The organism is Pseudomonas fluorescens, from assembly GCF_000967965.1.
Taxonomy (GTDB): Bacteria; Pseudomonadota; Gammaproteobacteria; order Pseudomonadales; family Pseudomonadaceae; genus Aquipseudomonas; species Aquipseudomonas grandcourensis.
Window position 1 is genome coordinate 288358 of record NZ_LACC01000002.1, and the last position, 57671, is coordinate 346028.

Here is a 57671-nt window from a genome sequence, read left to right on the forward strand (position 1 = left end):
GCCGAAAGTACTCAGCACAAGCTCGACAGGGTCCGCCCACCCCGGGTGCAAATCACCTACGATGTCGAAATCGGCAACGCCATCGAGAAAAAAGAACTGCCGTTGGTCGTCGGCATTCTCGCCGACCTTTCCGGCAAGCCGCTCAACCCCCTTCCCAAGCTCAATGAACGACGCTTCACCGAGATCGACCGCGACAACTTCAACGAAGTGCTCGCCTCGATTGCCCCCCGCGCCACCTTGCAAGTCACCAACACCCTCACTGGCGATGACAGCAAGCTCAACATCGAACTCAACTTCAAGCACATCGACGACTTCGACCCGGTGAAGGTCGTCGAACAAGTGACCCCGCTGCGGCGCCTGTTCGAAGCGCGTCAGCGTCTGCGCGACCTGCTGACCAAGCTCGACGGTAACGATGACCTGGACAAATTGCTGCGCGACGTCATCGCCAATACCGAAGGCCTGCAAGAGATCAAGTCTGCCCGTCCGGACACCGCCGCCCCCGCAGGCGACAGCGAAGCACCGGCCGAACCGCAAGCCTGATCACTCATTCACTTAGGGAGACGTCGCCATGCCCGCTTCAGCCAGCGCCAACACCAGTGAAAGCACCACGCAAAGCCTGTCCCTGCTTGACCGCATCATCGCCGAAGGCCGCATGGCCCACGACGATAGCCAGCAGGACTATGCCCGCGACATGCTCGCGGAGTTCGCCACCCAGGTTCTCGACGAAGGCATGGCCATCGACAAGGACACTGTGGCGATGATCAACGATCGCATCAGCCAGATCGACCAGTTGATCAGCGCACAACTCAACGAGGTGCTGCACCACCCCGAGCTACAGAAAATCGAAGCCTCCTGGCGCGGCCTGCACCTGTTGGTGCAAAACACCGAAACCAGTTCCCGGTTGAAATTGCGCCTGCTCAACGTCACCCAGAAAGAGTTGCAGAACGATCTGGAAAAAGCCGTCGAGTTCGACCAGAGCGCGCTGTTCAAAAAGATCTATGAAGAGGAATACGGCACCTTCGGTGGCCACCCGTTCAGCCTGCTCGTCGGCGACTACACCTTCGGCCGTCACCCGCAGGACATTGGCCTGCTGGAAAAACTGTCGAACGTCGCCGCCGCAGCCCACGCTCCATTCATTGCCGCCGCCAGCCCCCGGTTGTTCGACATGAACAGCTTCACCGAACTGGCCGTGCCCCGCGACCTGTCGAAAGTGTTCGAGAGCCAGGAGCTGATCAAGTGGCGCTCCTTCCGTGAAAGCGAAGACTCGCGCTACGTATCGCTGGTGCTCCCGCATTTCCTGCTGCGTTTGCCATACGGCCCGGACACCTCGCCGGTGGAAGGCATCAATTACGTCGAGGACGTCAACGGCAGCGACCACGGCAAATACCTGTGGGGCAACGCCGCCTGGGCCTTGTCGCAGCGCATCACCGAAGCCTTCGCCAAATACGGCTGGTGCGCGGCGATTCGCGGGGCTGAAGGCGGCGGCGCGGTCGAAGGCTTGCCGGCCCACACCTTCCGCACCACCTCCGGCGACCTGTCGCTCAAATGCCCGACCGAAGTGGCCATCACCGACCGCCGGGAAAAAGAGCTCAACGACCTGGGGTTCATCGCCCTGTGCCACAAGAAAAACAGCGACGTGGCAGTGTTCTTCGGCGGCCAGACCACCAACAAGTCCAAGCTCTACAACACCAACGAGGCCAACGCCAACGCGCGGATTTCGGCGATGTTGCCGTACGTGCTCGCGGCCTCGCGTTTCGCGCATTACCTGAAGGTGATCATGCGCGACAAGGTCGGCAGTTTCATGACCCGCGACAACGTGCAAACCTACCTCAACAACTGGATCGCCGACTACGTGCTGATCAACGACAACGCGCCGCAGGAGATCAAGGCGCAGTACCCGTTGCGTGAAGCGCGGGTCGATGTGACGGAAGTCGCGGGCAAGCCGGGGGCCTACAAGGCCACGGTATTCCTGCGGCCACACTTCCAGCTTGAAGAGCTGACCGCCTCGATCCGCCTGGTGGCCACCCTGCCGCCACCGGTCGCCGCCTGACCTGCCCCGCTCCCGTCGGCCGGCCCGACGGGAGTTCCCTGCTTATCTAGCGCGATAACCTTCAGGAGTTTCATGCGATGGATGCAATTATTCTCGACCTCGGCGGCGACATCAAAGGCGACAGTCTGCTCGAGGGCTACAAGGACAAGATCGAAGTCATGTCCTACAGCCACAACGTGGCCATGCAGGTGACCAACGACGTCAGCAACTCGGAACGGACCTCCGGCAAGCCGCACATTGGCGAGTTCACGCTGACCAAATTCGTCGACAGCTCCACACCCTCCCTCAACGAATACTGCTGTGCCGGCAAACCGATCCCGGAAGCCAAAGTCATCATCGGCCGCAACGCCGCTGAAGGCAGCGGTCAACTGATGCCGTTCATCATCTACACCCTGACCAACGTGGTGCTGTCCAACGTCAGCGTCAGCGGTGGTACAGGCGGCAAGCCCGTGGAAACCCTGTCGCTGAATTTCACCAAAATCAAATGGGAGCTGACCGCGCAGAAAGACGACGGCACCAAGGAAGGCACGGCCGCCTCGACCTGGGACATGGCCGCCAACAAGCTCGTCAAGTAAGCGGGCGCATCGGCCATGGCAGGCTCACTCCTCCCGCCGCTGTTCGAGCGACTGGCCGCAAGCGAGGTCGACACGCAACACGTGTTCGACCTCCAGGACCTGCTCGACTCTGTTCGCTCGGAATTGCTGCGCCTGTTCAACACCCGACGCGGCCCTCATGCCTTGACTTCGCCACCGAGCATTCTCGACTACGGCCTCGCTGACTGGACCGCCCTGCAACAGCAGCGTAGCGATGACCGACGGCAGTTGGTGCGAGAAGTGCGCGAGGCCATCAACCATTTCGAACCGCGCCTGAAACTGGGCGAGGTTCAGGTCAATCCAGTCCCCGACCATCCGCAGCAACTGAGCATCCGTCTGCTCGGCGAGTTGCGCAGCGGCCAGCAGCACTGGCCCGTGGCATTTGTCATCGAGAAGGCAAGCGATGGCCTTGAGGTGCGTCATGAGCGACTCGATTGACCCGCAACTGCTCGATTACTACCAGCGGGAACTGACCTGGCTGCGCCATGCCGGCGGCATTTTCGCCGAGCGTTACCCCAAGGTTGCCAGGCGGCTGGAGTTGTCCCCCGACGAATGCCCCGACCCCCACGTCGAACGGCTGCTTGAGGGATTCGCACTGCTAGCCGCCCGCCTGCAACGCCGGCTCGATGACGACTACGCCGAATTCAGCGATGCCCTGCTCGAACAACTCTATCCATTGGCGATGCGCCCGCTGCCGTCCTGCGCGATCGTGCAGTTCCAGCCGGACCCGAGCAAAGGCAATCTCGCTGGCGGCTACCCATTGCCACGGGACACGCCGCTGTTCGTCACCACCGGCAAAGGCGAAAGCATCCACTTTCGCACCAGTGCACCCGTGCGTCTGTGGCCGGTGGAAATCACCGAAGCATTGCTGCTGGGCAGCGATGAAGCCCAGGCCCTGACCGGTGTTGTCCAGGCGCGCTCGGCGTTGCGCCTGGGCTTGCGCTGCCTCGGTGACAGCCAGTGGTCAACGCTGGGCATCGAACAGTTGCGCGTCCACCTGTGTGCGTCCCCGGTGGTCAACGCCTGCCTCTACGATCTGCTCGGTGCCCATGCCGTGAAGGTCCTGGCCGGGCCCGTCGGCAGCGTGCCGAAAGCCCTTGCCGGGCTGCCGCAAATCGTCGGTTTTGCCGGCGATGAAGGTTTGCTGCCGGACGAGGACGGCGTGCACCCCGGCATGCGCCTGCTCGCCGAGTACTTTGCCTTCGCGGACAAATTCAACTTCTTCGACCTGCCCCTGGCCGGCGCCACCAGCGACAACCAGACGCTGTACCTGTACATCGTCTTCGACCGCGCCCCGACCAATCGCCTGCACCTTCAGGCCAGCGATCTTGCACTGGGCTGCACGCCGGTGATCAACCTGTTTCCGCGAACCTCGGAGCCGCTGCGCCCGGACGGGACCCGCAGCGAATACCGCCTGGTCGCCGACAGCCACCGGGAAAACAGCGTTGAGATCCATAGCATCCGGGCGATGCGTGCCACCTCCAGCCGCGGGGTTCAGCGAGTACCGGCCTATTACGGCAGCCAACATGGCGGCGCCGATAAACAGTGCTACTGGCATGCCCGCCGTGTCAGCGGCATGACCCCCAACCGCCTCGGCACCGACCTGTTGGTGAGCCTGGTGGACACCCGATTCGACCCGTTGTCCGAGGCCGTCGACTACAGCCTCACCGCGGAACTGCTCTGCACCAACCGGCACCTGGCGCAAAGCCTGCCGGCCGGCACACCGTTAGGCTTTGAACGTCCGGGCCCGGTGGCCTGGGCGCGCCTGCGCAACCCGCCCAGCCCGCAAAGTGTGCCGCGACTGGACGGTGAGTCGCGCTGGCGGCTGGTCTCGCAACTGACCCTCAATCATTTGTCGCTGGTCGAAGGGCCACAGGCGCTGGATGCACTCAAGGAAATCCTCCAGTTGCACAACCTGCGTGACGAGGCCAGCGCCTGGCGGCAAATCGAAGGATTGCTCAGCCTCGGTTGTGAGCGCGTCATCGCCCATGTCGGCGAAGACGCCTGGCGTGGCTGGCGCAATGGGCTGGAGGTGCGCCTGCAACTCGACCCGCAGCATTTCGTCGGCAGCAGCGCGGTGTTGTTTTCAGCGGTGCTTGCGCAGTTCTTTTCACTCTATGCCACCGCTAACCGTTTCGTGCGCACGGCGCTGGTTCAATCGGACAGGGAGGTGAAGACATGGCAACCCCAAGCCGGCATGCCACTGTCCCTCTGAGCCTGAGCCAACGACTGCGCCGGGATCCCCAGGGGTTCGAACTGTTGCAGGCGCTGTTGCTGCTCGAGCGCGAACATCCGCAAGCCGAATCCCTGGGCAGCGGCACCGCTCCGCAAGCGGAAGCACTGCGCTTGCGCGGCCCGTTGACGCCACTGTTTGCCGCCAGCGAAATCGAAAGCCTGACCCAGGAACCCGGCCAGCAACCGGTCCTCAGCACCCCGGTGTTCGGCCTCGGCGGTCCCGACGGCCCGCTGCCCTACGCCTATCAGGAATGGTTGCAGCAACGCGCGAGGGCCAAGGATTACGCGCCCGCTGAATTTCTCGACCTGTTTCAGCATCGGCTGCTGAGCCTGCTGTACAAAGTGATGCGCAAACACCGGATTGCCGTGGGGTTCACCGTCCCTGGTGCCTCGGCGGTTCAGGCCCAGTTGCGGGCCCTGACCGGCCTGCTGCCCAAAGCCTTGCAGGAGCGTCAGGCCGTACCCGATTGTGCCGTGCTGGCGTGCAGCGCGCTGTTCGCCGATGGGCGCCGCTCCCTCGCCGGTTTCGCCGCCATCGTGCGTGAGCAATTCGAACTGCCGGTTGAGCTCAGCGCCTATGAAGGTGCCTGGCGCGAGATCCCGCCCGCCAGTCGCAGCCGCATGATCCCCGGCGGCCGCAATCTGCAGCTGGGTCGCACGGCAGTGGCCGGCACCCGGGTCTGGGATGAACACGCCGGCATCCGCCTGACTCTTGGCCCGCTGACCTCTGCCCAGGCGGCGCGGTTCCTGCCCGATGGCGAGTCTCACCCGGTACTGGCCAGCCTCAGTGCACTGTATTTTGGCCCGGACCTGGATTGCACCCTGGTGCTGCTGGTGCGCGGTGCCGGCCCAATCAAACTCAGTCGCCAGGCGCCACCACTGCTCAGCTGGAACGGCGGCTTGCAACGCCAGACCAGTCTGGCGGTGCAACGCATCGAAACCCGTCTTCGTCAGCTGGAGATCACCTGAACATGGAACTGGCCAGCCTGATCGGACGCCTCAACCCGGACAACCGCCGCGCCCTGGAGCGGGCTGCGCAACGCTGTCTGCAGCGAGGCCACCACTACGTTGAAATCGAACACCTGCTGCTGGAGTTGCTGGACATCGAGGGCGGAGACTTCGCCTATCTGCTGCCGCGCTTCGGCCTGGAGCGCGACGCCTTGACGGCGGAAATCAACAAGGCGCTGGAGCTCTTCAAGTCCGGCAGCACGCGCACCCCGGCATTGTCGTCGCACACCACCGGGTTGCTCGAAGACGCGGTGGTGCAGGCCAGTGTGCTGGGACTGGAGAGCATTCGCTCAGGGTTGCTGCTACTTGCCTTGATCGACCGCGATGAGCGCCGCAGCCTGTTGCTCAACAGTGCTTCATCACTGTTGAAGATTCCTCGAGAGGCTTTGCGCAGCAACCTGCTGGAATGGACCGAAAATTCTCGCGAGCACGTCGGCGGTAAACGTGCGGTGACTGCCGGCAACCCGGCGCCGAAACAGGACTCGGTGCTGGACCAGTTCACCCAGGACCTGACCGCCGACGCCCACGCAGGGCGCATAGACCCCATCGTCGGCCGCGACGGCGAGATTCGCCAATGCATCGACATCCTGCTGCGCCGTCGGCAGAACAATCCGATCCTGGTCGGCGCGCCGGGCGTGGGCAAGACCGCCGTGGTCGAAGGCCTGGCCCTGCGCATCGCTGCCGGCGATGTGCCGCCGTCCTTGCAGGAAGTCAGTTTGCGTGTGCTCGATCTCGGCTTGTTGCAGGCCGGCGCCGGGGTCAAGGGCGAGTTCGAACAACGCCTCAAAGGGGTGATCGACGCGGTGCGTAGCGCGGAAAAACCGATCATTTTGTTCATCGACGAAGCCCACACCCTGATCGGTGCCGGTGGCGCGGAAGGCGGCAGCGACGCGGCCAACCTGCTCAAACCGGCCCTGGCCCGTGGCGAGTTGCGCACCCTGGCGGCCACCACGTGGCTGGAATACAAAAAATACTTCGAGAAAGACCCTGCTTTGGCGAGGCGTTTTCAGTTGGTGCAAGTCGAGGAGCCGGACGAAACCACCGCAGTGGAAATGCTCCGCGGGGTTGCCGCCAAACTCGAACAGCACCACGGCGTGCAAGTACTCGACGCGGCCATCCACGAAGCGGTGAAACTGTCCCACCGCTACATCTCCGGGCGCCAGTTACCGGACAAAGCCATCAGCGTGCTCGACACCGCCTGCGCCCGGGTCGCCCTCGGCCAGCACGACGTGCCGCCACCGCTGGAAAGCCTGCGTCACCGGCAGAACAGCCTCAAGGATGAAGTCGAACGCCTGCGCCGCGAACAAGCCACCGGGCTCGATCACCGCGAGCGCATCACCCTGCTTGAAACCGAATCCGTGGCGAATGTGCAAGCGATCCGCGAGCTGGAAGTGCGCTGGAATGAAGAACGGGTTGCGGTGCGCGAACTGCTGGAAACCCGCAGCGAATTGCTGACCTTGAGCGAACGCGCCGACAGCGACAAGCCGGACGAAGCCATCGACAGCCGCATCGATCATCTGGCCGCCGAACTGGTGCGCCTGGAAGCCGGGCTCGACGCCATTCGCCAGGACGATCCGCTGGTGCCGGAACAGGTCGATGCAAAAACCGTCGCAGCCGTGATCGCCGGCTGGACCGGCATCCCGGTCGGCAAAATGCTCGCCGACGAAGCGCACGCCGTGCGCACCCTTGGCCAGCGCATGGGGTTGCGCGTCATGGGCCAAAGCATCGCGCTGGGCACCATCGCCCAGCGCCTGCAGGCTTACCGCGCCGGCCTCACCGACCCGCAAAAACCTGTTGGTGTGTTCCTGCTGGTCGGCCCTACGGGCGTCGGTAAAACCGAAACCGCTTACGCCTTGGCCGACGCGCTGTACGGCGGCGAGCGCAACCTGATCAGCATCAACCTCTCGGAGTACCAGGAAGCCCACACCGTCAGCCAACTCAAAGGCGCCCCGCCCGGTTACGTCGGTTATGGCAGCGGCGGCGTGCTGACTGAAGCGGTACGGCGCAAACCCTATTCGGTGGTATTGCTCGATGAAATCGAAAAGGCCCATCCGGATGTACTCGAAGCCTTCTACAACGTGTTCGATAAAGGCGTGATGGAAGACGGCACCGGGTTGGTGGTGGACTTCAAGAACACTGTGATGCTCGCCACCAGTAACGTGGGCGCCGAACTGTTGCTCGACACACCGGTGGCACAACTTGGAACCGATACCTTTAACGAAGCCTTGCACAAGGTGCTGCTGCAAGCCTTTCGACCGGCGTTTCTCGCGCGGATGACGGTGGTGGCATATCGGCCGCTGGATGAAGCGACGCTGGAAGGGATTGTGTTGGCGAAGCTGGAGAAATTGCGTGGTCGGTACAAAGCCGCGACCGGGAAGCAGTTTGAGTTCGATGCAGGGATTGTCCAGGCGGTGTTGGCCAAGTGCAGTGCTGCCGGGGCTCGGGATGTTGAAAATGTGTTGATGACGCAGGTGACGGGGAAGTTGGCGGAGTGGGTGCTGGAATAAATGTCCTCATCCGGTTGTCCGGTGATGATAAAGCGGGTCATTTGAATGCTTTTTCTTTTACAGGAGTGACGAAAATCATGGCTTATGCGCAATCCACACTCACGGCGGCAAATATTTCCACACATGATCCCTGGACGCCCATGGTGAACTCGATCATCAACACCGGAAAAATCTACGGTGAGGACGTGGAGGTGATCGGCGCAGTTGGCGGTACCGGGCTGGTGACTAGTACCCGCTCCGGAATGCTAGTACTTAACGGTCTCAAGATCGGTCAGAACAACGCTCATATATCAATTGTCCCCAATGACTCAGGGATGTGGACTTATTTCCATATCACGTTGGTCGGAGGAAAAAACAATGGCTCGATCTATTACCAACTTGAAGTTGACGAAGACGACGAGCTTGATGTTAAAACATCGTCAAAAAGCCTGATGAAAGAAGAAGGCAAAAAAGCAAAAATATCCGCCGCCACCCATACAATCACCTCACAACCGGGGAACTTGCTGAAGGAGGTAAAGATATTGATGCAAAAATTGATCAAGACAAAATTTTCAGTAGGTGAAGCGACTTAGTCAAGCCATCCAGATGGGCGAAAGGGGTTATTACATGCTTACTTGTGTGACATGGAATACGCAAGGCAGTAACGCTGTTGAAATGCATGTGGAAAAACTGCTCACCGACGGCGCCGACATTATTTTTTTACAAGAGTCGGCCGAGTCGGGGGATGTTCAAGGATATACCTATGACTTTCAGGGACGCACAGGAACTTCCAGCCGGCCCGGGATTTTGTATAGCGGTACACGATCGCGCTGGCATGGCGGCTACCAGGGTGCTACCAGTGTACTTACTCGCCAGGGATTGGGTGCAACGGCATCGAATATCATCGTTCACCCGGACGGAGTGAGTCGAGGAGTCCTGTATACAACCATTGCCCGTGGGGGAGCGACGCTTTATTTATGTACCATTCATGCATGGTCGCCGACAGGAAATGACTGGGACTTGATAGCAGGAAACCTTATGGGTCGAATTATCGCGCTGGTAGGTGCCAATCCCGTCATTGTGGGAGGAGACTTCAATCAAGCAGCGGGAAGATCTGCTATTGGGGCATGGGCCATACCGGGTAGTTCGCACTTCGGCGGGGGCGCTCTGGATGGATTCTGGCTATATAACTTTCCCGCAGGAGCCGTTAATTCTTGTGGATTATATGCCTCAAGCAAAGGCGACCATTATCCCGCCTGGGCTCAAATAAACATATGACCAGATTCTAATGCCGCGCGCCATCGATACAACTACCAGCCTTTCCCTGACCGCCTCATCGTTAGCGGCACTTTATCCTGAGTCCATTTCCGGTGAGGAACCCCTCAACGGCCTCGGCAAGCAGACTTTGAATGGCCTCAATGACGGCACCTCATTAACCCTGACCACCGCCGTTGCCACCCACGTCACGACCACCCTGCACAACGACGCCCAAACCCGACCTCTCGATGCATTGGTCGCCGAAATCCGCCAACTCCCGGCCGACGCCACCGCCGAACGCTATCAACTCGTGCTACGCCCGTGGCTGTGGTGGCTGACCCTGGCCAGCAATAACCGGGTATTCCAGAACCTCTCCACTTCAGACATCGTCACCACGATTTTCAAGGCCCACGGCTTTACCGATTTCACCCTGAAACTTACCGGCAGCTACACCCCGCGCGAGTACTGCGTGCAATACGGCGAAACCGACTTCGCGTTCGTTTCGCGCCTGTTGGAGGAGGAAGGGATTTTCTGGTTTTTTACCCACGAAGACGGCAAGCACACGTTGGTGCTGGGGGACAGTAACGATGCCTTCCCACAAATCCCGAACGGGCCGAAGGTAAACTATCTCGGCCAGCAGATGGGCGAGCGCGAACTGCATGGCATTCGCTCCGGGCAGGTCTGCGTGCAGGCGGTGGCCGGGGTGTATCAGGCGACGGATTACGAATTCACCACGCCGACCACTTCGCTCTACAGCCAGGCCGAAGCAGTCGCCGGACCGCGGTCGATGTACGAGCATCCGGGCAGCTACAACGCCAAGGCCCGCGGCGATGCACTGACCAAGCAGCGCGTCGATGGTTTGCGCAGTCAGGAGAAGCGTTTTGTCGGCGAAAGCGACTGCCGCTGGCTGGTGCCGGGGCATTGGTTCACGCTGGCCGGTCACGATGACACAACCCTGAATATCGATTGGGTGGTGACGGCGGTGACTCACGAAGCCAGCCACGATCATTACCGCAACCGCTTCGAAGCGATCCCCAAAGCCACGCCATTTCGCCCTGCGCGAACAACGCCAAAACCACGCATGCACACCCAGACCGCCATCGTCGTGGGCAAGTCCGGCGAAGAGATCTGGACCGACGAATACGGCCGCATCAAATTGCAGTTTCCCTGGGACCGCGACGGCAAAAACGATGAAACCAGCTCCTGCTGGGTGCGAGTGGTGCTGCCCTGGAGCGGCAAGGGTTTCGGCATGCAGTTCGTCCCGCGCATCGGCCAGGAAGTGATCGTGACCTTTATCGACGGCGACCCCGATCGGCCACTGGTGACCGGTTGCGTCTACAACGGTGACAACGCCCTGCCCTACGCGCTGCCGGCCAATCAGACCCAGTCCGGGATCAAGACCCAGTCGTCCAAGGGCGGCGGCGGTTTCAACGAGTTGCGCTTTGAAGACAAGAAGGACGCCGAAGAGGTGTTCCTGCAGGCGCAGAAGGATCTGAAGATCAACGTACTCAACGACACCACTGCCACCGTTGGCCACGACGAAACCCTGACGGTGCAGAACGCCCGCACGCGCACGGTGAAGGAAGGCGACGAGACCGTGACCCTGGAGAAAGGCAAACGCAGCGTGACCATCCAGACCGGCAGCGACAGCCTTGACGTGAAGGACAGCCGCACGGTGAAAGTCGGCGCCGACCAGACCCACAGCACGGGCGGCAACTACGACCATACGGTCACCGGCAACTACAGCCTGACCGTGGACGGCAACCTGACCATCAAGGTGACCGGCACCCTGACCCTGCAAAGCGGCGGCAGTTTTGCGATCAAGAGCGGCGCGGACCTTGCCGCCGAGGCGAGCACGTCGATCAACCAGAAAGCCGGCACCTCCTTGAGCAACCAGGCCGGCACCGCGCTGGAAAACAAGGCGGGCACGACGCTGACCAACGATGCCGGGATCAGCCTGATGAACAAGGCCGCCGCCGAGCAAACCGTCGACGGCGGCGGCATGCTGACCATCAAGGGCGGGCTGGTGAAGGTCAACTGAGGAGGGTTACGCAATGACATCGAGCAAACTTGATCTGGAGCGTGGCGACAGCCACCTCGACGGGCGCTTGCTTGAAGGCCGGCTGGAAGGCCCGCTGCGCATCAAGGACGCCGGTCGACCTCAGGCGAACCTGAGCTACAGTCAGGGCGAGCTACAGGGCACGAGCCTGCTGTATTACCCCAATGGCAACGTCTCGGCGCAACTGCCCTATGTGCACGACAAGTTGCACGGCGTGGCCAGTTTCTTTGCGCCCGAGGGCGGGTTGCAACGCAAGGCGACTTATCGCCAGGGCCTGCTTCACGGTGAAGCGAACAACTACTTCCCTGACGGGCTACTGGCCGAGACGCAGTTTTACCGAGATGGCGTGCGCGAGGGGCGGTATCAGCGCTTTCACCCCAACGGTAAAACCGCCGTCGAGGCGCGGTATCTCAACGGTCAGTTGCTGGAACCGGAACAGGGTTTCGCCGCCGATGGGCGACCGCTGGACGCCGAGGGCAAGCCGATCTCGAGGGTACGCTGGTGGTTCAGGCGCTGGAGTGATCCTGCCGAGGCGTGAAGCCTTGTGGGAGTCAGGGAATGAGCATCTGCATCTGCCCGGGCATGACAATCTTGATCACCCCGGCCCAGTTGCACATCAAGGTGCTGTTGGCGTCGATGGCCGGCATGCCGCCCAGCAGCAGGGTCGGCGCCCCACCCGGTATCCACGGCGTGGCGGTCGCCGGGATGCAGGGCATCGGTGTCAGCACACCCAGCGCCGCAGCGGTGGCGGCCGCGACCGTCGGGTTGGCCAGGCTCGTGCACACACCGAAAGGCATGATGTTGACCAGCGGGATGTGATCCATGATGTTCGCCGCCGGCAGGCCAGCGGTCAGTGTGCGATTGACCGGCAGCACGTTGAGCACGGCCGGCGCCGCGCCAAAGCTGCATTGCAGGGTGGCACTGGCACAGACTTGCGGACAGCCCATTTCAAATCTCCTTCCTGACAGCACCGTGCCCCTGAACCATAGTCCGCCGGGCGTGTTCTCGCACATCAGGAACGCTGATTATCCTGCAACACGCTAACCTATAAGACCGTGCCACGCTTGTGGCACTCCTGCCTCAGCATTAGATTAGCCAATAGTTTAAGGCCTCCAGAATAAGCAGAAGGGATAAGCATGGCGCTTAACGACCAGTCCACCCGTATCCGCACCGGCGAAGAGCTCGATGCCAGCTTGATCGATCCGTACCTCAAGGCCCATATTCCGGGGCTCAGCGGCTTGCCACGGATCAGCCAGTTTCCGGGCGGTGCCTCAAACCTCACCTACTTGCTGGAATACCCCGAACAGGAATTCGTCCTGCGTCGCCCGCCCTTCGGCCACAAGGCCAAGTCGGCCCATGACATGGGCCGTGAATTCCGCATCCTCAATCAACTGCGCGACGGTTTTCCGTACTGCCCGAAAGCCTACGTGCACTGCACCGACGAATCGGTGATCGGTGCCGAGTTCTATGTCATGGAACGGGTCAACGGCATCATCCTGCGCTCGGACCTGCCGCCGGAGCTGGGCCTGGATTCGGCGAAAACCGAAGCCCTGTGCAAGAGCTTCATCGACAAGTTCGTGGAGCTGCACCGCGTCGACTACAACGCCTACGGCCTGGGTGACCTTGGCAAGCCCGAAGGCTACGTTGCGCGGCAAATCAAAGGCTGGAGCGATCGCTACGAAAAGGCCCTGACCCCCGATGCGCCGCAATGGGAAACGGTGAAAGCCTGGCTCAACGACAAGATGCCGGCCGACCACCCGACTTCCAGCATCGTGCACAACGACTACCGCTTCGACAACGTGATCCTCGACCCGAACAACCCGATGCAGATCATCGGCGTGCTCGACTGGGAACTGACCACCCTGGGCGATCCGCTGATGGACCTGGGCAACACCCTCGCCTACTGGATCGAAGCCGATGATCCGGCACCGGTGCAGATGATGCGCCGCCAGCCGAGCCACGCGCCGGGCATGCTGACCCGCCGCGAGTTCGTCGATTACTACGCCGAACGCTCGGGCATCCGCATCGACAATTTCGACTTCTACTACACCTACGGCCTGTTCCGCCTGGCCGGCATCGTGCAGCAGATCTACTACCGCTTCTACCATGGCCAGACCCAGGACAAACGCTTCGCGCAGTTCATTCACATGAACAAGCTGCTGGAGCAGATGAGCTTGCAGGTCATTTCGAAATCCAGCCTCTGATCGGCTTCATAACAAGGCTTCATAACAAGGCTTCATAACAAGGGAATCCCATGTCCAAGACTCAGTTGTTCGACCTCGACGGCAAGATCGCTTTCGTCTCCGGCGCCAGCCGTGGCATCGGTGAAGCCATCGCCAAACTGCTGGCCCAGCAAGGCGCCCACGTGATCGTGTCGAGCCGCAAGCTTGAAGGCTGCCAGCACGTCGCCGACGCGATCATCGCCGCCGGCGGCAAGGCCACCGCTGTTGCCTGCCATATCGGCGAAATGGAACAGATCAGCCAGGTCTTCGCCGGCATCAAGGAACAGTTCGGCCGTCTCGACATCCTGGTCAACAACGCCGCGACCAACCCACAGTTCTGCAACGTGCTGGACACCGACCTCAGCGCCTTCCAGAAAACCGTCGACGTGAACATCCGCGGCTACTTCTTCATGTCGGTCGAAGCCGGCAAGCTGATGCGCGAAAACGGCGGCGGCAGCATCATCAACGTGGCATCGATCAACGGTGTTTCGCCGGGCATCTTCCAGGGCATCTACTCGGTGACCAAGGCAGCGGTAATCAACATGACCAAGGTGTTCGCCAAGGAATGCGCGCAGTTCGGGATTCGCTGCAATGCCTTGCTGCCGGGCCTGACCGACACCAAGTTCGCCTCGGCACTGGTGAAAAACGAAGCCATCCTCAACACCGCGCTGCAACAGATCCCGCTCAAGCGCGTAGCTGACCCAAGCGAAATGGCCGGCGCAGTGTTGTACCTGGCCAGCGATGCTTCCAGCTACACCACCGGCGTTTCGCTGAATGTGGATGGCGGTTTCCTGTCCTGATCGTCTGAACAGCACGAATCCCTGTGGGAGTGAGCCTGCTCCCACAGAGATGTACCCCGAGCAAGTCGGGGTTGTTGTGCAGCGCAACGCCAGGATTTACTGCGTGACGCAACGCCAGGATTTACTGCGTGACGCAACGCGTCGTGGTGGTGACTCGGGTCACCTGCCCGTCTTCAGCCCGTACATCGCCCAGGACATCGGTTTTATCCATGGCCTGACAGGTGCGTTCAGGAGGCGGTGGAGTGACCACTGGCGGGGGTGGCGGACTGGCACAGCCGCCGAGGATCGCCACGCACAATGCCAGCGACAAGGGTGAGATAACGCGTTTCCCAAGAGTTTTCATAGGTTGACCCGCGATAAGTGATAGACACATTTTTTGTGACAACAAAACCGGCGCGCAAAGTCCATGCACCTGTCAAAAAAATAAATATCTGCGAATCACTCATAGCTCAGCCCGTGGCCAACACCCGGAAAAGCTGACAGTTCTTACATCACCGAATCAGGCCATTGCAGGGAGTTGCTGTCCAGTTCGTAACGCAGCTCTTCGATCAATGCGGTGACCGATAGTGCGTTTGTACCTTAACCCTGCCCCTTCGACCGGGATTCACCAAAGAACAGTCCCCGCTCCCGCGCCCAGACAATCGCCTCGCTGCGACTATGCACATCGAGCTTGGAATACACCATCGCCGCATGGTTGCGTACCGTGTTCGGCGCGACTTTCAGGCGCGCGGCGATTTCCTTGTCGGCCAGACCTTCGCAGATCAGGCCCAGCACATCACGCTCACGGGCGGTCAGTTGCCCGGCGCTGGCCCAGTTGGTGACATCCTCCATGATCAGCACCAGCGATTCCGGCTCGCCATGGCTGTCGGCCAAAACCAGACTGCGCACGCGATGGACCCAGGTACGCACTTCGTCCGCCGTCGACGTCACTTCCACTAGCACATCGCTGAACGTCTCGCCGCGCGCCACCCGGTTGATCGGGTAGCTGTCGACTGGCACCACATGATTGTTGCGATAGCGCAATGCGAAGCGTTTGGCATACGCCATGGTGTTGCTACCCAGGTCGCTGATCTGCGAGACGCCGTGCATGGCCAGCGCCGCCTCGTTGGCCCACAGGATGCTCTGGTCAGGATCGAGCAGGATCACGCCGTAGGACAAGCCGGCGATGATTTGCTGCAACTGGAGGCGATTGGTTTCGGTGGTCAGAACGTCCTGGCTCATTTCGACCCCACAAGTATGGTGACCCTGTGAAGAATACGACCGCCGGGATTCTGGTTAGTGCAACGAACCCTGTGGGATCTCCATCATTTTCGGTCTGTGAAAAGCTTGAAGGGCCGGTGGTCGTTTGACTGACTATTGCAGGTTCAACGATGCCTCCAGCTTCGCCAGTTTCTCGGGATTACGCATGATGAAGATCCGGCTCACCCGCCCCGACTCATCGAAGCCAAAGGTCATCGATGCCGTAAGGCTTCGGTCCACGCCAGCGCGGCGCGCTCCGCAGGGCTGAAATCACTGACGTGGCGCCAAACGATCAGGCGATCCAGGCGCTCGTTGGTTTCATTGGCTTCCCGGGCTTCGCGGGTGTGCATCTTCACGCAGAAACCGCACTGGTTGATCTGCGAGGCGCGCAGGTGGATCAAGTGCTTGAGGGCGGGATCGAGATCATGCTGATCGAGTGCGACATGGACCTGGGTCAGGCTTTCGAAAACCTGTGGGATCGATTGCAGCAGGTTGACCGCTTGGGTGTTGGACGACATCGTGTTGCTCCACTGATTGAGGGATTCAACAGGATGACGATTGAGGATTGCGCGTTGTGACGTGCGCTGAAAATTTCAGCGCACGTCACTCGGCTCAGGCCGCCAGCTCGCCCTTCGCCACCGCCGCCGAAGCCGCCAGCATTGCCCGCAACAGCACCGCACACCCGGCCGCCAGGTCTTCCGGCGCGGCGTTTTCGATTTCGTTGTGGCTGATGCCGCCTTCGCAGGGCACGAAGATCATCCCGGCCGGGCCGAGTTCGGCAAGGAAGATCGCGTCGTGCCCTGCCCCGCTGACGATGTCCATGTGCGACAGGCCCAGGCTTTGGGCGGCGCCGCGCACGGCTTCGACACAGCCTTTGTCGAAGTACAGCGGCGGGAAGTCGGCCGTTGGCGTTAGTTCGAAGGTCAGGCCGTGTTCGTCGCAGGTGGTTTCGATGACTTCGCGCACTTCGGCGATCATCGAGTCCAGGCGCTCCGGTTCCAGATGGCGGAAGTCCAGGGTCATGCGCACTTCGCCGGGGATGACGTTGCGCGAGCCGGGATAGGCTTGCAGGCAACCGACGGTGCCGCAGGCATGGGGTTGATGGCTGAGGGCGGCGCGGTTGAGCGCACCGACGATCACCGCGGCGCCGACCAGGGCGTCCTTGCGCAGGTGCATCGGGGTCGGGCCGGCGTGGGCTTCGACGCCGCGCAGTTTCAGGTCGAACCATTTCTGCCCCAAGGCGCCCATCACCACGCCGATGGTCTTGCGTTCGTCTTCGAGGATCGGGCCTTGTTCGATGTGGGCTTCAAAGTAGGCACCGACTTTGTGGCCGCTTACTTTGCGCGGGCCGGCGTAGCCAATGGCATTGAGTGCTTCACCGACCGTCACGCCCTCGGCATCAACCTTGGCCAGGGTTTCCTCGAGGGTGAATTTTTCCGCGAACACGCCGGACCCCATCATGCACGGGGCGAAACGCGAACCTTCTTCGTTGGTCCAGACCACCACTTCCAGCGGCGCTTCGGTTTCGATGTTCAGGTCATTGAGGGTGCGCAGCACTTCGACGCCCGCCAGTACACCGAAGCAGCCGTCGAACTTGCCGCCGGTAGGCTGGGTGTCGATGTGGCTGCCGGTCATCACCGGTGGCAGGTCGGGATTGCGCCCGGGGCGACGGGCGAAGATGTTGCCGACGGCGTCGATGCTGACGGTGCAGCCGGCATCGATACACCATTTGACGAAGATGTCCCGGGCCTGGCGGTCGAGATCGGTCAGGGCCAGGCGACACACGCCGCCCTTGACCGTGGCACCGAGCCTGGCCAGTTCCATGAGCGACTGCCACAGGCGGTCGCGGTTGATGTGCTGATGGCTGGACTGCAGAACATCTACGGCCGCGTTCATGATGATCTCCTCAGGCTGTTCTTGTGTGTTTCTTCAGGTGTTTCGTTGGTGTTTGTGCCACCGCTTTCGCGAGCAGGCTCGCTCCTACAGGGGAATGCATTCCAAATGTAGGAGCGAGCCTGCTCGCGATGGGGCCATCCTTCACACCGGAGATTTCGCTACGGACGGATCGACTCGCATCACACTCAACCCATAATAAATAACCCCACCCAGCGCCGAGCCTGTAAACCAGCCATAGCTGTAGAACCAGCTGAACACGTCGCTGCCCAGGGACAACAACGTCAGCACCACCGGCACACCAAACGCGATGAACCCGCTCCAGTTCCACGCCGGATACACGTCGTCCCTGTAGAGCCCGGCAAGGTCCAGTTGCTGTTTCTTGATCAGGAAATAGTCCACCACCATGATCCCGGCGATCGGCCCCAGCAGGCTCGAATAACCGAGCAACCAGTTGGAATAGACGGTTTCGAGACTGACGTCCGAGACAATCAGGCCCAGTTTTTTCAGCAGCTCATGGGCCATCAATGCCAACCCGACAAATCCGGTGAGCAATACCGCCTTGGTGCGGTTGATCGCCTTGGGCGCGATGTTCTGGAAGTCATTGGTCGGCGACACGATGTTGGCTGCGGTATTGGTCGACAGCGTGGCGATGATGATCAGCGCCATCGCCAATGCGACCCAAACCGGGCTCTGGATATGACCGATCAAGGTCACCGGATCGGACACCGTCACCCCCACCAGTTTCACCGACGCGGCGGTCATCACCACGCCGAGGGAAGCAAACAGGAACATGGTCAGCGGCAGGCCGATGATCTGCCCGACAATCTGGTCCTTCTGGCTTTTCGCGTACCGGCTGAAGTCCGGAATGTTCAGTGACAGCGTGGCCCAAAAGCCGACCATCGCCGTCAGCCCGGCGGCGAAGTAGCTGGCCACGCCGGCGCCTTCGGGACGCTTGGCCGGAATTGCCAGCAATTCGGTCATCGACACGTTGGGCATGGCCCAGACCAGCAGGCCTGCGCCCACCAGTACCAGCAGCGGGGCCGACAGGGTTTCCAGCCATTTGATCGACTCGGCGCCGCGAATCACCACCCACAGGTTCAGCGCCCAGAACACCATGAAGCCGATGACTTCGCCCGTGCCGCCCAGGGATTTCCAGCCCTCGAACACCGAGCCGAGGAACAGGTGAATCGCCAGCCCGCCGAACATGGTCTGGATGCCGAACCAGCCGCACGCCACCAGGGCGCGGATCAGGCACGGAATGTTGGAGCCGAGCACGCCGAAGGACGAGCGCAGCAACACCGGAAAGGGAATGCCGTACTTGGTGCCGGGAAAGGCGTTAAGCGTCAGGGGAATCAGCACGATGATGTTGGCAAACAGAATCGCCAGCAGCGCTTCACCGACGCTCAGGCCGAAGTACGCGGTCAGCACGCCGCCGAGGGTGTAGGTCGGCACGCAAATCGCCATGCCCACCCACAGCGCGGTGATGTGCCATTTGTTCCAGGTGCGTTCGCGCACCTTGGTCGGTGCAATGTCGTGGTTGTAACGGGGACTGTCGAGGACATCGCTGCCGGCTTCGAGCTCGAACAAGCCGTCGCGCTCGGTCACTTGCGATCTGATCTGTTGCATGGCCGCTCCACTGTTCTTTTGATTATTGTTGCTCATCAGGGGCTGGCGCCGATCAGCGCGAGCCGGACGATGGCCGGAGAAACTGACAACCTGCATGGCCGGCCAAGGTGTCAGCGGCGGCATCAATAAACGTGCCGGGTTCCCCGCTGGCGTCACTGGCAGAACCTTTTCAATCTTGTAACTTGCTGATGTTCAATCAGTTTATTTATTCAACCGATGAGTCTTCGGTACTTTTCATGTCACTCAGGCTGAATGCCAGGCAAGTTGTCCGGACAGTCAGGACTCAATCTGGTGCGTTAATCTTTTTTCAATGGCTGCGCATCAACCATAGACCATACTCAAACAGCTGATTTCACATAGGAAATCTTGACTATTTTTCGATCCTGTCAAGTGCGTCAAAATGGTGAGCGGCCTCACCATTTTGGTGATTCTTGAACTTAGTCGTTAAATATCAGTTAGTTAATAACAGAATAAGCTTATAAAAAATATTCTTGCCGATTCGGATAACTGCAGCTAGCGTTTAATCCTGACAGCGCTGACAGGAATCAATCTGGCCGGGCTGTTTTTATATAGAACATCTAGAACCGGCATAAGCCGGTCATTGCCTGCGAGGAACTCGGAATGTCTCTGTTGATCCGTGGCGCCACCGTTATTACCCATGATGAAAGTTATCGCGCCGATGTGTATTGCGCAGACGGCGTGATCAAGGCCATCGGCGAAAATCTCGATGTACCTGCAGGCGCCGAAGTGCTCGACGGCAGTGGCCAATACCTGATGCCCGGCGGCATCGACCCGCACACCCACATGCAACTGCCCTTCATGGGCACCGTGGCCAGCGAAGACTTCTACAGCGGTACGGCGGCGGGACTGGCCGGCGGCACCACCTCGATCATCGACTTCGTGATTCCCAACCCACAGCAATCCTTGCTCGAAGCCTTCCATCAGTGGCGCGGCTGGGCCGAGAAGTCGGCGTCGGACTACGGCTTTCATGTCGCCATCACCTGGTGGAGCGAACAGGTCCGCGAGGAAATGGCCGAGCTGGTCAGCCAGCACGGCGTCAACAGCTTCAAGCATTTCATGGCCTACAAGAATGCGATCATGGCCGCCGATGACACCCTGGTGGCGAGTTTCGAACGCTGCCTGGAACTGGGCGCGATACCGACCGTTCACGCGGAAAACGGCGAACTGGTGTATCACCTGCAACGCAAGCTGATGGCCCAGGGCATCACCGGGCCGGAAGCGCATCCCCTGTCGCGTCCTTCACAGGTTGAAGGCGAAGCCGCGAGCCGGGCGATCCGTATCGCCGAAACCCTGGGCACGCCACTGTACCTGGTCCACGTCTCGACCAAGGAAGCCCTGGACGAAATCACCTACGCACGGGGCAAGGGCCAGCCGGTCTACGGTGAAGTGCTGGCTGGGCACCTGCTGCTGGACGACAGCGTCTACCGCGATCCGGACTGGCAGACCGCCGCCGGTTACGTGATGAGCCCACCGTTCCGTCCTCGCGGCCATCAAGAGGCGCTCTGGCATGGCCTGCAATCGGGCAACCTGCACACCACCGCCACCGACCACTGCTGTTTCTGCGCCGAGCAAAAAGCCGCTGGCCGTGACGACTTCAGCAAGATCCCCAATGGCACTGCCGGTATCGAAGACCGCATGGCAGTGCTGTGGGATGAAGGGGTGAACAGCGGACGCTTTTCGATGCAGCAATTCGTCGCACTGACGTCCACCAACACAGCGAAGATCTTCAACCTCTACCCACGCAAAGGCGCGATTCGTGTGGGTGCCGATGCCGATCTGGTGCTGTGGGACCCGCAAGGCACGCGGACCATTTCCGCCAAGACCCACCATCAGCAGGTGGACTTCAACATCTTCGAAGGCAAGACCGTGCGCGGCGTGCCCAGCCACACCATCAGCCAGGGCCGCGTGGTCTGGGCCGACGGCGACCTGCGGGCCGAACGCGGGGCCGGGCGGTATATCGAGCGGCCGGCGTATCCGGCGGTGTTTGATTTGCTGAGCAAGCGGGCTGAGTTGAATCAGCCGGTTGCCGTGAAACGCTGAAAGCGGCCTGCGGCCTATCGCGGGCAAGCCCGCTCCCACAGGGATCTCGGGTGTCCACAAAACCTGTGGGAGCGAGCTTGCTCGCGATGACGTCAGCCCAGACAACACAAAAACAATGCCCATTCAGAGGCAGCACCTCAAATAACCGTGAGGCCAAAACCGTGATCAAGACCCTGGACCACCTCCCGCATCCCCAAGAGAATGCGGCCGCCCTCGCCGGCCACTTCACCGACCTGGCGCCGCCGCTCAACGAGCGCCAGGCGCAACTGGAAGCCTCGCGCTGCCTGTATTGCTACGACGCGCCCTGCGTCAATGCCTGTCCGAGCGAGATCGACATTCCCTCGTTCATCCGCAACATTGCGCAGGACAACGTGCAAGGCGCGGCGCAGAAAATCCTCTCGGCCAACATCCTCGGCGGCAGTTGCGCCCGGGTGTGTCCGACGGAAATTCTTTGCCAGCAAGCCTGCGTGCGCAACAACGCTCACGAATGCGCGCCGGTCATGATCGGTCTGTTGCAACGCTACGCCGTGGACAACGCCCACTTCAGCACGCACCCCTTCCAGCGCGCTGCCACCACCGGCAAACGCATCGCCGTGGTCGGCGCCGGTCCGGCCGGTTTATCCTGCGCCCACCGCAGTGCCATGCACGGGCATGACGTGGTGATCTTCGAGGCGCGGGAAAAGGCTGGCGGACTCAACGAATACGGGATCGCCAAATACAAACTGGTGGATGACTACGCGCAAAAGGAGCTTGAGTTCCTCTTGGAAATTGGCGGGATCGAAATCCGCCACGGGCAGAAACTCGGAGAGAACCTGACCCTCAGCGAACTGCATCAACAGTTCGATGCGGTGTTCCTCGGCCTCGGGCTCAATGCCAGCAAACAGCTGGGCCTGGCCCACGAAGACGCGCCCGGCCTGCTCGCCGCCACCGACTACATCCGCGAATTGCGCCAGGCCGATGACCTGAGCCAATTGCCCCTGGCCGACCACTGCATTGTCCTCGGCGCAGGCAACACTGCCATCGACATGGCGGTGCAAATGGCCCGCCTCGGTGCCCACGACGTGAATCTGGTGTACCGCCGTGGCATCGAGGACATGGGTGCCACCCATCACGAACAGGACATTGCCAAGGCCAATCAGGTGCGGCTGATGACCTGGGCACAACCGGAAGAAGTGCTGCTCGATGACCAAGGCCGCGTGCGCGGCATGCGTTTCGCCCGCACCCATCTGGTGAAAGGTCGCCTGCAAACCACCGGTGAAACCTTCGAACTGGCCGCCGATGCGATCTTCAAAGCCATCGGCCAGGCCTTCGACGGCAGCGCCCTCAGCGATCCGCTGGCCCATGAACTCAAGCGCCAAGGCGAGCGCATCGAAGTCGATGAAAACCTGCGCACCAGCATCCCCGGCGTGTATGCCGGCGGCGACTGCACCAGCCTCGATCAAGACCTCACCGTGCAAGCCGTGCAGCATGGCAAGCGCGCCGCCGAGGCAATCAACGCTCAACTGATGCTCAACGTGGAGGCTGCGTAAATGGCCGATCTGTCGATTGTCTTCGCCGGCATCAAAGCACCCAATCCATTCTGGCTGGCCTCTGCGCCGCCGACCGACAAGGCCTACAACGTGGTCCGCGCCTTCGAGGCCGGCTGGGGCGGCGTGGTCTGGAAAACCCTGGGTGAAGACCCGGCGGCGGTGAACGTGTCGTCGCGCTACTCGGCGCACTTCGGGGTTAACCGGGAGGTACTGGGCTTCAACAACATCGAACTGATCACCGACCGCTCGCTGGAGATCAACCTGCGGGAAATCACCCAGGTCAAAAAGGACTGGCCGGACCGCGCGCTGATCGTGTCCTTGATGGTGCCCTGCGTCGAAGAATCCTGGAAAAACATCCTGCCGCTGGTGGAGGCCACCGGTGCCGACGGCATCGAGCTGAACTTCGGTTGCCCCCACGGCATGCCGGAACGCGGCATGGGCGCGGCGGTCGGCCAGGTGCCGGAATATGTGGAACAGGTCACCCGCTGGTGCAAGACGTATTGCTCGTTGCCGGTGATCGTCAAGCTCACGCCGAACATCACCGACATCCGTGTCGCCGCCCGCGCCGCACACCGAGGCGGTGCCGATGCGGTGTCGTTGATCAACACCATCAACTCGATCACCAGCGTCAACCTCGAACGCATGGTCGCCAACCCCATGGTCGGCAGCCAAAGCACCCACGGCGGCTACTGCGGTTCGGCGGTCAAGCCGATTGCCTTGAACATGGTCGCCGAAATCGCCCGCGACCCACAGACCCAGGGGCTGCCGATCAGCGGCATCGGCGGCATCGGCAACTGGCGCGACGCCGCGGAATTCATCGCCCTGGGCAGCGGCTCGGTGCAGGTGTGCACGGCGGCGATGTTGCATGGCTTCCGGATTGTCGAGGAGATGAAGGACGGCTTGTCACGCTGGATGGACAGTCAGGGCTACGCCAGCATTTCGGAGTTTTCCGGGCGTGCGGTGGGCAACACCACGGACTGGAAGTACCTGGACATCAACTACCAGGTGATCGCGAAAATCGATCAGGAGGCTTGTATCGGTTGCGGTCGTTGCCATATCGCGTGTGAAGACACTTCGCACCAGGCCGTGGCTAGCCTCAAGCAGGCGGACGGTACTCACAAGTATCAAGTGATCGATGAGGAGTGCGTGGGCTGCAACCTGTGCCAGATCACCTGCCCGGTGCAGGACTGTATCGAGATGGTGCCGGTGGAGACTGGCAAGCCGTTCCTGGACTGGAATCATGATCCGAGGAATCCGTATCACGTCAGCCCTTGAGGTCAGCGGCGTCTGAACCGACGCCTTCGCGGGCAAGCCCGCTCCCACAGGTTTCTCTGTGTACACAGGATTTGTGTACGACATAAAACACTGTGGGAGCGGGCTTGCCCGCGAAGAGGCCAGCAGCAACACCACCCAACCTCAAGGCTCCAACCCAATCCCCCGCAAAATCACACTGGTCACCGTCTGCACCGCCTTCTCGAACTGCATATCCGACAGTGGCTGATGATCATTGAGAATGTTCACCTGGTGATCGAAGTCGGCGTAGTGCTGGGTCGAGGCCCAGATCATGTAGAGCAGGCTCGAGGGCTCCACCGGCAGGATGCGTTTGTCGTCCACCCACTGGCGGATTTTCGCTTCCTTCATCTTGGCCCAGTCGTACAGGCTCGCATCCAGCGCTTCGCCGAGGGTCGGCGCGCCATGGATGATTTCGTTGGCCCAGACTTTCGAGCCATACGGCCGGCTGCGGGAATGGTTCATCTTGGCGCGGATGTAGCTGCTGAGCACCACACGCGGGTCATCGAACATCTCGAAGCACAGCGCGTCCTGCTTCCAGACTTCCAGCAAGTCGAACAGCACGGCGCTGTACAACTCGGTCTTGGTGCTGAAGTAGTAGTGCAGGTTGGAACGCGGTAGTTGCACTTCAGCGGCGATGTCGGCCATGGCGGTGCTGCCGAAGCCCTTTTCAGCGAAGACCTTTTCCGCCCCCAGCAGGATTTTTTCGACGTTACTGCGACGAATCTCGATCTTGTGATTGCCCATGCGGATCCCCGACAACAACGTTGAGCAAGACTAGCATCCGCTCTGGACCGCGGCGACAGGGGAAAACGAAACTTCGTACTGGCGCTGTCGTAAAGCTAAACTCTGCGCACTTGGAAACTGCCTGAGGTACCCACGATGCTGCTCAAGAAAACCCTGACCGTCGCTGCCCTGCTCGGCTCGCTGCTCGCCACTTCTTCGGTGTTGGCCCACGCCCACCTGAAAAGCCAGACACCGGCCGCCGACAGCACCGTGGCCGCGCCAAAGGAATTGCGCCTGGAGTTCTCCGAGGGTATCGAGGCCAGTTTCACCAAAGTCATGCTGACCCGGGATGGCGCACCGGTGGAGGTCAAAGCATTGACCACCGAAGGCAGCGACAAAAAGACCCTGATCGTCACCCCGGCCGCGCCGTTGACCGCCGGCGCCTACAAAGTCGAATGGCACGCCGTGTCCGTCGACACCCACAAAAGCGAAGGTGCCTACGCCTTCAAGGTTGGCCAGTAATTCATGGCGAGCGCGCTGGTGCTGTGCCGCTTCCTGCATTTCATCGTGGTGCTGATGCTGTTCGGAGGCTGGTTGTTCAGGCCCTTGCTGGCAAATGGCGAAACGACACTGGATCAGCGGCTGGCTCGGACCTGCCGTTGGCTGGTCGTGGTGGCGCTGGGCAGCGGGGTCTGTTGGTTGCTGCTGATTACCGCGAGCATGGCTGGGGCCTGGGACGCGGCCTTCGATCCGTCGACCCTGGGCCTGGTGCTGGGCAATACCTTTTTCGGTCAGGTCTGGCGCTGGCATTTGCTGATCAACCTGCTGTTGCTGGCGTTGCTGCTGACCCCATTGCGCGCCAGCCTTGCGCTGCGCTTGATCCTCAGCGGCCTGCTGCTGGCCACCCTGGCCCCGGTCGGCCACGGCGCCATGCTCGATGGCACCGCAGGCCAGTTGCTGATCCTCAATCAACTCATTCACTTGATCTGCGTGGGTGCCTGGCTCGGCGGCTTGATGCTGCTGGTGATGATTCTGCGTCAACCCGATGGGCATTCGATCCGCGTGATGCTGCAGCGCTTCAGCGGCGTCGGTTACGGCTTGGTCGCCGGGCTGCTGATCACCGGGCTGATCAATGTGCGGGTGCTCACCGGAGCGTTCTGGCCGACACCGTTGTTCAGCGGGTTCGCCTTGATCCTGTTGATCAAGGCTGCGCTGGTGACGACGATGCTGGGCCTGGCGTTGTTCAATCGCTTGCGGATCAATGAGTGTGAGCAGCGTCTGCAAGCATTGCGTAGCAGCGTGATGCTGGAGTGGATGCTGGGGCTTGGCGCAGTGGCGGCAGTCTCATTGCTGGGCACCCTACCCCCCATGATTTCCAACTAATAACCCCGTCCCCTGTGGGAGCGAGCTTTTGTGGCGAGGGGGCTTGTCGGAACGCCGCACCGCCCCATTCGGCTGCGAAGCAGTCGTAAATACAAACTCCTTGATATGCCTGAAAGATCACAGGGGGCCGCTTCGCGACCCAACGGGGGCAAGCCCCCTCGCCACAAAAGCTTACCCCCACAAAATGTAATCCATCTCTCCACAAGTCATCGTATAACTTCCGATTGACAACCCACGAAAATCCCGCAAATATCGCCCCCAATGTTGTACGACGACGTATGACAACAATAAAAACAAGAAACAAGGGAGCGTCACAGTGAACAAGCTCGTCCGCAATTCCTCCGCCCGTTCTTCGCGTACAGACTTTGCCCGTCGTCATACCCTGAGCCTGATCGGCTGCAGCGGCCTGGCCCTCGTCCTGCCCATCACCTGCCAGGCAGAAGGTTTCACCGACGACGCCAAGGCCACGCTGAACCTGCGCAACGCCTACATCAACCGCAACTACACCAACCCGGCCTACCCCCAGGGCAAGGCTGAAGAGTGGACGCAGAACTTCATTCTCGATGCCCGCTCCGGTTTCACCCAGGGTCCTGTGGGCTTCGGTGTCGATGTACTGGGCCTGTACTCGCAGAAGCTCGATGGCGGCAAAGGCACCGGTGGCACGCAGCTGTTGCCGATCCATGACGATGGCCGCCCCGCTGACAATTTCGGCCGGCTCGGCGTGGCGCTCAAAGGCAAGATCTCGAAAACCGAATTGAAGGTCGGTGAATGGATGCCGGTGCTGCCGATCCTGCGTTCCGACGATGGCCGCTCGCTGCCGCAGACCTTCCAGGGCGCTCAGGTGACCTCCACCGAAATCAGCGGCCTGACGCTCTATGGCGGTCAATTCCAGAAAAACAGCCCGCGTAACGACGCGAGCATGGAAGACATGTTCATGAACGGTAAAGCGGCGTTCACCTCGGACCGTTTCAACTTCGGCGGCGGTGAATATGCGTTCAATGAAAAGCGCACGCAGGTCGGTGTCTGGTACTCCGAACTCAGTGACATTTACCAGCAGCAATACTTCAACCTGACCCACAGCCAGCCCCTCGGCGACTGGACCCTGGGCGCCAACCTGGGCTACTTCATCGGCAAGGAAGACGGCAGCGCGCTGGCCGGTGATCTCGACAACAAGACCGCGTTCGCCCTGCTCTCGGCCAAGTACGGCGGCAACACCTTCTACGTCGGCCTGCAAAAACTCACCGGTGACGACGTCTGGATGCGGGTCAACGGCACCAGCGGCGGCACCCTGGCCAACGACAGTTACAACTCCAGCTATGACAACGCCCGGGAAAAGTCGTGGCAGGTGCGTCACGACTACAACTTCGCCGCCCTCGGCGTTCCGGGCCTGACCCTGATGAACCGCTACATCAGCGGTGACAACGTGCACACCGGGAAAATTACCGACGGCGAGGAATGGGGTCGCGAATCGGAACTGGCCTACACCGTGCAGAGCGGTGCGCTGAAAAACCTCAACGTGAAATGGCGTAACGCTACTATTCGCAAGAGCTTCAGCACCAACGAATTCGATGAGAACCGGATTTTCATCAGCTATCCGATCAGCCTCCTGTAAACACAACGCCAATGTAGGAGTGAGCCTGCTCGCGATGACGGATTGTCAGTCGACTTCGATGTTGAAAGTTAGACCGCTATCGCGAGCAGGCTCACTCCCACAAGGTGCGCGGGAATATTAAGAATTGCATCAGACCTCCAGGAGACGACCCTCCGTCAATTTCCACCAATGTCGCGTTGACAAGAGCCAGAAAGCCTAACGATACTCAACAAAGTCGTACGACAACCTACAACGAATCAATAACAACAACTGTTTGTCCAGGATTCCCATGACGACCACTGCAACCGCCCGCACCCCTTTCAATCGCCTGCTGCTGACCGGCGCCGCCGGTGGCCTCGGGAAAATCCTGCGCGAAAGCCTGCGCCCCTACGCCAATGTGATTCGCCTGTCGGACATCGCCGACATCGCGCCGGCCATCGATGATCGCGAAGAAGTCGTGCCCTGCGATCTGGCCGACAAGCAGGCGGTGCATCAACTGGTCGAAGGCGTGGACGCGATCCTGCACTTCGGCGGCGTGTCGACCGAGCGCTCTTTCGAAGAGATCCTCGGCGCCAACATCTGCGGCGTGTTCCACATCTACGAAGCCGCGCGCCGCCATGGCGTGAAGCGGGTGATCTTCGCCAGTTCCAATCATGTGATCGGCTTCTACAAACAAGACGAGGTGATCGACGCCCACTCCCCTCGCCGCCCGGACAGTTACTACGGCTTGTCCAAGTCCTACGGCGAAGACATGGCCACGTTCTACTTCGACCGCTATGGCATCGAGACCGTCAGCGTGCGCATCGGCTCGTCGTTCCCGGAGCCCCACAACCGCCGGATGATGAGCACCTGGCTGAGCTTCGGCGATCTGACCCAACTGCTCGATCGCGCCCTATACACGCCGAATGTCGGCCACACCGTGGTCTATGGCATGTCCGACAACAAGGACATCTGGTGGGACAACCGTTATGCCACGGCCCTGGGTTTTGTCCCCCAGGACAGCTCCGAAGTGTTCCGCGAAAAAATCGAAGCCCAGCCGATGCCCGCCGCCGATGATCCGGCGCGGCTCTATCAGGGCGGCGCCTTCTGCGCGGCTGGCCCGTTCGGTGACTGAGCCTTCGCGTGTTGCTTGATCCCCACAACAAAAACCAAGGGAATGAGTTGCCATGCAAGCTGAATTGATTGTCGACGCCCGCAACGCGGTCGGTGAAAGCCCAGTCTGGGTACCTGAGGAAAACGCCCTGTACTGGGTCGATATTCCCGCCGGCGGTTTACAGCGCTGGAGTGCCGACACCGGGCAGATGGATGCCTGGAAAACCCCGGAGATGCTCGCTTGCATCGCACGTCATCATGACGGCGGTTGGGTCGCCGGCATGGAGAGCGGGTTCTTCCGCCTGCATCCGCGCACCGATGGCAGCCTCGACAGTGAACAGTTGGCCCATGTCGAGCATGCCCGCACCGACATGCGTTTGAACGACGGCCGCTGCGATCGTCAGGGACGTTTCTGGGCAGGCAGCATGGTGCTGAACATGGGCGCCAACGTCGCCGAGGGTGCGTTGTATCGCTACAGCGCCGGTCAGAGCGGGCCGCTCGAGGCCCGACTGAGCGGTTTAATCGTGCCCAACGGCCTGGGCTTCAGCCCGGACGGGCGCACCCTGTACCTGTCCGACTCTCACCCTCAGGTCCAGCAGATCTGGGCCTTCGACTACGACATCGAAACCGGTACGCCGTCGAACCGACGCGTGTTCGTGGACATGAACCAGTACGAAGGTCGCCCCGACGGTGCGGCGGTCGACGCCGATGGCTGCTACTGGATTTGCGCCAACGACGCCGGCTTGATCCACCGTTTTACCCCCGACGGCCGACTTGACCGCTCCCTCGCCGTACCGGTGAAAAAACCCACCATGTGCGCCTTCGGTGGCCCTCGACTGGACACGCTGTTCGTGACCTCGATCCGCCCCGGCGACGACCATGATCCCCAATCACTGGCCGGTGGCGTGTTCGCCCTCGATCCCGGCGTCAAAGGTTTACCCGAACCCCGTTTCAACGACTGAGCACCCCCAACAGAAAAGCGCTCCTGCTGCATCGCTGTGCCTTGAATAAAAAAACAATAAAACTGGAGACACCCCCCATGGACTTCAAACGCACCTTGCTCGCCGCTGCACTTCCATTAGCCTTCTCCCTCAGCGGTGCCGCCCAGGCACTGGAAATCAAATTCGCCGACATCCACCCCGCCGGTTACCCGACCGTGGTGGCTGAAGAACAACTGGGCAAAACCCTGGTGGCCGACAGCAATGGCGCGCTGACCTTCAAGATGTTCGCCGGTGGCGTGCTCGGCTCGGAAAAAGAAGTGGTCGAACAGGCCCAGGTCGGCGCCGTGCAGATGGCCCGGGTCAGCCTCGGCATCGTCGGGCCGGTGGTGCCGGACGTGAACGTGTTCAACATGCCGTTCGTGTTCCGTGACCAGGCCCATATGCGCAAGGTCATCGACGGTGCGGTCGGCGACGAAATCCTCGACAAGATCACCAACTCCGAATTCAACCTGGTCGCCCTGGCCTGGATGGACGGCGGCACGCGCAACCTCTACACCAAGAAACCGGTGCGCAGCCTGGAAGACCTCAAGGGCATGAAGATCCGCGTGCAAGGCAACCCGATGTTCATCGAAACCATCAACGCCATGGGCGGCAACGGCATCGCGATGGACACCGGCGAAATCTTCAGCGCCCTGCAGACCGGCGTGATCGACGGTGCGGAAAACAACCCGCCGACCCTGCTCGAACACAACCACTACCAGAACGCCAAGTACTACAGCCTGACCGGCCACCTGATCCTGCCCGAGCCAATCGTGATGTCGAAAATCACCTGGGACAAACTCACCCCCGAGCAGCAAGCCCTGGTGAAGAAAACCGCCAAGGCGGCCCAGGCCCAGGAACGCACCCTGTGGGATGCGAAATCGGCCAGCAGCGAAGAAAAACTCAAGGCCGCCGGTGTCGAGTTCATCACCGTCGACAAGAAACCTTTCTACGAGGCCACTGCCTCGATCCGCGAGAAATACGGCGCCCCCTACGCCGATCTGATCAAGCGCATCGAAGCCGTTCAGTAACCCTCCCTGCATTCAAGAAAGGCCCGGCGCCGCTGACGTTGGTGTACGTCAGTGCGCGCCCGGTTACGGTGGAACCCGATGAAGAATCTGCTGCTGCGTATCAACGACGGGATTTACATGACCTGCATCTGGGTTGCCGGCCTGTCGGTCCTGGCCATTTCCCTGATGATCCCCTGGGGCGTTTTTGCCCGTTACGTGCTCGGTACCGGCTCCAGTTGGCCGGAGCCTACCGCCATTCTGCTGATGATGGTCTTCACCTTCATCGGCGCCGCCGCCAGCTATCGATCCGGTTCGCACATGGCGGTGGCGATGCTCACCGACCGCATGCCGCCGCACCTGCGCAAGGCCGCGGCCATTGTCGCGCAAATGCTGATGGCGACCATCTGCCTGTTCATGGCCATCTGGGGCAGCAAGCTGTGCATGTCCACCTGGAACCAGTTCATGAGCGCCCTGCCGACCCTGCGGGTGGGCATCACGTACATGCCGATTCCGGTGGGCGGCGTGCTGACGCTGGTGTTTGTCCTGGAAAAACTCTTGCTCGGCGACCAGAGCAACCGTCGGGTCGTGCGTTTCGACCTCGTTGAAGAAAACGAAGGGGCTGCCTGAATGGACGCTTTTATTCTGTTGGGCAGTTTTATCGCGTTGATCCTGATCGGCATGCCAGTCGCCTACGCCCTGGGGTTTGCCGCACTGATCGGCGCCTGGTGGATCGACATCCCGTTCCAGGCACTGATGATTCAGGTGGCCGGGGGCGTGAACAAGTTCTCCCTGCTGGCGATTCCGTTCTTCGTCCTGGCGGGCGCGATCATGGCCGAGGGCGGCATGTCCCGGCGCCTGGTGGCGTTCGCCGGGGTGCTGGTGGGCTTCGTGCGTGGTGGCTTGTCGCTGGTCAACATCATGGCCTCGACCTTCTTCGGCGCGATCTCCGGCTCCTCGGTGGCGGACACCGCCTCGGTCGGTTCGGTGCTGATTCCGGAAATGGAACGCCGTGGCTATCCCCGGGAATTCGCGACGGCGGTGACCGTCAGCGGTTCGGTGCAAGCGCTGCTGACACCGCCCAGCCACAACTCGGTGCTCTACTCACTGGCCGCCGGCGGCACGGTGTCGATTGCCTCGCTGTTCATGGCCGGCGTAGTGCCGGGCCTGTTGATGAGCGCGTGCCTGATGGTGCTGTGCCTGATCTTCGCCAAGAAGCGCGACTACCCCAAGGGTGAAGTCATTCCGATGCGCGAGGCGCTGAAGATCTGCGGCGAGGCGCTGTGGGGCCTGATGGCGATGGTGATCATCCTCGGCGGCATCCTGTCGGGTATTTTCACCGCCACCGAGTCGGCGGCGATTGCCGTTCTGTGGTCGTTCTTCGTGACCATGTTCATCTACCGCGACTACAAATGGAGCGAACTGCCAAAACTGATGCACCGCACCGTGCGCACGATTTCGATCGTGATGATCCTGATCGGCTTCGCCGCCAGCTTCGGCTACATCATGACCCTGATGCAGATTCCGGCGAAGATCACCACGCTGTTCCTGACTCTCTCGGACAACCGCTATGTGATCCTGATGTGCATCAACGTCATGCTGCTGTTGCTGGGCACCGTGATGGACATGGCACCGCTGATCCTGATCCTCACGCCGATCCTGATGCCGGTGATCCTCGGCATTGGCGTGGACCCGGTGCAGTTCGGCATGATCATGTTGGTGAACCTGGGCATCGGCTTGATCACACCGCCGGTGGGTGCGGTACTGTTCGTGGGGTCGGCGGTGGGCAAGGTCAGTATCGAATCCACCGTGAAAGCCCTGCTGCCGTTCTACGGCGTGCTGTTCCTGGTGCTGTTGGCCGTGACCTACATTCCGGCACTGTCGCTGTGGTTGCCGCATCTGGTGTTGTAAGCATTCAGACACGCAAGCCCCCTCGCCACAAAAGCCCCTCGCCACAGGGAACGGTGCAAGCCTCAAAAAATCACATGGCAGGTCAACATGTCGTTAACACTGATCGAACTTGAAGACGAACTCACCCACCTCACCCTCGCCCCGGAACTAGGGGCGAGCATCGTCAACTGGACCGTGCGCAGCACTGGCCAGCCCTTGCTGCGCCACGCCGATGAGCACGCCTTGAACACCGGCCTGCCCGGCAAGCTCGGCGGCTTTCCCTTGATCCCCTGGTCCAATCGCATCGCCGGTGGAGGTTTCGACTGCCCCGATGGCTGGCTGGCATTGACGCCCAACAGCCTCACCGATCCCCTGCCGATTCACGGCAGCGCCTGGCAGCAGCCGTGGGAGGTGGTTTCCCGGTCGCAAAATGAAGTGGTCCTGCAACTAGACAGCACAACCCCCTTCGCTTATCGCGCGCGGCAACGTTTCCATTTGAGCGCGGGCAAGCTGAGCATCGAACTGCACGTCACGCACCTGGCTGAACACGCTGCGTGGCATGGCCTGGGATTGCATCCGTATCTGCCTCGGACACCGAACACCCGACTACAGGCACCCGCCCGGCATGTGTGGATGTGCGACGGGGCAAAACTGCCGACGGAACTCAGCGCATTGCCGGTCGAGTGGGATTTCCAGCAACTGAAGTCGTTGCCCGAATCGCTGGTGGACAACGGTTTCTGCGAATGGAACGGACACTGCCTGATCGAACAAATGGATCTTGGTTACGCACTCGACTGCCAGGCTACCGGCAGCGATTACTACCTGCTCTATTGCCCCGTGGGCCTGGGGTTTTTCTGCATCGAACCGGTGAGCCACCCGGTCAACGCGCATCACCTGCCCGGTCGGCCAGGATTGCGTTTACTGGAACAGGGTCAATCCACCGAACTGGGCTTCACCCTGCAGTACCGGCCGCTTCAGGCTGGTGCCCCCAACAATTGACTCAACACCGCTCGTAACTTGCCGGGCTTCACCGGTTTGTTCAGCAAGGGTGCGTTGAGCCGCTGCAACGCACGCCGACAATGGTCGGTGCGGTCGGCGGTAATGATCACCGCGGGAATGTCCTGGTGGAAATGCTCGCGCAAATGTCGCACCACATCACAGCCGACCACCCCGTGATCGAGGTGATAGTCGGCGAGAATCAGTTCCGGTGCCTGCCCGCGTAGCGCCGCCAGCGCAGCCTCTTCATCAGTGGCGACCAGAACCTCGCAGCCCCACTGCCCGAGCAATGCGCTCATGCTTTCGAGAATGCTCACTTCGTTGTCGATCACCAGTAAACGGCGGCCCGGCAGCGGGTTGCCGGTGCCCGGTTGTGGCACCGCCTGGCTCACGGGCAGCGGAACCTCATCGGATATCGGCACTTCAATGCTGAACATCGAACCCCGCCCCGGCATCGAGTACACGCCGATCCTGTAGCCAAGGATCTTGGCGATGCGCTCGACAATCGCCAGCCCCAGGCCCACGCCCTTACGGTCGGCGGCGCGGCCGACGTCCAGCTGGTTGAACTCGAGGAAGATCGAATCGAGCCGGTCGGCGGCGATGCCACGCCCGGTGTCCCAGACCTCCAGGCGCAACATCTCGCCCCGACGCCTGGCCGCCAGCAGGATGCTGCCTTCATCGGTGTAGCGGCAGGCATTGCTGAGGAAGTTGCGCAGGATCCGCGTCATCAGGCGCAAGTCGGTGCTGATGGCGTAATCGGCCATGCGCACCCGCAGGTTCAAGCCGGCTGCCTGGGCGACAGACTGGAACTCCGACACCAGCGGCCCGAGCAGTTCGTCGAGGCGGTACGACGCAACGTCCGGCTTGACCGCGGCCTGATCGAGCCGGGAAATGTCGAGCAGATCCGTCAGCAGGTCTTCGGCCCCTTCCAGGGCCTGGTGAGTGCGTTCCACCAGCACTTGCTCGGCTTCCGGCAGTTTGCGTTCGCGCAAGGTCGAAATCAGCAACCGCGCGGCGTTCAACGGTTGCAGCAGGTCGTGGCTGGCGGCGGCGAGGTATTTGTCCTTGCTGTGATTGGCGGCCTCGGCGGCATCGCGGGCATCGCGCAAGGCCTTGGCGATCTGTTTACGCTGGGTGATCTGCTGCTGAAGGTTACGGTTGGCCTCGAGCAATTCATCGGTGCGCGCAACGACGCGCTGCTCCAGTTCGTCATTGAGTTGCTGCAGGCGTCGCTGGGCCAGCTTGCGCTCGGTGATATCGGAGACGAACCCTTCCACCAGCCCTTCCTGGCCGGGCTTGAGCAGCAAGTTCATCAATACATCCAGGTGACTGCCGTCCTTGCGCCGCAAGCGGGTTTCATAGCCGTGCAGGCTGCGCTGGTGCCTGAGGATTTCGCCGATGGTTTCCAGCTCCTGCGCGCCGTCGACGAACAGGGTGCTGCCCAGATCGGTCAGGGAGAACAGCACCTCCTGCGGGTCCTGGTAGCCGAGCATGCGTGCCAGCGCCGGGTTGGCGGCGCGCATGCCGTCGTGCAGGCTGGCCTGGAAGATCCCGTGCACCGCGTTTTCGAACAGCCACTTGTAGCGGTTACGCTCGGCTTCCAGCTCATCCAGACGCGCGGCCAGCTCCGGGTAATGGCTCTTGCGCGCCGAGTGGCTGCCCAGCCCCAGCAGCCCCGTCAGGGCCCGTTGTTGCTCGTCAGAGGGCTTCGCCATAGACGACCTCGACATCACGCTGGCTGGATTCGCGCGGGTTGGTCAGGATGCACGGATCGTGCATCGCATGCTGCGACAGGAACGGAATGTCCGAGGTCCTGACGCCATGCAAACCGAGAGTTTCGTGAAAGCCGATGGCGTGTTTCAAAGCGATCAGATGTTCGACCAGGCGCCCGCAGATCTGCCGGTGATTCAGGCCTCGGCAGTCGATGCCCAATGTCTCGGCGATCACCTTGAAGCGATCTGGCGCCGAGTTGTAGTTGAAGGCCACCACGTGCTCGACGAGTACCGCGTTGCACAGACCGTGGGGCAGATCGAGAAAGCCGCCCAGGCTGTGGGACATGGCATGCACAGCACCCAGGATCGCGTTGGAAAACGCCAGCCCGGCCTGCATGCTGCCGAGCATGATTTTTTCGCGCAACGCGATGTCGGTCGGGTTGGCGATCATTTGCACCAGGTTGCCATTGATCAGGCGCATCGCCTCAAGCGCATGGGGGTCGGTCAGCGGCCCGTGGCCGGTGGACACAAAGGCTTCGATGGCATGCACCAAGGCGTCGATGCCGGTACAGGCCGACAGGAACGGGTCCATGCTCAGGGTGGTTTCCGGGTCGATCAGCGAAACGTCCGGCACCACGGCCTTGCTGACGATGGAGAACTTCATGCGTTCCTGCTGATTGGAAATGATCACGAATTGCGAGACGTCGGCCGAGGTGCCGGCGGTGGTTGGAATCAGGATCAGCGGCGGGCTGGGCACGCGGATGGTGTCCACGCCCTCGAAATCGAGAATGCTGCGGCCATGGGCGACGACGATGCCGATGCCTTTGCCGCAATCCATCGGGCTGCCGCCACCGACGGCGACGATCACGTCGCAGTGGTTTTCCCGGTACATCTCGGCGCCGAGCATCACCTCTTCGACCCGCGGGTTCGGCGAGACATCGGAGTACAGGCAATACTGGATGCCCAGCGCTTGCAGGCTGGCCTCGACATCGGCGACCCAGCCGGCGGCAATCACACCGGGGTCACTGACCACCAGGACCTTGCGCGCGCCAAAGGTCTTGGCGTAATTGCCGACACTGTGCCGGCTACCGGCACCGAAGATGATTTCAGGGGAAACGAACTTGCGCAGCTGGTTGAGACTCTGGCTCATTGGAAAGCCTGTTTTTATTGTTTTGGAAGGTAGAAACCACACTAAACCATCCAGCTGTGAATGCAATCAGACCAAGGTCATTGACCCAGACAGTGATTTGTATCGCCAGGCTAGCCGCGATAGATCAACTGCGAAGCCTTCGTGTTACGCAACGTCAGGTGTTCGATCCCCAACCCCGGTGCCTCCGCTTCCTCCCGGGCCTTGAGGATCACCCCGTGGTGCGGGGACTTGCTGCACACCGGGTCGGCATTGCTGGCATCGCCGGTCAGCATGAAGGCCTGGCAGCGGCACCCGCCCAGGTCCTTGTGTTTTTCATCGCAGGAGCGGCACGGCTCCTTCATCCAGTCATCGCCGCGAAAACGATTGAAACCGAACGAGTCGTTCCAGATGTGCGAGAGGCTGTGCTCGCGCACGTTGGGAAACGCTACCGGCAACTGCCGGGCGCTGTGGCAAGGCAAGGCCGTGCCGTCGGGGGTGATGTCGAGAAACAGGTTGGCCCAGCCGTTCATGCAGGTCTTGGGACGCTCCTCGTAGTAGTCCGGGGTGACGAAGATCAGCTTGCACGGGTGGCCCTGGGCTTCAAGGCGTTCGCGGTATTCATTGGTGATGCGCTCGGCACGCTGCAGTTGCTCACGGGTGGGCAACAGGCCGACGCGGTTGAGTTCGGCCCAGCCATAGAATTGGCAGGTGGCCAGTTCGACAAAGTCCGCCTCCAACTCCAGGCACAGCTCGATGATCTGCGCGATCCGGTCGATGTTGTGCCGATGGGTGACGAAGTTCAGCACCATCGGATAGCCCTGGGCTTTCACCGCACGGGCCATGGCGAGTTTCTGGGCAAAGGCCTTGCGCGAGCCGGCGAGCATGTTGTTCACCTCCTCGTCGGCGGCCTGGAAGCTGATCTGGATATGGTCCAGCCCGGCCACCTTGAAGTCGCGCACCTTCTGCTCGGTCAGGCCGATGCCGGAGGTGATCAGGTTGGTGTAGTAGCCCATGTCCCGGGCGGCCTTGATCAGTTCGGCGAGGTCCTGGCGCACCAATGGCTCGCCACCGGAAAAGCCCAATTGCGCGGCGCCCATGTCCCGCGCTTCGCGGAATACGCGAATCCATTCTTCCGTGCTCAGTTCCTCGCCGTGCCGGGCAAAATCCAGCGGATTGGAGCAATACGGGCATTGCAGCGGGCAGCGGTAGGTCAGCTCGGCGAGCAGCCACAACGGCGGCCCCGGCATCGTCTCACTCGATCCAGAATTGCGCATGGGCCACCTCCAGAAACGCCAGCACGTCTTCGTCGATCCCGGGTACCCCGGGGAAACTGGCGCTCAATCGATCAATGATCGCCGCCACGCTGCGCTGGCCATCCACCAGGTCGAGAATCTGTCCGGCACTGGCGTTGAGCTTGATCATGCCTTCGGGGTATAGCAGCACATGACAGTCCTGACGGGGCTCCCACTGCAGGCGAAAACCGCGGCGCAAGGCCGGTGACTGCTGGCGATTGATCAGGCTCACAGGGCGATCCCCCGGTGCCAGACGTTGTCGCCGGTGACCGTGTGATACGGCGGGCGCGCAAGCTCGTAGGCCATGCTCATGGCATCGAGCATGCTCCACAGCACGTCGAGCTTGAATTGCAGGATCTGCAGCATGCGTTGTTGCCCCTCGGCCGTCACGTAGTGCGCCAGGGTGATGCGCAACCCGTGCTCGACATCGCGCCGCGCCTGGCTCAGGCGCGTGCGGAAATAATCGTAGCCGGCGACGTCGATCCACGGGTAATGAGTCGGCCAGGCGTCGAGTCGCGACTGATGGATCTGTGGCGCAAAGAGTTCGGTCAGCGAACTGCTGGCCGCCTCCTGCCAGCAGGCGCGACGGGCGAAATTGACGTAGGCGTCCACGGCAAATCGCACCCCGGGCAGCACCAGTTCCTGGGACAAAATCTGCTCGCGATCCAGCCCCACGGCTTCGCCCAGGCGCAGCCAGGCTTCGATACCGCCCTCGCTGCCGGGGACGCCGTCGTGGTCGAGAATCCGTTGCAGCCACTCCCGGCGCACGTCGCGGTCCGGGCAGTTGGCAAGAATCGCGGCGTCTTTCAGGGGGATGTTGACCTGATAGTAGAAACGATTGGCGACCCAACCCTGGATCTGCTCGCGGCTGGCGCGACCGGCGTACATGAGTTGGTGGTAAGGGTGGTGGATGTGGTAGTAGGCGCCCTTGGCGCGCAGGGCGGCTTCGAATTCTGTGGGGGACATGGGGGTGTCAGTCATTTTGTTCTCCGGGATTTTTTGCGGTGCCTGCGCTGGCCTCATCGCGAGCAAGCTCGCGAAGAGGCCTTCGGCTACAGCTCAATACTCATGCCGTCATAAGCCACTTCAATACCCCGCCGCTCCAGCAAAGCCCGCTCGGCCGAGTCTTCATCGAGGATCGGATTGGTGTTGTTGATGTGGATCAGCACCTTGCGCTGGCGGTTGAAACCCTCCAGCACTTCAAGCATCCCGCCGGGGCCGCTTTGTGGGAGGTGCCCCATTTCGCTGCCCAGGCTCTGGCCGACTTCGCAGATACGCATCTCGTCGTCGCGCCACAGGGTGCCATCCAGCAACAGGCAATCGGCACGCTGCATCCAGCCCAGCACTTCATCGTCGATTCGGCCAAGGCCCGGGGCATAGAACAGCGAGGCGCCGTTGCGCAGGTCTTCAATGAACAGGCCAATGGTGTCGCCCGGTTGCGGGTTGCCGCGATTGGGCGAATACGGCGGCGCGTTGCTCACCAGGGGAATCGCGCGAAATTGCAAATGCCCGCAGGCCGGGATGTTGAACGGTTGACGCTCAAGACCGACTGGTTGCCATTGCAACCCGCCATTCCAGTGTCCGAGCATGTTGAACAGCGGGAAACCGCTGCTCAGGTCCTGGTGCACACGCTCGGTGCACCACACCGCATGCGGGCAGCCTTCGCGCAGGCTGAGCAACCCGGTGCAATGGTCGATCTGGCTGTCGAGCAGCACGATGCCGGCGATGGCGCTGTCACGCAGGCGCCGCGCCGGTAGCAATGGCGCAAAACTATCGAGTTGCGCGCGAATGTCCGGTGAAGCATTGCACAACACCCACTCCACGCCGTCGTCACTCAGGGCAATCGACGACTGCGTACGGCGCTGTGCCCGCAGGCTGCCATTGCGCACGCCGGCGCACTGGCGGCAGTTGCAGTTCCACTGAGGGAAACCACCGCCAGCGGCGGAACCGAGAACACGGATGTGCATGGCGGATGCTCCAGAAGGCAGGCCCGGCCAACGCAAACGCTGGCCGGGTGATCAATCAACGGTTGGCGAAATACATCGTCACTTCGAAGCCAATGCGCAGATCGGTAAACGCGGGTTTAGTCCACATGGGTCATTCCTCTTCTTGTGCCCGGGTGATTCCGGTAGAGCCATTAATGCACGGGGCGATGAGCGCCCGAATGCTACTTTCGAAGGAGTTGGCGGGGTGATTTGGTAGGGGGTGTTACGCAGATGTTTTGCACGCCACAAAACAGTGTAGGAGTGAGCCTGCTCGCGATAGCGGTCCGACAGTCAACATTAATGTTGAATGTGCTGACCTCATCGCGAGCAGGCTCGCTCCTACAGGTTTTTCAGTGTTCTAGCTAAGTCAGAAGAACCCCAGCGGATTGATGTCGTAGCTCACCAGCAGGTTTTTGGTCTGTTGATAGTGATCGAGCATCATCTTGTGGTTTTCCCGACCAACGCCGGACTTCTTGTAGCCACCGAACGCGGCGTGCGCCGGGTACAGGTGGTAGCAGTTGGTCCACACGCGCCCGGCCTTGATCGCCCGGCCCATGCGGTAGGCGCGGTTGATGTCGCGCGTCCACAGGCCGGCACCGAGGCCGAACTCGCTGTCGTTGGCAATCGCCAGGGCTTCGGCTTCGTCCTTGAAGGTGGTGATACCCACCACCGGGCCGAAGATTTCTTCCTGGAACACACGCATCTTGTTGTGGCCCTTGAGCAGGGTCGGCTGGATGTAGTAACCGCTGGACAGGTCGCCCTCCAGACGCTCGGCTGCGCCGCCGGTGAGCAACTCAGCGCCCTCCTCCTGGGCAATGGTCAGGTACGAGAGGATCTTGTCGTATTGCTGTTCGGACGCCTGGGCGCCGACCATGGTCTCGGTGTCCAGCGGGTTGCCGCGCTTGATCTTGACGATCTTCTTCATCACCTCGGCCATGAACGGCTCGTAGATCGACTCCTGCACCAGCGCCCGGGACGGACAGGTGCAGACTTCACCCTGGTTGAAGAACGCCAGCACCAGCCCTTCGGCGGCTTTTTCGATAAACGCGGGTTCAGCGTTCATGATGTCTTCGAAGAAGATGTTCGGCGACTTGCCGCCCAGCTCGACGGTGCTCGGGATGATGTTCTCGGCGGCGCAATGCATGATGTGCGCGCCCACCGGGGTCGAGCCGGTGAAGGCGATCTTGGCGATACGCTTGCTGGTGGCCAGGGCCTCGCCGGCTTCGCGACCGAAGCCCTGGACGATGTTCAGCACGCCCGCCGGCAGCAAGTCGGCGATCAGTTCAGCAAAGACCATGATCGACAGCGGCGTTTGCTCGGCAGGCTTGAGCACGATGCAGTTGCCGGCGGCCAGGGCCGGGGCGAGTTTCCAGGCAGCCATCAACAGCGGGAAGTTCCACGGAATGATCTGCCCGACCACACCCAGGGGCTCATGGAAGTGATAGGCCGTGGTCAGCTCGTTGATCTCGGCGGCGCCGCCTTCCTGGGCGCGGATGCAGCCGGCGAAGTAACGGAAGTGGTCGGCCGCCAGCGGCACGTCGGCGTTCAGGGTTTCGCGCACGGCCTTGCCGTTGTCCCAGGTTTCGGTGACGGCCAGCACCTCAAGGTTCTGCTCGATGCGATCGGCGATTTTCAGCAGCACCAGGGAGCGGTCCTGGGCCGAGGTCTTGCCCCAGGCATCCGCTGCGGCATGCGCGGCGTCGAGGGCCTTGTCGATGTCGGCGGCGCTGGAGCGCGGGAATTCGGCGATCACTTCACCGTTGACCGGCGAGGTGTTGGTGAAGTACTCGCCATTGATCGGAGCGACAAACTCGCCACCGATGAAGTTGCCGTAGCGTGGTTTGAAGGTAATGACGGCGCCTGGGGTTCCGGGTTGTGCGTAGATCATGGTGGGCCTCTGTCTGGGTCGATGCCTGTCGTACTGACAGGCGATGAGCCGATACTAGAGAGCCCCGCGTGCCAGACGAATGCATCGTTGGCAGGAGGGGCTCTCGTTATTTGGTCGTAGATTTCACACAGATCACTGTAGGAGCGAGCCTGCTCGCGATGAACCCGAGAACGCCACGGGGTATCAGGTTTCCAGCGTTATCGTTGACGACCATCGCGAGCAGGCTCGCTCCTACAGGGGTTATGCGGTGGAATCGGGATCAGTGCTTGGCCACGAGATCCTTGGGCAGCTTGAAGGTCCAGAGCATGCCGCCCTGGTTGAAGTCCTTGATGCGCTTGGCCACTTCGCCGCCCCACAGCGGTACCGCACCGCCCCAGCCGGAGAGCACCGAGACGTACTGTTCGCCGTCCATTTCCCAGGTGATGGGCGAGCCGAGCACGCCGGAACCGGTCTGGAATTCCCAGACCTTTTCGCCGGTCTTGGCGTTGAAAGCCTGCAGGAAGCCCTCAGGCGTACCGGTGAACACCAGGTTGCCCTTGGTGGTCAGCACCCCGCCCCACAGCGGCGCGTAGTTCTTGTGGCGCCAGACTTCCTTGCCGGTTTTCGGATCGATGGCCCGCAGCACGCCGATGTAGTCTTCGTTCAACGGTTTGATGGTGAAGCCGGCGCCGAGGAACGCCGCGCCTTTCTTGTAGGCGATGCCTTCGTTCCAGATGTCCATGCCCCATTCGTTGGACGGCACATAGAACAGCCCGGTGTCTTTGTTGTAGGCCATCGGCATCCAGTTTTTCGCGCCGAGGAACGCCGGTGCTACGAACACCGAACTGCCCTTGACTTCCGAGCCCGGGGCACCGGGACGGCTGGCCTCGTTGTAGATCGGCCGGCCGTTCTTGTCCAGGCCGGTGGCCCAGGTGATTTTGTCCACGAACGGGAAGCCACGGATGAATTTGCCGTTGGTGCGGTCCAGCACGTAGAAGAAGCCGTTGCGGTCGGCAGTGGCCGCCGCCTTGATTTCCTTGCCGCCTTCGCTGTAGTTGAACGACACCAGCTCGTTCACGCCGTCGTAGTCCCAACCGTCGTGGGGCGTGCTCTGGAAGTGCCACTTGATGGTGCCGTCGTCCGGGTTGAGCGCCAGGCGTGACGAGGAGTAGAGGTTGTCGCCAGGGCGCAGGTGCGAGTTCCACGGTGCCGGGTTGCCGGTACCGAACAGCAGCAGGTTGGTTTCCGGGTCGTAATAGCCGCCCAGCCAAGGGGCGGCGCCGCCGGTTTTCCAGAGATCGCCCGGCCAGGTCTTGCCCGCCTCGCCGCCGGAGATGCCGTTCTCCACCGCTTTACCGTCCTTGTAGACGTAGCCCATATGGCCTTCGACCGTTGGCCGGGTCCACAGCAGATCGCCGTTTTTCGGGTCGTAGGCCTCGATCTTGCCCACCACGCCGAACTCGCCACCGGCCACGCCGGTAATCAGCTTGCCGTTGATCACCAGTGGCGCGGCGCTGATCGAGTAGCCTTCCTTGTGGTCGGCGACTTTCTTGCTCCAGACCACCTTGCCGGTGTCCTTGTTCAGCGCCACGAGCTTGGCGTCGAGGGTGCCGAAAATCACCAGGTCGCCATACAGCGCGACGCCGCGGTTGATCACGTCGCAGCAAGGGCGGATGTCATCGGGCAGGCGTGCATCGTATTGCCAAAGCTTCTTGCCGGTGCGCGCATCCACGGCGAACACCCGGGAGTAGGAACCGGTCATGTACATCACGCCGTCCTTGACCATCGGCTGCGCTTGCTGGCCCCGCTGTTTTTCACCGCCGAAGGAAAATGCCCACGCCGGGCGCAGCTCCTTGACGTTGTCGACGTTGAGAATATCCAGCGGGCTGTAGCGCTGCCCTTGAACGCCGAGGCCGTTGGTCACGACCTGTTCCGGGTTCTTGGGGTCCTGGAGAATGTCCTGGTCGGAAACCCCGGCCAATGCCTGGCCGGACAACAGCATGGCACTGAGCAGCAGGCTCAAGACGAAGGGCTGGCGACGTGCGGGTTGGGTCATGACGGCTTCCTCTGCGGATTTTTGTTATGTCCGGGAAATTCTCCCGGTCTGGTGCAGATTCTTGAGCGCCGTCGCCCTGGCAACAATTGCCCGCAATGAGGAGATTGCTAGTTCCTTGGTAGCGGGTCGGATGAGATGGGCACGAGATTATGTGAACGGCACCGGCCCCCTGTAGGAGCGAGCCTGCTCGCGAAAAACGTCAGACCACCGCGTTCATCCAGGCAGCTTGCGTTATCGTTAACGTCCATCGCGAGCAGGCTCGCTCCTACAGGGGATTCAGGTCGACTATTTGCTGGCAGAATCCACCCGCGTCATCCGCTCGCGCTCGTAGCGCGGGTACAGATGGCTGACGCTGCGGATCAGTTCGTAACGACTCAGGTTGATCCCGGCGAAACGTTCGGGGATGGGGCTGCGGATCATCTCGGCCATGTCGCTGCCATTGGCGGCGCCGTCGCGCATCAGCTGATCGAGCCAGGTCAGGTAATCGCGCATCTGCTCGAAGGGTTGCGGATCGCTCGCCACCGGCCCATGGCCGGGCACAACCTGCGTCCAGGGCAAGCCTTGCAGGGTCGCGATGTCCGCCAGCCACACCGACAGCCCTGGACTGTTGGGCGTGGTCAGCGCCCGCTGATAAAACACCAGGTCGCCGGCAAACAGCACGCCGGTTTGCTGGTCGAGAATAGCCAGATCTGCGCCCGTATGCCCACCCAGGCTCAGCAGACGCAGATCGTGATTCCCAAAACTTTTCACGCCGGGTGTCAGCGTCTGGGTCGGCAACACCACTTCGGTGCCACGCATCCAGTCGCCGACCATGCGGTACATATTCTCGGCCATGGCATCGCCTTGCTGATGCAACAGCTCGGTAGTGCCCGCCAAGGCGCCAATCGGCACGTCGCTGAAGGCTTGGTTGCCCAGCACATGGTCCGGGTGGTGATGGGTCAGCAAGACCTCGATCACCGGCTTGTCAGTCGTGGCGGCAATGGCCTTGCGCATCGCTTCGCCGTAACGCCGGGACGGGCCGGTGTCGATCACCACCACTCCGCGCTCGGTGACGATGAACGCGGTGTTGACGATGTTGCCGCCGTTGGCCTTGGCAAAATTATCGGTGCTGCCTTCCAGCAGCCAGGTGTCCTGGGCGATCTGCCGAGGCTGGAGTGAATATTCGAGATCGGCCAGGGCTGGCAGACTGACGCTCAGCACCATCAACAGGATCCAGCGCATGCCACGCTCCTTGGGGTCACGCTTCTTGGGGTCAGAGGATCGACGCATCGAACTCATTGCCGCTGTTGTCCCGCAGCAGCAGGCGCGTTTGCCCTGCCCCTTCGATGTCGAAGGTCAGGTTGGGGTTTTCACTGACCGCCGGAAACAGCTCCAGCCGGGCCAGCACCTGCTCGTTGTGGTCGCGCAGCTCGGCATGGTTGATGAAGAACTCCGGGATGCCGCTGACCATGCCGTTGTCCATGGGATGGGCCACCTGCATACGCAAACGGCTGAACTCGCCCCGGGGATAGCGCCCGCCGAGCACTTCGCCGATGTGTTCTTCCCAGCCCGGTTGCGTGCGCACCACGCTCGGCGCAGTGCAACCGCCACCCGCGGCGTCAATCAGGGTCGAACCGATATGCCACACGCCGTCGCGGGTCAACACCGCCGCGCGCAAGGGCGTGGCCTGTTCGATGCGAATGCGCAACGACAGCCAGGGTAAAACGGAATTCAGCGGCTGGAAGTCGACGATTTTCGGCAACGGGTTCAGCTCTGCCCAGGCGAGGATTTTCACCACATCGCCCTTGAACGCCCGGGCGTCGATTTCCAGCGGCACCTGCCGGGCATCTTCGGCAAACGGCGGCGCCAGCAGCTTGACCCGATCATCGAAAACGAACGGCGCATTACCCAGAAACTGCTGGTGATAGAAGGCCCACATCACCGATGGCACCGGGTCTTTGCCGGGATTGATAGCGCCAGCATGTGCCGCCAGGCTTAACCAGCAGGCCAACAGACAACTCCCTCGCCATTTCATCGCCTGCTCCTTATTGATACATCTCGGGCACGTCGTATTGCAGGCCGTAATGGCCGTAGATGGTCTTCACCGAGCCCTCGCGGATCAGGCTTTCCAGCGCCTCTTCCACGGCATAGGCCAGTTGCCGGTTGCTTTCGTGCACCGCCATGCCGATTTCCCAGAGCTGCTTGCCCATGTTCGGATAGGCATTCTCCGCCAGTGCCACTTGCGGGTCGGCCGCTTCATGGACCTGCCAGTCGATTTCGCCGCGCATGGCCATCACCGCATCGACCTCACCGGCCTTCATCGCGGCAAATGCCTGGGGCACGCCCGGATAGTGATGGGTCTTGCCGGCGAGCATGCCGTTGAACACCGAAGTCAGGTAGAACGACGGCACGCTGTCGACTTCGACACCAATCGGGTGATGCTCGAACACTGCGACGCTGGCGACCTTGTCCAGCCGCCGGCGATCATAGGCCACCTGCCATTGTTCGTTCTGGTACGGCCCGAACATCACTACATGGCCATTTTCCAGTTCGCCTAGTTCGTTACGCTTCTGCGCGTAGTCACGGTCATAAGGCACGCGCATCATCAGGTCGGCCAGTTGCTGGTTGTGCAAGGCACTGGCACGCCAGATGTAATCGCGCAGATCGTCATCGAGCTTTTCCCCGGCCGGTGCCCAGATCAGTGTCAGGCGCACGCCGAGCGCCTTGGCCAGGGCCTCGGCGAGTTCGACATCGACACCCTGAGGCTTTCCGGCGCTTTCAAAGCTGTAGGGGGCGAAGTCCTTGTAGACCGCCACCTTCAGCTCCCCGGCGGCGATCATTTCGTCGTAGTTGCGAACCTGCGCCTGCGCCGCCTGGCAGCACAGCCACAGAGCGCTGATCAACACCGCGAGCAGGCGCATGGGTCACTCCTCGACGTGCACAGTGTCCAGATAAGTGCGCACCGCCCACAGGGCCTCCTGGCTCAGGTAGTCGGCCATCTTCGGCATGTACACCCGACCGTCGCGCACCGCGCCATGGCGCACCCGTTCGGCGAACCACTCATCGCCCGCCTCGCCGACATCGAGCATGCGCAAGTCGGGGGCGATACCGCCGGACTTGGCTTCCAGGCCATGACAGGCCGCGCAGTTCTGGGTGTAGGCCGAGGTGCCGATCTCCACTGCCTTGTCATGTTCCGGGGCGGTGCGATACGGGTTCACCGCGGCCCAGCCATCGGCATCGAGCTGCACACCGGCGTCCTTGATCGGGGTCAGCCCCGGGGTGGCCACGGCTTGTGGGACCACGTTGCCGTGGGCCCATACGGAACCTGCGCTGATCAAACTGACCAATAGCCCGGTCACGAGCAAGGCGTTGCGTTTTGTTTTCATTGTTATGCCCTCTGGATTGCACGCAAAACCTCTTGGCAGAGGCTATGGCAGCCATCTTAGAAACGGCATCGCACTCACCCCATGCTGCTTTGGTGGTCGCTACCTAGTCCCTTGGTAGTAAGGCGCTGGATGGACACCACCGGTACTTTCTGCATATTTCCTCAGCTTCACGGGCTACCTAAGCTGGCGCTACCTGTAATGGAGTGCCCTATGCGCCCGCTCATCCCTTACGCCCTGTTCTACCTGCTGGCGATTGCCTGCGCCGCCGGCCTGGCCACCCAGAGCCAGGCCGCCGATGCGCCCTTGCAGGTGCGGATCGGCTACCTGGGTTATCACCCCGACCCCGGCCCGCTGCTGTCCAACGTCATCCCCGAGCCCACCGATGCCGGGCTGCGCGGCGCCGAACTGGCGATCACCGACAGCAACAGCACCGGACGCTTTCTCAACCACGGCTACAGCCTGGTCAGCGCCAGCGTCGACAGTCCCGAAGCCTTGCTCGAAGCGGCAAAGGCGCAGCATGAACAGGGCCTGCGCCTGTTTGTGGTGAATGCCCCCGCGAGCAGCCTGCGCCAATTGAGTGCAGCACTGCCCGACAGCTTGCTGTTCAACGCCGGTAGCCCCGATGACAGCCTGCGCACCACCGATTGCCTGGCGAACGTGCTGCACACCTTGCCGAGCCGGGCGATGCTTGCCGATGCACTGGCGCAGTTTCTGGTGCTGCGCAAATGGCAGCGGGTGCTGCTGATTGTCGGCCCGACGCCGGACGATCAAGCCTATGCCGCCGCCCTGCGCCGCGGGGCCAAGCGCTTCGGCTTGCAACTGGTGGCGGAAAAAACCTGGAGTTTCGATAACGACCAACGCCGCAGCGCCCAGGCGGATATGCCGCTGTTCACCCAGACCGCCGAGTACGACGTGGTACTGGTGGCCGATGAACGCGGCGACTTCGGTGAATACGTGCCCTACCAGACCTGGTACCCGCGCCCGGTCGCCGGCACCCAGGGCCTGACCCCGGTGGGCTGGCACAAGACCGTGGAAACCTACGGCGCCGCGCAGCTGCAAAAACGCTTCGAAGCCCTGACCGGACGCTGGATGAATGACCGCGATTTCGCCGCCTGGATGGCCGTGCGCAGTATCGCCAGCGCCGTGAGCAAACTGCGCCAGGCCGAGCCGATGGCGATCCGTACGCTGGAAATCAGCGACCAGTTGCCCCTCGACGGTTTCAAGGGCCGCAAGCTCAGCTACCGGCCGTGGAACGGTCAGTTGCGCCAGCCGATTCCCATCGTCCAGCCCCGGGCGCTGGTCAGCACCTCACCCCAGGACGGCTTTCTGCACCCGTTCAACGAGATGGACAGCCTGGGCTACGACAAACCCGAGGTCAGCTGCCGTTTTCCCTGATCCGATAATCACAACAACAAGGAATCCGCCATGCGCCGCACCCTGCTCTCTTGCACTTTGCTGCTCGCCGCTGGCCATGCCGTTGCCAGCACTGCCTGGGTCTCCAACGAAAAGGACAACAGCCTGAGCCTGATCGACCTGCAGACCCTGCAAGTCACCGACACCCTGCCCGTCGGCCAGCGCCCCCGCGGCCTGCTGCTGTCCCATGACAACAAGCTGCTGTACATCTGCGCCAGCGACTCTGACCGGGTCCAGGTGATGGACGTGGCCACGCGCAAGATCATCAAGGAACTGCCCTCGGGTAAAGACCCCGAGCAATTTGCCCTGCACCCCAACAACCGCTGGTTGTACGTTTCCAACGAAGACGATGCGCTGGTCACGGTGATCGACACCGAGACCTCCAAGGTACTCGGCCAGATCAACGTCGGCGTCGAACCTGAAGGCATGGCCGTCAGCCCTGACGGCAAGTGGGCGGTCAACACCAGCGAGACCACCAACATGCTGCACTGGATCGACACCAGCACCCAGACCCTGGCCGACAGCACCCTGGTGGACCAGCGCCCGCGCTTCGTCGAGTTCTCCCCCGATGGCGCCCAGCTCTGGGCCTCGGCGGAAATCGGCGGCACCGTGACCATTCTCGATGTGGCCAGCCGCACCGTGCTCAAGACCCTGAACTTCCAGATCAAGGGTGTGCACCCGGACAAGGTCCAGCCGGTGGGCATCAAGCTCAGCGCCGATGGCAAGTACGGCTTCGTCGCACTCGGCCCGGCCAACCATGTGGCCGTGATCGATGCCAAGACCTTCGAGACTCTCGATTACCTGCTGGTGGGTCGACGGGTCTGGCAGATGGCGTTCACCCCGGATCAGAAGCAATTGCTGGCCACCAACGGCGTCAGCGGCGATGTCTCGGTGATCGATGTCGACAGCCTCAAGGTCAGCAAGTCGGTGAAGGTCGGGCGCTATCCCTGGGGTGTGGTGGTGACGCCATGAACGCCCTTGAAGTCAGTGATCTGAGTTTTGCCTACGGCGCCCGAGAGGCCTTGCGCAAGGTGAGTTTCAGCCTGGAGCCCGGGCGTTTCGCCGCGCTGCTGGGGCCCAACGGCGCGGGCAAGTCGACCCTGATTGCCCTGCTGACCCGGCTCTATGATCTGCAGCAAGGCGAGATCCGCATCGGTGGCTGCTCATTGCGCAGCGCGGCACGCCCGGCACTCAAGCAGATGGGTGTGGTGTTCCAGCAAAGCACCCTGGACCTGGACCTCAGCGTCGAACAGAACCTGCGTTATCACGCGGCATTGCATGGCCTGTCCCGGCGTCAGACCGACCTTCGGGTCGACGCCGAACTGGCCCGCCAGACCCTGACCGACCGCCGCCGCGAACGGGTACGCGAACTCAATGGCGGCCATCGTCGCCGGGTGGAAATTGCCCGCGCCCTGCTGCATGAGCCGCGCCTGTTGCTGCTCGATGAAGCCAGTGTCGGCCTCGACCCGGCGAGTCGCCTGGCGCTCAACCAGCACATCCGCAGCCTGTGTCGCGAGGAGCGCATCAGCGTGCTCTGGACCACCCACCTGCTCGACGAGGTGCAGCCTAGCGATGACTTGTTGATCCTGCATCAAGGCCGGCTGGTGGCCAGTGGGCAGGCCGATGCCCTGAGCCTGGAACACGGCGGTGACCTCGGTTCGGCCTTCACCCGCCTGACAACATCAGGAGCTGCCCAATGAACGCTTACTGGCAATGCTTTAGCGGTATCGTGCTGCGCGAGTGGCTACGCTTTGTGCTGCAACGCACGCGGTTTCTCAGCGCCCTGGTGCGGCCGCTGTTGTGGCTGCTGGTGTTCGCCGCCGGTTTTCGCGCAGCGCTGGGGATCGCGATCATCGAGCCCTACGACACCTACATCCCGTACGAGGTCTACATCATTCCCGGGCTGGCCTGCATGATCCTGCTGTTCAACGGCATGCAGGGCTCACTGTCGATGGTCTACGACCGCGAGATGGGCAGCATGCGCGTGCTGCTGACCAGCCCCCTGCCCCGCACCTTTCTGCTGTGCAGCAAACTGTTGGCCACGTCGCTGATTTCGCTGTTGCAGGTGTATGCGTTCCTGGCGATTGCCTGGGTCTACGGCGTGCGGCCACCAGCCATGGGGCTGTTGCTGGCGTTGCCGGCCTTGCTGCTGGTGGCGTTGATGCTCAGCGCACTGGGCCTGTTGCTGTCGAACGCAATCCGCCAGCTGGAGAACTTTGCCGGGGTAATGAATTTCGTGATCTTCCCGCTGTTTTTCCTGTCATCGGCGCTGTATCCGCTGTGGAAGATGCGCGAGGCCAGCGAGTGGCTGTATTGGTTGTGCGCGGTGAATCCGTTTACCCATGCTGTGGAACTGGTGCGTTTCGCCCTGTATGAACGCTTCAATCCGCTGGCGCTGGTGGTGTGCGTGGGGCTGACGTTGCTGTTTGCGTTGCTCGCCGTACTGACCTTCAACCCGCAGCATGCGGCCTTGCGCAAGGCCGGGTAACAGGATGAAATTACTACTTTAGTACTGGTTTCCCTGTCTATCGTCGCATTCCCAAAGCCCCCCCGACTGGCATGTAATAGGTCCATAACTATAAGGACTGAACCCATGCCACGCGCCCGACGTTGCCTGTTGCGCCCTGCTTTCGCCGCCCTGTCGCTGAATCTGCTGCTGAGCACCGCGCAGGCCGACACAGCGCTGTTCTCCGCCGATGGCTATCGCATCGGCCTGTACCGCAGCCCGACGCCCGACCAGCTGCAAGGCGCAACCATCATCGACACCCCCGCCCTGCAAACCCTGCTCAATCAAACTCCGCACCCGGTGCTGATCGACGTCTACCGCCGTCAGTGGCTGCAAGGGCAATTCATCGAAGACCAGCCCCATGAAAACCTGCCCGGCAGCCATTGGCTGGCCAATACCGGGGATGGCGACCTGACGCCGCAATGGCAGGACTATTTCGCCACCAACCTGAAAAAGCTGACCGCCGGCGACCCGACGCAACCGCTGGTCTTCTACTGCCGCTCCGACTGCTGGTTGAGCTGGAATGCGGTCAAGCGCGCAGCCACCATGGGCTATAAGACTCTGTATTGGTATCGCGATGGCCTGGATGCCTGGCAAGCGGCCAATCTGCCGGTTTCGCCAGCCCGGCCCGAACCCTTTCCCTGAGCTTTACGCGTGCGTGTTGTTGCCACACCATAATCAAAATAATGAGGTGAAAGGCCATGTACAAAATCCTGATTGCCGACGATCACCCGCTGTTTCGCGAAGCCATTCACAACGTCATCAGCGACGGTTTTGCCGGCAGCGAAGTGATGGAAACCGCCGACCTGGACAGCGCCCTGGCCCTGACCCAGGAACACGATGACCTGGACCTGATCCTGCTCGACCTGAACATGCCCGGCATGCACGGGCTCAATGGCCTGATCAACCTGCGTAACGAAGCGCCGACCATTCCGGTGGTGATTGTCTCCGCCGAGCAGGACAAACAGATCGTGCTGCAAGCCATCACCTATGGTGCGGTGGGCTTCATCACCAAGTCCTCGCCACGAGCCCAGATGACCGATGCGATCCAGCAGATTCTCAATGGCAACGTCTACCTGCCCCCGGACATCATCCGCACCGGCAAAAGCAGCACCCATCGGCGGATGAACGACACCCCTAGCTTCCCGCCCGAACTGCTCCAGGCCCTGACCCGCAAGCAACTGCAGGTGCTGGAACGCATGACCAAGGGCGAATCGAACAAGCAGATCGCCTACACCCTGGAAATCGCCGAGACCACGGTCAAGGCCCACGTCTCGGCGATCCTGCGCAAGCTCAACGTGCACAACCGGGTGCAGGCGATCCTGAGTGCCGGGGATATTGATTTCGGGTCTTATCTGCGGCGTTGATTCAAGACCGCGGCGCCTCCATCGCGAGCAGGCTCACTCCTACAGGGACAGCGATGTACCTGTAGGAGTGAGCCTGCTCGCGATAGCGGTGGTGAAAACGTCGAGATATCAAGGCCGGTCGAGTAGATGACTCATCGCCGTCTTCAGCTTCATCGGCCGCACCGGCTTGTGCATCAGGGTGTGGCCCAGTTCGCGGATCTGCAGCTTGAGTTCATTGCTGTAGTTGGCGGTGATCATCATCGCCGGAATCGGTGAAGCACGACGGGCATTGATTCTTGCCACCGCATCGACACCGTTCTGATCGTTGTCCAGGTGGTAGTCGGCGATCAGCAGGTCGGCCTCGGCGTGGTAGTTGTCCACTTGCCGCGCCAGGTCCTCCTCCGACAGCGCCGTCACCACCCGACACCCCCATCCCTCCAGCAAGGTGCGCATGCCGGCACAGATGGTCGCGTCGTTGTCCAGCACCCATATCCGCGCACCCCGCAGGCGCTCAAGCATCGGCTCGCTCATCTGCAACGCCGGCGGCGGTGTCGGCGCGGTGGCGCTCAAAGGCACTTCGACCGAAAACATCGAGCCCCGGCCCGGCCACGAGCGCACATGAATGGGATGCCCGAGGATGCCGGCGATCTTCTCGACAATCGCCAGGCCCAGGCCCAGACCGCGATCCTGATCGGGGCGCTGCACATCGCCGCGCTTGAACTCCTGGAAAATCTCCTCCAGGCGATGCTCGGCAATGCCCATGCCGCTGTCCCAGACTTCGATCGTCAGGCACTGATGATGCCGCCGGCAACCGAGCACCACGCGACCACTGTAGGTATAGCGAATCGCATTGCTCAGCAGATTGCGCAGAATCCGCGCCAGCAGCTGGATGTCGCTGCGCACCAGCGCCGAACAGCCGATGAAGTGCAGTTGCAGGCCTTCACTGCGCGCCACCTGGGTGTATTCGGCGGCCAGGTTGTCCAGCAGTTCACTGAGGGCGAACGGCGCAATGTCGGCCTTGATCACCCCCGCATCGAGCTTGGAAATGTCCACCAGGGTGCCAAGCAGGTTCTCCACGTCTTCCAGGGAATTGCTCACGTTGCGCACCAGAATCTCGCTGGACATCGGCTCGCGCCGTTCCAGCAAGGCACTGGTAAACAGGCGCGCGGCATTCAACGGTTGCAGCAGGTCGTGGCTGACGGCGGCGAGGAACTTGGTCTTCGACAGGTTGGCCTGCTCGGCTTCCTGCTTGGCTTCGCGCAAGCGTGACTCGACCAGCCGACGCTCATCGATCTCGCGCAACAACTGATCGTTGAGGGTGGTCAGTTCCGCCGTGCGCTCGCGTACCCGCAGCTCAAGGTTCTGATACGCCTGATGCAGCGCCTCGGCGGTGCGGCGGCGTTCAGTGATGTCGCGGATCAGCACGAAAATCCCCACCACCTCGCCACTGGCCAGACGGTTGGGCACATAGGAGCGCAGCATGTAGCGCTCCTGGTTGTTGACGTTGGTTTCGGCGAACTCGAAGGTCACGCTCTCGCCGGCCAGCGCCCTGGCCACGTAGGACTCCAGGCGCTGGTAATGCTGCTCGCTGTGCACTTCGCGCAGGCTCTGGCCGAGCATCACGCCGCGGGGCCAGCAGTACCATTCTTCGTAGACCTTGTTGGTGAACTCGTAGACCAGGTCGGCATTGAGGTAGGCAATCAATGCCGGTACGTGATCGGTGATCAGGCGGATCCAGTGTTCGCTTTCACTCAGCGCTTCGGCGTGCTGGTAGCGTTCGGTGATGTCGGTGAAGGTATTGACGAAACCGCCGGTGGGCAACGGATGGGTGCGGATTTCCAGGACCCGGCCATCGTACAGGCGCTGTTCGCACTCGCGGACCGGTCGCCCGTTGCTATCGCGGCTGGCCGGGGTCAGCAGGTTCAACTCGCTGTCGGCGATCACTTCGGCAAACGGGCGATGGGCCGCCACCGGCGCCAGACCGCTCAACTCCAGGAAACGCCGGTTCCACAACTCCAGGATGCCTTCGGCGCTGACCATCGCCACCCCTTGGGACAGGTTGTCGACCGCCCGTTGCAACAGGTGCGACTTCTGCGCCACCGCCTGCTCACGGCGCATGGTTTCGCTGAGTTTGACGTCGGTAATGTCGGTGAACAGGATCACCCGCCCCCCTTCCTGGGTCGGCCGCTCGCTGACCTGCAGCCAGCGCCCGTTCTGCAGGCGGTACAGCAGGTTTTCGTCGGCATGCCCCCGAGGCTCTTCGGTGAACAGGCCGTTGTTCATCATCAATCGCTTGACCTCGGTCAGGCGCATGCCGGCATTGATCCGCACCCGGCTGTTGCTCCAGAACGCCTTGAAGCGACTGTTGAACAGTACGATGCGCTGCTCTGCATCGAACAGCACGAAGGCGTCGGAAATGCTTTCGATGGCATCGATCAGGTGTTGATGCGCCGTTTCCGCGCGCAGGCGGGCTTCGCTGAGCAGATGATTACCGGCCTTGAGTTCGGCCATGGCCTGGTTCAGGGCATCGGTGCGTTCGCGCACTTGCTCGGCCAGCACCACCGAATGCTGGAATGCCGCGTACGGATCGTTGCCGCGGGTCCCCCCGGACTCGACCCGTTCGATCAGCGCGCCATTGATGCGTTGCAGTTTATGGTTTTCCAGGCGCAGCCTGGCCAGTTCGGCCTGCAGCTCAGCGATGTCCTGGGGCACGGCCTCGGGCAATGGCAACGCCGGTGAAGGTCTGGTTGATGTGCATGCCATTGAACTGTTCTCCATAGGTGTTGAAACCCATCACCCGTTGCTCACGCAAAAACGTGCCGATCTGATCAAGACTGCCGTCGTCTTCGAGTTCCAGACGCCGCAGGAAACAGTCACAACCGATGGTCAGCAGCAAATCGCCCAGGCGTTCCTGCAACCCCTCGAACAGGCTCTGCAGGTTCGGCAGCATCGGCCCCGGGGTCATGGCGGTGAGGACGATGCCGTTTTCCACGGCGCAGTAGAAACTCAGGCTCAGGTCTGGATGCACCTGCTGGATGGCCCGCACGTAGTACTGCTGGTTGATCCGCACCGCCAACGGGTGCGCGGCGAAGACCCGGTGATCGAGCTGCGCCACCGGCACGCCGATGTGCCGGGCGTACTCGGCGGCGGCCGGCTCGGCATTGAGTTCGAAGACCCGGCGCAAGGTGCTGTCGGCCCCGGTGACCACCAGCTTTTCGGCGCGGGGCAGCACGTGGTGGGTGGTGAACACTTCGAAATCCAGCCAGGTATTGACCAGCACCACCACGGCCGCGCCGCTGTGGAACTCGCCATCGAAGTACACATGGGTATGGGTCAGGTAGTTATCGTCGCCGGCCGAGCCGCCGAAATGCGGAATGTCGCCCAATGCCGCGCTCAAGGCGGCCAGGACCATTTCTTCGCGGCTGGACAGGCCATCGAGCAGGGTCAGGGCAAAGCTGTTGCCCTTGATCGGTGCCAGGGTGTTGCTGCGACAGCCACTGACCAGGCGCTCGACCATTTGCTGGGCGTCGATCAGGCTGAAGTGCTCCATCTGGTCGATCAGCTCGACCGCGATGGAAAAGTGCCGATGATCAAAGCCGACCGCTGTCACGCAATTGCGTCCGTAGCCCAGCGGGGTTATTTCTCCGGCGCTGGTGCAACCCGCCAGGCGAATGCCGCCGAAGCTTTGCTCCAAGGCCTGGCCCAGCGCCTGCAAGTCGTACTCGGCGGAACAGAAGAACAGCACGAACCCCAGGTGCGGATGCAACAACTGTCGTGCCAGTTCCTGCGCGACCTGCCGGGCATCGGTGGCCTGGGACATTGCGCTGACGACGCCATTGCTCTGCTGCATCCTTACCTCCCGCAGGTGCGTGTGTATGAGGCACGAGTGTACGAAGTCTGCGGGGTGCGACGAATGCTACTTGGGTAGCGGGTAGCCGCTTCGATGGGATGAGACGGTTGGCGACCCTCGCCGCGATGCGCACGGCCAGGGCCACCTCCCGGGGTTACCAGGTCAGCACAGCGCCCACGGCAAAGGTGTCGGTGTTTTCGTTCTGCTCGTTGGTGTCGTGGCCGTTGATTTCGAACTGGTTGTACTCGGCCACCAGCTTGAGGTTGTCGTTCACGTCATGGAACAACGCGATGCCGCGGGTCTCGTAGTCCGCGCCGCTGCCGACCACGCCGTTGCCATCGTCATTGGTCTTGCCGTAGGACAAGGCCAGTCGGTTCTTGCCCAGTTTGTAGGAGCCCTGCAACAGGTAGCCGTCGCTGTCGACGTTGCGCAGGGTCGGCTCGCCGGCATTGTTGGTGAAAAACGGGTTGATGCCCTTGGCCTGGAAGCCGGACCCGGTGAGGGACAAGCCGCCCATCTTCGCCTGCACGCCATAACCGACACCTTTGGAGGTGACGGTCTCGACCGTGGAATCGGTGTTGTCCGAGGTCTGGTAGCTGCCGTTGACCCAGCTGTAGATCTTTGCCCCGGCCAAGTCGAACTGATAGGTGACTTCGCTCTCGGTACGCGGGTTTTCCTGATAGGCCTTGCCCGTCGGGCTGCTGTCGTTGGTGTCCACCGGGTCCATGATGCCGACCGCCACGCGCAGTCCGTCCATCACCGGGGTGCGATAGGTGATCTGCGAGGTCGGGAACGGGTACGGGTAACCGGTGCCGATGTTGCCGAACGACACCCCGCCGCCATCCACCAGCCCCAACGTATCGCTGACCTGACCGTAACCGGCGAGCATTTCGTCGAGCAGGATGTTGGAGCGGGCGAACAGCCCGAAGTCCTTGCCGATCAGCACTTCGCCCCATTCCGGGTTGGCCACGGTGCCGTAGAACTGCCGCACATCAATGGCGGTGTCGGTGCCGTTGGTTTGGCTGTCGTTGATGGTGACCCAGAACGAGGCACGGGCGCCGAGCTTGAGATCGTCTACCTGCTTGCCCATGTTGAACCCCAGGTAGTTGGGCAGGAACCCCATCTTGACCCGGG

General features: G+C 61.6%; 53 protein-coding genes and 2 pseudogenes (2 of these 55 only partly in view). 31 read left to right on the forward strand and 24 right to left on the reverse strand.

Translation table 11 applies throughout. The features are described from left to right. The 11 genes from tssB to VC35_RS01275 all read left to right on the forward strand — a co-directional run. A protein-coding gene (gene tssB / locus VC35_RS01230; protein WP_046037250.1) for a type VI secretion system contractile sheath small subunit crosses the window boundary here: on the forward strand, positions 1–540 show its 3' portion. The gene continues 3 nt to the left of window position 1, outside the view; only the last 540 of its 543 coding nucleotides appear in the window; its start codon lies off the left edge, out of view; its stop codon occupies positions 538–540. Between the two features lie 28 nt (positions 541–568). Further along, the gene (gene tssC, locus VC35_RS01235; protein ID WP_046037251.1) at positions 569–2050 is read left to right on the forward strand and encodes a type VI secretion system contractile sheath large subunit; all 1482 of its coding nucleotides are present in this window, start codon (positions 569–571) and stop codon (positions 2048–2050) included. 77 nt (positions 2051–2127) lie between these two features. Next, positions 2128–2625 (forward strand): Hcp family type VI secretion system effector, encoded by a 498-nt coding sequence (locus VC35_RS01240; protein ID WP_008046674.1) that lies wholly within the window; start codon positions 2128–2130, stop codon positions 2623–2625. 15 nt (positions 2626–2640) lie between these two features. Continuing rightward, a complete protein-coding gene (gene tssE, locus VC35_RS01245) occupies positions 2641–3081 on the forward strand; it encodes a type VI secretion system baseplate subunit TssE (protein WP_046037252.1) in 441 nt (146 codons plus the stop codon). After that, positions 3065–4858, forward strand: coding sequence for a type VI secretion system baseplate subunit TssF (gene tssF / locus VC35_RS01250; protein WP_046037254.1), 1794 nt, complete (start codon positions 3065–3067; stop codon positions 4856–4858). The genes tssE and tssF overlap by 17 nt, the downstream gene beginning before the upstream one ends. Further along, positions 4822–5847 carry a type VI secretion system baseplate subunit TssG gene (gene tssG, locus VC35_RS01255; protein ID WP_046037255.1) on the forward strand — a complete coding sequence of 342 codons (1026 nt, stop codon included), beginning with the start codon at positions 4822–4824 and terminating at the stop codon, positions 5845–5847. Before tssF ends, tssG begins: the two co-directional genes overlap by 37 nt. Before the next feature lie 2 nt (positions 5848–5849). Further along, a complete protein-coding gene (tssH, locus tag VC35_RS01260; protein WP_046037256.1) occupies positions 5850–8393 on the forward strand; it encodes a type VI secretion system ATPase TssH in 2544 nt (847 codons plus the stop codon). Further along, the gene (locus VC35_RS01265; RefSeq protein WP_185754724.1) at positions 8378–8965 is read left to right on the forward strand and encodes a hypothetical protein; all 588 of its coding nucleotides are present in this window, start codon (positions 8378–8380) and stop codon (positions 8963–8965) included. The genes tssH and VC35_RS01265 overlap by 16 nt, the downstream gene beginning before the upstream one ends. A 34-nt stretch (positions 8966–8999) precedes the next feature. Then, positions 9000–9650 carry an endonuclease/exonuclease/phosphatase family protein gene (locus VC35_RS28505; RefSeq protein WP_080925234.1) on the forward strand — a complete coding sequence of 217 codons (651 nt, stop codon included), beginning with the start codon at positions 9000–9002 and terminating at the stop codon, positions 9648–9650. A 10-nt stretch (positions 9651–9660) separates the two neighbouring features. Further along, positions 9661–11670: a type VI secretion system Vgr family protein gene (locus tag VC35_RS01270; RefSeq protein ID WP_046037259.1), complete on the forward strand. Its 2010-nt coding sequence runs from the start codon at positions 9661–9663 to the stop codon at positions 11668–11670. A gap of 13 nt (positions 11671–11683) precedes the next feature. Then, positions 11684–12226, forward strand: a complete 543-nt coding sequence (locus tag VC35_RS01275) for a toxin-antitoxin system YwqK family antitoxin (RefSeq protein WP_046037260.1) — start codon at positions 11684–11686, stop codon at positions 12224–12226. A 13-nt stretch (positions 12227–12239) separates the two neighbouring features. Here the strand turns inward: VC35_RS01275 and VC35_RS01280 are convergent, their stop codons facing one another. After that, positions 12240–12635, reverse strand: coding sequence for a DUF4280 domain-containing protein (locus VC35_RS01280; protein ID WP_046037262.1), 396 nt, complete (start codon positions 12633–12635; stop codon positions 12240–12242). 189 nt (positions 12636–12824) lie between these two features. Here VC35_RS01280 and VC35_RS01285 point away from each other — a divergent pair, with 189 nt between their 5' ends. Both VC35_RS01285 and VC35_RS01290 read left to right on the forward strand, forming a co-directional pair. After that, positions 12825–13892: a phosphotransferase family protein gene (locus VC35_RS01285; protein ID WP_046037263.1), complete on the forward strand. Its 1068-nt coding sequence runs from the start codon at positions 12825–12827 to the stop codon at positions 13890–13892. Positions 13893–13942: 50 nt separating this feature from the next. Next, entirely contained in the window at positions 13943–14710 is a 768-nt protein-coding gene (locus tag VC35_RS01290) for an SDR family oxidoreductase (protein WP_008046696.1), read from the forward strand. 121 nt (positions 14711–14831) lie between these two features. Here the strand turns inward: VC35_RS01290 and VC35_RS29400 are convergent, their stop codons facing one another. From VC35_RS29400 to VC35_RS01315, 6 genes and pseudogenes are all read right to left on the reverse strand, one after another. Further along, a complete protein-coding gene (locus tag VC35_RS29400; protein WP_185754725.1) occupies positions 14832–15053 on the reverse strand; it encodes a hypothetical protein in 222 nt (73 codons plus the stop codon). 236 nt (positions 15054–15289) lie between these two features. Next, on the reverse strand, positions 15290–15931 hold the full coding sequence (locus VC35_RS01300) for a LuxR C-terminal-related transcriptional regulator (protein WP_046037266.1): 642 nt from the start codon (positions 15929–15931) through the stop codon (positions 15290–15292). 132 nt (positions 15932–16063) lie between these two features. After that, positions 16064–16186: pseudogene (locus VC35_RS29820) on the reverse strand (RNA polymerase subunit sigma-24); the annotation flags it as partial. Continuing rightward, positions 16174–16467, reverse strand: a pseudogene (locus VC35_RS01305) (carboxymuconolactone decarboxylase family protein); the annotation flags it as partial. The pseudogenes VC35_RS01305 and VC35_RS29820, both read right to left, overlap by 13 nt. A 94-nt stretch (positions 16468–16561) precedes the next feature. Next, entirely contained in the window at positions 16562–17845 is a 1284-nt protein-coding gene (locus VC35_RS01310) for a Zn-dependent hydrolase (protein ID WP_046037267.1), read from the reverse strand. Between the two features lie 141 nt (positions 17846–17986). After that, positions 17987–19471, reverse strand: a complete 1485-nt coding sequence (locus tag VC35_RS01315) for an NCS1 family nucleobase:cation symporter-1 (RefSeq protein WP_046037433.1) — start codon at positions 19469–19471, stop codon at positions 17987–17989. 621 nt (positions 19472–20092) lie between these two features. On the opposite strand from VC35_RS01315, the gene hydA reads away from it, so the two are divergent. From hydA to preA, 3 genes are all read left to right on the forward strand, one after another. Continuing rightward, positions 20093–21532 carry a dihydropyrimidinase gene (gene hydA, locus VC35_RS01320; protein ID WP_046037268.1) on the forward strand — a complete coding sequence of 480 codons (1440 nt, stop codon included), beginning with the start codon at positions 20093–20095 and terminating at the stop codon, positions 21530–21532. 161 nt (positions 21533–21693) lie between these two features. Then, positions 21694–23061 (forward strand): NAD(P)-dependent oxidoreductase, encoded by a 1368-nt coding sequence (locus VC35_RS01325; RefSeq protein ID WP_046037269.1) that lies wholly within the window; start codon positions 21694–21696, stop codon positions 23059–23061. Next, positions 23062–24336: an NAD-dependent dihydropyrimidine dehydrogenase subunit PreA gene (gene preA / locus VC35_RS01330; RefSeq protein ID WP_046037271.1), complete on the forward strand. Its 1275-nt coding sequence runs from the start codon at positions 23062–23064 to the stop codon at positions 24334–24336. Positions 24337–24477: 141 nt separating this feature from the next. Here preA and VC35_RS01335 read toward each other — a convergent pair whose 3' ends face one another. Further along, a complete protein-coding gene (locus VC35_RS01335; RefSeq protein WP_008046717.1) occupies positions 24478–25098 on the reverse strand; it encodes a TetR/AcrR family transcriptional regulator in 621 nt (206 codons plus the stop codon). A 135-nt stretch (positions 25099–25233) separates the two neighbouring features. Between VC35_RS01335 and copC the strand changes: the two genes are divergently transcribed. From copC to VC35_RS01380, 9 genes are all read left to right on the forward strand, one after another. Continuing rightward, the gene (copC, locus tag VC35_RS01340; RefSeq protein ID WP_046037272.1) at positions 25234–25599 is read left to right on the forward strand and encodes a copper homeostasis periplasmic binding protein CopC; all 366 of its coding nucleotides are present in this window, start codon (positions 25234–25236) and stop codon (positions 25597–25599) included. A 3-nt stretch (positions 25600–25602) separates the two neighbouring features. After that, positions 25603–26460, forward strand: coding sequence for a copper homeostasis membrane protein CopD (gene copD, locus VC35_RS01345; RefSeq protein ID WP_046037274.1), 858 nt, complete (start codon positions 25603–25605; stop codon positions 26458–26460). Positions 26461–26776: 316 nt separating this feature from the next. Next, positions 26777–28072 (forward strand): OprD family porin, encoded by a 1296-nt coding sequence (locus VC35_RS01350; protein WP_046037275.1) that lies wholly within the window; start codon positions 26777–26779, stop codon positions 28070–28072. A gap of 268 nt (positions 28073–28340) precedes the next feature. Further along, on the forward strand, positions 28341–29165 hold the full coding sequence (locus tag VC35_RS01355) for an NAD-dependent epimerase/dehydratase family protein (RefSeq protein WP_046037276.1): 825 nt from the start codon (positions 28341–28343) through the stop codon (positions 29163–29165). 52 nt (positions 29166–29217) lie between these two features. Continuing rightward, on the forward strand, positions 29218–30105 hold the full coding sequence (locus VC35_RS01360) for an SMP-30/gluconolactonase/LRE family protein (RefSeq protein ID WP_046037277.1): 888 nt from the start codon (positions 29218–29220) through the stop codon (positions 30103–30105). A 77-nt stretch (positions 30106–30182) separates the two neighbouring features. Further along, positions 30183–31154, forward strand: a complete 972-nt coding sequence (locus tag VC35_RS01365; protein WP_046037278.1) for a TRAP transporter substrate-binding protein — start codon at positions 30183–30185, stop codon at positions 31152–31154. 78 nt (positions 31155–31232) lie between these two features. Beyond that, positions 31233–31760, forward strand: a complete 528-nt coding sequence (locus tag VC35_RS01370) for a TRAP transporter small permease (protein WP_046037279.1) — start codon at positions 31233–31235, stop codon at positions 31758–31760. After that, positions 31761–33041, forward strand: a complete 1281-nt coding sequence (locus VC35_RS01375; protein ID WP_046037280.1) for a TRAP transporter large permease — start codon at positions 31761–31763, stop codon at positions 33039–33041. An 87-nt stretch (positions 33042–33128) separates the two neighbouring features. Continuing rightward, entirely contained in the window at positions 33129–34019 is an 891-nt protein-coding gene (locus VC35_RS01380; RefSeq protein WP_046037283.1) for an aldose 1-epimerase, read from the forward strand. Here the strand turns inward: VC35_RS01380 and VC35_RS01385 are convergent. From VC35_RS01385 to pedF, 13 genes are all read right to left on the reverse strand, one after another. Next, positions 33995–35731, reverse strand: coding sequence for a PAS domain-containing hybrid sensor histidine kinase/response regulator (locus VC35_RS01385; protein WP_046037284.1), 1737 nt, complete (start codon positions 35729–35731; stop codon positions 33995–33997). The two genes, VC35_RS01380 and VC35_RS01385, sit on opposite strands and share 25 nt — an antisense overlap. Beyond that, the gene (gene ercA, locus VC35_RS01390) at positions 35715–36878 is read right to left on the reverse strand and encodes an alcohol dehydrogenase-like regulatory protein ErcA (RefSeq protein ID WP_046037285.1); all 1164 of its coding nucleotides are present in this window, start codon (positions 36876–36878) and stop codon (positions 35715–35717) included. The genes VC35_RS01385 and ercA overlap by 17 nt, the downstream gene beginning before the upstream one ends. Before the next feature lie 110 nt (positions 36879–36988). Continuing rightward, positions 36989–38131, reverse strand: coding sequence for a pyrroloquinoline quinone biosynthesis protein PqqE (gene pqqE / locus VC35_RS01395; protein WP_046037286.1), 1143 nt, complete (start codon positions 38129–38131; stop codon positions 36989–36991). Continuing rightward, positions 38109–38381 carry a pyrroloquinoline quinone biosynthesis peptide chaperone PqqD gene (gene pqqD / locus VC35_RS01400; RefSeq protein ID WP_046037287.1) on the reverse strand — a complete coding sequence of 91 codons (273 nt, stop codon included), beginning with the start codon at positions 38379–38381 and terminating at the stop codon, positions 38109–38111. Before pqqD ends, pqqE begins: the two co-directional genes overlap by 23 nt. Then, entirely contained in the window at positions 38378–39130 is a 753-nt protein-coding gene (pqqC, locus tag VC35_RS01405; RefSeq protein WP_046037288.1) for a pyrroloquinoline-quinone synthase PqqC, read from the reverse strand. The genes pqqD and pqqC overlap by 4 nt, the downstream gene beginning before the upstream one ends. Positions 39131–39201: 71 nt before the next feature. Beyond that, complete coding sequence (pqqB, locus tag VC35_RS01410) at positions 39202–40116, reverse strand: pyrroloquinoline quinone biosynthesis protein PqqB (RefSeq protein ID WP_046037289.1); 915 nt, start codon at positions 40114–40116, stop codon at positions 39202–39204. A 55-nt stretch (positions 40117–40171) separates the two neighbouring features. Continuing rightward, a complete protein-coding gene (gene pqqA / locus VC35_RS28510) occupies positions 40172–40243 on the reverse strand; it encodes a pyrroloquinoline quinone precursor peptide PqqA (protein ID WP_003253598.1) in 72 nt (23 codons plus the stop codon). 258 nt (positions 40244–40501) lie between these two features. Further along, positions 40502–42022, reverse strand: a complete 1521-nt coding sequence (exaC, locus tag VC35_RS01420; RefSeq protein ID WP_046037291.1) for an acetaldehyde dehydrogenase ExaC — start codon at positions 42020–42022, stop codon at positions 40502–40504. A 259-nt stretch (positions 42023–42281) separates the two neighbouring features. Continuing rightward, positions 42282–44057, reverse strand: coding sequence for a PQQ-dependent methanol/ethanol family dehydrogenase (locus VC35_RS01425; protein WP_046037292.1), 1776 nt, complete (start codon positions 44055–44057; stop codon positions 42282–42284). Positions 44058–44342: 285 nt separating this feature from the next. Then, entirely contained in the window at positions 44343–45278 is a 936-nt protein-coding gene (locus VC35_RS01430) for a quinoprotein relay system zinc metallohydrolase 1 (protein ID WP_046037293.1), read from the reverse strand. Positions 45279–45309: 31 nt separating this feature from the next. Next, positions 45310–46071 (reverse strand): quinoprotein dehydrogenase-associated SoxYZ-like carrier, encoded by a 762-nt coding sequence (locus VC35_RS01435; RefSeq protein ID WP_046037294.1) that lies wholly within the window; start codon positions 46069–46071, stop codon positions 45310–45312. A 10-nt stretch (positions 46072–46081) separates the two neighbouring features. Next, entirely contained in the window at positions 46082–46957 is an 876-nt protein-coding gene (locus VC35_RS01440) for a substrate-binding periplasmic protein (protein WP_046037295.1), read from the reverse strand. Positions 46958–46960: 3 nt separating this feature from the next. Then, on the reverse strand, positions 46961–47422 hold the full coding sequence (gene pedF / locus VC35_RS01445) for a cytochrome c-550 PedF (protein WP_046037296.1): 462 nt from the start codon (positions 47420–47422) through the stop codon (positions 46961–46963). Between the two features lie 210 nt (positions 47423–47632). Here pedF and VC35_RS01450 point away from each other — a divergent pair, with 210 nt between their 5' ends. The 6 genes from VC35_RS01450 to VC35_RS01475 all read left to right on the forward strand — a co-directional run bounded on the left by VC35_RS01450 (position 47633) and on the right by VC35_RS01475 (position 52708). Then, on the forward strand, positions 47633–48817 hold the full coding sequence (locus tag VC35_RS01450) for an ABC transporter substrate-binding protein (protein WP_046037297.1): 1185 nt from the start codon (positions 47633–47635) through the stop codon (positions 48815–48817). 30 nt (positions 48818–48847) lie between these two features. Beyond that, on the forward strand, positions 48848–49807 hold the full coding sequence (locus VC35_RS01455; RefSeq protein WP_046037298.1) for a YVTN family beta-propeller repeat protein: 960 nt from the start codon (positions 48848–48850) through the stop codon (positions 49805–49807). Beyond that, positions 49804–50535, forward strand: coding sequence for an ABC transporter ATP-binding protein (locus VC35_RS01460; protein ID WP_046037299.1), 732 nt, complete (start codon positions 49804–49806; stop codon positions 50533–50535). The genes VC35_RS01455 and VC35_RS01460 overlap by 4 nt, the downstream gene beginning before the upstream one ends. Further along, on the forward strand, positions 50532–51323 hold the full coding sequence (locus VC35_RS01465) for an ABC transporter permease (protein ID WP_046037300.1): 792 nt from the start codon (positions 50532–50534) through the stop codon (positions 51321–51323). The genes VC35_RS01460 and VC35_RS01465 overlap by 4 nt, the downstream gene beginning before the upstream one ends. A 105-nt stretch (positions 51324–51428) precedes the next feature. After that, complete coding sequence (locus tag VC35_RS01470) at positions 51429–51986, forward strand: PQQ-dependent catabolism-associated CXXCW motif protein (RefSeq protein WP_046037301.1); 558 nt, start codon at positions 51429–51431, stop codon at positions 51984–51986. A 56-nt stretch (positions 51987–52042) separates the two neighbouring features. Continuing rightward, on the forward strand, positions 52043–52708 hold the full coding sequence (locus tag VC35_RS01475) for a response regulator transcription factor (RefSeq protein ID WP_046037303.1): 666 nt from the start codon (positions 52043–52045) through the stop codon (positions 52706–52708). 108 nt (positions 52709–52816) lie between these two features. Here the strand turns inward: VC35_RS01475 and nahK are convergent, their stop codons facing one another. From nahK to VC35_RS01490, 3 genes are all read right to left on the reverse strand, one after another. Then, positions 52817–55411, reverse strand: coding sequence for a hybrid sensor histidine kinase/response regulator NahK/ErcS' (nahK, locus tag VC35_RS01480; protein ID WP_046037304.1), 2595 nt, complete (start codon positions 55409–55411; stop codon positions 52817–52819). After that, on the reverse strand, positions 55380–56537 hold the full coding sequence (gene nosP / locus VC35_RS01485; protein ID WP_046037305.1) for a nitric oxide-sensing protein NosP: 1158 nt from the start codon (positions 56535–56537) through the stop codon (positions 55380–55382). Before nosP ends, nahK begins: the two co-directional genes overlap by 32 nt. Before the next feature lie 154 nt (positions 56538–56691). After that, on the reverse strand, positions 56692–57671 hold the 3' portion of the coding sequence (locus VC35_RS01490) for a porin (RefSeq protein WP_046037306.1). The gene runs 205 nt beyond the window's last position; the window shows 980 of its 1185 coding nt (coding positions 206–1185); its start codon lies beyond the right edge, outside the window; its stop codon occupies positions 56692–56694.

Bases quoted from the DNA above. Each gene is read 5' to 3' on its own strand.
- preA (WP_046037271.1), top strand. From the start codon at position 23,062: ATGGCCGATCTGTCGATTGTCTTCGCCGGCATCAAAGCACCCAATCCA.
- VC35_RS01460 (WP_046037299.1), top strand. From the start codon at position 49,804: ATGAACGCCCTTGAAGTCAGTGATCTGAGTTTTGCCTACGGCGCCCGA.
- VC35_RS01475 (WP_046037303.1), top strand. From the start codon at position 52,043: ATGTACAAAATCCTGATTGCCGACGATCACCCGCTGTTTCGCGAAGCC.
- VC35_RS29400 (WP_185754725.1), bottom strand. From the start codon at position 15,053: ATGAAAACTCTTGGGAAACGCGTTATCTCACCCTTGTCGCTGGCATTG.
- VC35_RS01470 (WP_046037301.1), top strand. From the start codon at position 51,429: ATGCCACGCGCCCGACGTTGCCTGTTGCGCCCTGCTTTCGCCGCCCTG.
- tssF (WP_046037254.1), top strand. From the start codon at position 3,065: ATGAGCGACTCGATTGACCCGCAACTGCTCGATTACTACCAGCGGGAA.
- tssG (WP_046037255.1), top strand. From the start codon at position 4,822: ATGGCAACCCCAAGCCGGCATGCCACTGTCCCTCTGAGCCTGAGCCAA.
- VC35_RS01450 (WP_046037297.1), top strand. From the start codon at position 47,633: ATGCGCCCGCTCATCCCTTACGCCCTGTTCTACCTGCTGGCGATTGCC.
- tssH (WP_046037256.1), top strand. From the start codon at position 5,850: ATGGAACTGGCCAGCCTGATCGGACGCCTCAACCCGGACAACCGCCGC.
- copD (WP_046037274.1), top strand. From the start codon at position 25,603: ATGGCGAGCGCGCTGGTGCTGTGCCGCTTCCTGCATTTCATCGTGGTG.
- VC35_RS01310 (WP_046037267.1), bottom strand. From the start codon at position 17,845: ATGAACGCGGCCGTAGATGTTCTGCAGTCCAGCCATCAGCACATCAAC.
- VC35_RS01275 (WP_046037260.1), top strand. From the start codon at position 11,684: ATGACATCGAGCAAACTTGATCTGGAGCGTGGCGACAGCCACCTCGAC.
- VC35_RS01380 (WP_046037283.1), top strand. From the start codon at position 33,129: ATGTCGTTAACACTGATCGAACTTGAAGACGAACTCACCCACCTCACC.
- VC35_RS01355 (WP_046037276.1), top strand. From the start codon at position 28,341: ATGACGACCACTGCAACCGCCCGCACCCCTTTCAATCGCCTGCTGCTG.
- VC35_RS01430 (WP_046037293.1), bottom strand. From the start codon at position 45,278: ATGCGCTGGATCCTGTTGATGGTGCTGAGCGTCAGTCTGCCAGCCCTG.
- VC35_RS01425 (WP_046037292.1), bottom strand. From the start codon at position 44,057: ATGACCCAACCCGCACGTCGCCAGCCCTTCGTCTTGAGCCTGCTGCTC.
- exaC (WP_046037291.1), bottom strand. From the start codon at position 42,022: ATGATCTACGCACAACCCGGAACCCCAGGCGCCGTCATTACCTTCAAA.
- VC35_RS01240 (WP_008046674.1), top strand. From the start codon at position 2,128: ATGGATGCAATTATTCTCGACCTCGGCGGCGACATCAAAGGCGACAGT.
- ercA (WP_046037285.1), bottom strand. From the start codon at position 36,878: ATGAGCCAGAGTCTCAACCAGCTGCGCAAGTTCGTTTCCCCTGAAATC.
- VC35_RS01315 (WP_046037433.1), bottom strand. From the start codon at position 19,471: ATGCAACAGATCAGATCGCAAGTGACCGAGCGCGACGGCTTGTTCGAG.
- VC35_RS01270 (WP_046037259.1), top strand. From the start codon at position 9,661: ATGCCGCGCGCCATCGATACAACTACCAGCCTTTCCCTGACCGCCTCA.
- tssE (WP_046037252.1), top strand. From the start codon at position 2,641: ATGGCAGGCTCACTCCTCCCGCCGCTGTTCGAGCGACTGGCCGCAAGC.
- pqqE (WP_046037286.1), bottom strand. From the start codon at position 38,131: ATGCGCAATTCTGGATCGAGTGAGACGATGCCGGGGCCGCCGTTGTGG.
- VC35_RS01280 (WP_046037262.1), bottom strand. From the start codon at position 12,635: ATGGGCTGTCCGCAAGTCTGTGCCAGTGCCACCCTGCAATGCAGCTTT.
- copC (WP_046037272.1), top strand. From the start codon at position 25,234: ATGCTGCTCAAGAAAACCCTGACCGTCGCTGCCCTGCTCGGCTCGCTG.
- VC35_RS01365 (WP_046037278.1), top strand. From the start codon at position 30,183: ATGGACTTCAAACGCACCTTGCTCGCCGCTGCACTTCCATTAGCCTTC.
- pedF (WP_046037296.1), bottom strand. From the start codon at position 47,422: ATGAAAACAAAACGCAACGCCTTGCTCGTGACCGGGCTATTGGTCAGT.
- VC35_RS01290 (WP_008046696.1), top strand. From the start codon at position 13,943: ATGTCCAAGACTCAGTTGTTCGACCTCGACGGCAAGATCGCTTTCGTC.
- VC35_RS01285 (WP_046037263.1), top strand. From the start codon at position 12,825: ATGGCGCTTAACGACCAGTCCACCCGTATCCGCACCGGCGAAGAGCTC.
- hydA (WP_046037268.1), top strand. From the start codon at position 20,093: ATGTCTCTGTTGATCCGTGGCGCCACCGTTATTACCCATGATGAAAGT.
- VC35_RS01455 (WP_046037298.1), top strand. From the start codon at position 48,848: ATGCGCCGCACCCTGCTCTCTTGCACTTTGCTGCTCGCCGCTGGCCAT.
- VC35_RS01435 (WP_046037294.1), bottom strand. From the start codon at position 46,071: ATGAAATGGCGAGGGAGTTGTCTGTTGGCCTGCTGGTTAAGCCTGGCG.
- VC35_RS01440 (WP_046037295.1), bottom strand. From the start codon at position 46,957: ATGCGCCTGCTCGCGGTGTTGATCAGCGCTCTGTGGCTGTGCTGCCAG.
- nosP (WP_046037305.1), bottom strand. From the start codon at position 56,537: ATGCAGCAGAGCAATGGCGTCGTCAGCGCAATGTCCCAGGCCACCGAT.
- VC35_RS01385 (WP_046037284.1), bottom strand. From the start codon at position 35,731: ATGGCGAAGCCCTCTGACGAGCAACAACGGGCCCTGACGGGGCTGCTG.
- VC35_RS28505 (WP_080925234.1), top strand. From the start codon at position 9,000: ATGCTTACTTGTGTGACATGGAATACGCAAGGCAGTAACGCTGTTGAA.
- tssC (WP_046037251.1), top strand. From the start codon at position 569: ATGCCCGCTTCAGCCAGCGCCAACACCAGTGAAAGCACCACGCAAAGC.
- VC35_RS01300 (WP_046037266.1), bottom strand. From the start codon at position 15,931: ATGAGCCAGGACGTTCTGACCACCGAAACCAATCGCCTCCAGTTGCAG.
- pqqB (WP_046037289.1), bottom strand. From the start codon at position 40,116: ATGCACATCCGTGTTCTCGGTTCCGCCGCTGGCGGTGGTTTCCCTCAG.
- VC35_RS01375 (WP_046037280.1), top strand. From the start codon at position 31,761: ATGGACGCTTTTATTCTGTTGGGCAGTTTTATCGCGTTGATCCTGATC.
- VC35_RS01370 (WP_046037279.1), top strand. From the start codon at position 31,233: ATGAAGAATCTGCTGCTGCGTATCAACGACGGGATTTACATGACCTGC.
- pqqC (WP_046037288.1), bottom strand. From the start codon at position 39,130: ATGACTGACACCCCCATGTCCCCCACAGAATTCGAAGCCGCCCTGCGC.
- VC35_RS01465 (WP_046037300.1), top strand. From the start codon at position 50,532: ATGAACGCTTACTGGCAATGCTTTAGCGGTATCGTGCTGCGCGAGTGG.
- VC35_RS01335 (WP_008046717.1), bottom strand. From the start codon at position 25,098: ATGGGCAATCACAAGATCGAGATTCGTCGCAGTAACGTCGAAAAAATC.
- VC35_RS01360 (WP_046037277.1), top strand. From the start codon at position 29,218: ATGCAAGCTGAATTGATTGTCGACGCCCGCAACGCGGTCGGTGAAAGC.